The sequence below is a fragment of the Bradyrhizobium australiense genome (assembly GCF_013114825.1).
In the GTDB taxonomy this organism is placed as follows: Bacteria; Pseudomonadota; Alphaproteobacteria; order Rhizobiales; family Xanthobacteraceae; genus Bradyrhizobium; species Bradyrhizobium australiense.
Genome location: NZ_JAAVLX010000013.1, coordinates 111,694 through 162,033, shown reverse-complemented (window position 1 = coordinate 162,033; position 50,340 = coordinate 111,694). Strand labels below are relative to the sequence as shown.

43 protein-coding genes and 3 pseudogenes (1 of these 46 only partly in view) are annotated in these 50,340 nt (G+C 62.8%); 26 read left to right on the top strand and 20 right to left on the bottom strand.

What is annotated here, in order from left to right:
* From HCN58_RS31840 to HCN58_RS31825, 4 genes are all read left to right on the top strand, one after another.
* On the top strand, nt 1-628 hold a 628-nt coding region (locus tag HCN58_RS31840), incomplete at its 5' end, for a tetratricopeptide repeat protein (protein WP_171583297.1).
* Nucleotides 629-774: 146 nt separating this feature from the next.
* Nucleotides 775-1,449, top strand: a complete 675-nt coding sequence (locus tag HCN58_RS31835) for an OmpA family protein (protein WP_171583296.1) — start codon at nt 775-777, stop codon at nt 1,447-1,449.
* 159 nt (nt 1,450-1,608) lie between these two features.
* A complete protein-coding gene (locus tag HCN58_RS31830; RefSeq protein WP_171583295.1) occupies nt 1,609-2,532 on the top strand; it encodes an efflux RND transporter periplasmic adaptor subunit in 924 nt (307 codons plus the stop codon).
* Entirely contained in the window at nt 2,532-5,693 is a 3,162-nt protein-coding gene (locus HCN58_RS31825) for an efflux RND transporter permease subunit (protein ID WP_235984068.1), read from the top strand. Before HCN58_RS31830 ends, HCN58_RS31825 begins: the two co-directional genes overlap by 1 nt.
* 572 nt (nt 5,694-6,265) lie before the next feature.
* Here HCN58_RS31825 and HCN58_RS31820 read toward each other — a convergent pair.
* Nucleotides 6,266-6,940 carry a Crp/Fnr family transcriptional regulator gene (locus tag HCN58_RS31820; RefSeq protein WP_171583294.1) on the bottom strand — a complete coding sequence of 225 codons (675 nt, stop codon included), beginning with the start codon at nt 6,938-6,940 and terminating at the stop codon, nt 6,266-6,268.
* Between the two features lie 217 nt (nt 6,941-7,157).
* On the opposite strand from HCN58_RS31820, the gene HCN58_RS31815 reads away from it, so the two are divergent.
* The 4 genes and pseudogenes from HCN58_RS31815 to HCN58_RS31800 all read left to right on the top strand — a co-directional run.
* Complete coding sequence (locus HCN58_RS31815; protein ID WP_171583293.1) at nt 7,158-9,221, top strand: AsmA family protein; 2,064 nt, start codon at nt 7,158-7,160, stop codon at nt 9,219-9,221.
* A 231-nt stretch (nt 9,222-9,452) separates the two neighbouring features.
* Nucleotides 9,453-11,906, top strand: a complete 2,454-nt coding sequence (locus HCN58_RS31810; protein ID WP_171583292.1) for an adenylate/guanylate cyclase domain-containing protein — start codon at nt 9,453-9,455, stop codon at nt 11,904-11,906.
* Between the two features lie 701 nt (nt 11,907-12,607).
* Nucleotides 12,608-13,498 carry an efflux RND transporter periplasmic adaptor subunit gene (locus HCN58_RS31805; RefSeq protein ID WP_171583291.1) on the top strand — a complete coding sequence of 297 codons (891 nt, stop codon included), beginning with the start codon at nt 12,608-12,610 and terminating at the stop codon, nt 13,496-13,498.
* A gap of 135 nt (nt 13,499-13,633) precedes the next feature.
* Nucleotides 13,634-13,887, top strand: a pseudogene (locus HCN58_RS31800) (GIY-YIG nuclease family protein); the annotation flags it as partial.
* A gap of 172 nt (nt 13,888-14,059) precedes the next feature.
* Here the strand turns inward: HCN58_RS31800 and HCN58_RS31795 are convergent.
* On the bottom strand, nt 14,060-14,899 hold the full coding sequence (locus HCN58_RS31795) for a caspase family protein (protein ID WP_171583290.1): 840 nt from the start codon (nt 14,897-14,899) through the stop codon (nt 14,060-14,062).
* Nucleotides 14,900-15,314: 415 nt separating this feature from the next.
* Between HCN58_RS31795 and HCN58_RS31790 the strand changes: the two genes are divergently transcribed.
* From HCN58_RS31790 to HCN58_RS31755, 8 genes are all read left to right on the top strand, one after another.
* On the top strand, nt 15,315-17,051 hold the full coding sequence (locus HCN58_RS31790) for a hypothetical protein (RefSeq protein WP_171583289.1): 1,737 nt from the start codon (nt 15,315-15,317) through the stop codon (nt 17,049-17,051).
* Nucleotides 17,052-17,283: 232 nt separating this feature from the next.
* On the top strand, nt 17,284-18,015 hold the full coding sequence (locus HCN58_RS31785; protein WP_171583288.1) for a thermonuclease family protein: 732 nt from the start codon (nt 17,284-17,286) through the stop codon (nt 18,013-18,015).
* A gap of 165 nt (nt 18,016-18,180) precedes the next feature.
* Nucleotides 18,181-18,993 carry an LssY C-terminal domain-containing protein gene (locus HCN58_RS31780; RefSeq protein ID WP_311966923.1) on the top strand — a complete coding sequence of 271 codons (813 nt, stop codon included), beginning with the start codon at nt 18,181-18,183 and terminating at the stop codon, nt 18,991-18,993.
* A gap of 162 nt (nt 18,994-19,155) precedes the next feature.
* Complete coding sequence (locus HCN58_RS31775) at nt 19,156-20,340, top strand: pyridoxal-phosphate-dependent aminotransferase family protein (protein WP_171583287.1); 1,185 nt, start codon at nt 19,156-19,158, stop codon at nt 20,338-20,340.
* Nucleotides 20,341-20,558: 218 nt separating this feature from the next.
* The gene (locus HCN58_RS31770) at nt 20,559-21,620 is read left to right on the top strand and encodes an ABC transporter ATP-binding protein (RefSeq protein ID WP_171583286.1); all 1,062 of its coding nucleotides are present in this window, start codon (nt 20,559-20,561) and stop codon (nt 21,618-21,620) included.
* Nucleotides 21,621-21,645: 25 nt separating this feature from the next.
* A complete protein-coding gene (locus HCN58_RS31765; RefSeq protein ID WP_171583285.1) occupies nt 21,646-22,713 on the top strand; it encodes a substrate-binding domain-containing protein in 1,068 nt (355 codons plus the stop codon).
* A gap of 126 nt (nt 22,714-22,839) precedes the next feature.
* Nucleotides 22,840-24,552: an ABC transporter permease gene (locus HCN58_RS31760; RefSeq protein ID WP_171583309.1), complete on the top strand. Its 1,713-nt coding sequence runs from the start codon at nt 22,840-22,842 to the stop codon at nt 24,550-24,552.
* Nucleotides 24,553-24,786: 234 nt separating this feature from the next.
* Nucleotides 24,787-26,904: a S9 family peptidase gene (locus HCN58_RS31755; RefSeq protein WP_171583284.1), complete on the top strand. Its 2,118-nt coding sequence runs from the start codon at nt 24,787-24,789 to the stop codon at nt 26,902-26,904.
* Nucleotides 26,905-27,066: 162 nt separating this feature from the next.
* Here the strand turns inward: HCN58_RS31755 and HCN58_RS31750 are convergent, their stop codons facing one another.
* The 6 genes from HCN58_RS31750 to HCN58_RS31725 form a co-directional block, all read right to left on the bottom strand.
* Entirely contained in the window at nt 27,067-27,786 is a 720-nt protein-coding gene (locus HCN58_RS31750) for a ribonuclease activity regulator RraA (protein ID WP_171583283.1), read from the bottom strand.
* A gap of 112 nt (nt 27,787-27,898) precedes the next feature.
* Nucleotides 27,899-28,990: an SMP-30/gluconolactonase/LRE family protein gene (locus HCN58_RS31745; protein WP_171583282.1), complete on the bottom strand. Its 1,092-nt coding sequence runs from the start codon at nt 28,988-28,990 to the stop codon at nt 27,899-27,901.
* A gap of 162 nt (nt 28,991-29,152) precedes the next feature.
* On the bottom strand, nt 29,153-30,889 hold the full coding sequence (araD, locus tag HCN58_RS31740) for an L-arabinonate dehydratase (protein ID WP_171583281.1): 1,737 nt from the start codon (nt 30,887-30,889) through the stop codon (nt 29,153-29,155).
* Complete coding sequence (locus HCN58_RS31735) at nt 30,886-31,749, bottom strand: ABC transporter permease (protein ID WP_171583280.1); 864 nt, start codon at nt 31,747-31,749, stop codon at nt 30,886-30,888. The genes araD and HCN58_RS31735 overlap by 4 nt, the downstream gene beginning before the upstream one ends.
* 12 nt (nt 31,750-31,761) lie before the next feature.
* Nucleotides 31,762-32,526 (bottom strand): ABC transporter ATP-binding protein, encoded by a 765-nt coding sequence (locus HCN58_RS31730; RefSeq protein ID WP_171583308.1) that lies wholly within the window; start codon nt 32,524-32,526, stop codon nt 31,762-31,764.
* A 5-nt stretch (nt 32,527-32,531) separates the two neighbouring features.
* On the bottom strand, nt 32,532-33,539 hold the full coding sequence (locus HCN58_RS31725) for an ABC transporter substrate-binding protein (RefSeq protein ID WP_376701243.1): 1,008 nt from the start codon (nt 33,537-33,539) through the stop codon (nt 32,532-32,534).
* A 110-nt stretch (nt 33,540-33,649) separates the two neighbouring features.
* On the opposite strand from HCN58_RS31725, the gene HCN58_RS31720 reads away from it, so the two are divergent.
* From HCN58_RS31720 to HCN58_RS31710, 3 genes are all read left to right on the top strand, one after another.
* The gene (locus HCN58_RS31720) at nt 33,650-34,369 is read left to right on the top strand and encodes a GntR family transcriptional regulator (protein ID WP_171583278.1); all 720 of its coding nucleotides are present in this window, start codon (nt 33,650-33,652) and stop codon (nt 34,367-34,369) included.
* A gap of 21 nt (nt 34,370-34,390) precedes the next feature.
* Nucleotides 34,391-34,819 carry a response regulator transcription factor gene (locus HCN58_RS31715; protein WP_171583277.1) on the top strand — a complete coding sequence of 143 codons (429 nt, stop codon included), beginning with the start codon at nt 34,391-34,393 and terminating at the stop codon, nt 34,817-34,819.
* Nucleotides 34,820-34,886: 67 nt separating this feature from the next.
* Entirely contained in the window at nt 34,887-38,393 is a 3,507-nt protein-coding gene (locus tag HCN58_RS31710; RefSeq protein ID WP_171583276.1) for a PAS domain S-box protein, read from the top strand.
* Nucleotides 38,394-38,475: 82 nt separating this feature from the next.
* Here HCN58_RS31710 and HCN58_RS31705 read toward each other — a convergent pair whose 3' ends face one another.
* A complete protein-coding gene (locus tag HCN58_RS31705; protein ID WP_171583275.1) occupies nt 38,476-39,117 on the bottom strand; it encodes a response regulator transcription factor in 642 nt (213 codons plus the stop codon).
* A gap of 141 nt (nt 39,118-39,258) precedes the next feature.
* Here HCN58_RS31705 and HCN58_RS31700 point away from each other — a divergent pair, with 141 nt between their 5' ends.
* Entirely contained in the window at nt 39,259-39,588 is a 330-nt protein-coding gene (locus HCN58_RS31700) for a hypothetical protein (RefSeq protein WP_171583274.1), read from the top strand.
* 144 nt (nt 39,589-39,732) lie between these two features.
* Here the strand turns inward: HCN58_RS31700 and HCN58_RS36325 are convergent, their stop codons facing one another.
* The 8 genes and pseudogenes from HCN58_RS36325 to HCN58_RS31665 form a co-directional block, all read right to left on the bottom strand.
* Nucleotides 39,733-40,179, bottom strand: a complete 447-nt coding sequence (locus tag HCN58_RS36325; protein WP_235984067.1) for an EAL domain-containing protein — start codon at nt 40,177-40,179, stop codon at nt 39,733-39,735.
* 61 nt (nt 40,180-40,240) lie between these two features.
* Complete coding sequence (locus HCN58_RS37845) at nt 40,241-40,690, bottom strand: diguanylate cyclase domain-containing protein (protein ID WP_446471652.1); 450 nt, start codon at nt 40,688-40,690, stop codon at nt 40,241-40,243.
* Entirely contained in the window at nt 40,579-40,902 is a 324-nt protein-coding gene (locus HCN58_RS31690) for a PilZ domain-containing protein (RefSeq protein WP_171583273.1), read from the bottom strand. The genes HCN58_RS37845 and HCN58_RS31690 overlap by 112 nt, the downstream gene beginning before the upstream one ends.
* Before the next feature lie 3 nt (nt 40,903-40,905).
* Entirely contained in the window at nt 40,906-41,778 is an 873-nt protein-coding gene (locus tag HCN58_RS31685) for a CheR family methyltransferase (RefSeq protein ID WP_171583272.1), read from the bottom strand.
* 29 nt (nt 41,779-41,807) lie between these two features.
* Nucleotides 41,808-42,197 (bottom strand): response regulator, encoded by a 390-nt coding sequence (locus HCN58_RS31680; protein ID WP_171583271.1) that lies wholly within the window; start codon nt 42,195-42,197, stop codon nt 41,808-41,810.
* Between the two features lie 33 nt (nt 42,198-42,230).
* Nucleotides 42,231-42,407 (bottom strand): annotated as a pseudogene (locus HCN58_RS31675) (Hpt domain-containing protein); the annotation flags it as partial.
* A 133-nt stretch (nt 42,408-42,540) separates the two neighbouring features.
* Nucleotides 42,541-42,878, bottom strand: a pseudogene (locus HCN58_RS37575) (DUF1522 domain-containing protein); the annotation flags it as partial.
* Between the two features lie 218 nt (nt 42,879-43,096).
* Nucleotides 43,097-43,384 carry a hypothetical protein gene (locus HCN58_RS31665; protein ID WP_171583166.1) on the bottom strand — a complete coding sequence of 96 codons (288 nt, stop codon included), beginning with the start codon at nt 43,382-43,384 and terminating at the stop codon, nt 43,097-43,099.
* 802 nt (nt 43,385-44,186) lie between these two features.
* On the opposite strand from HCN58_RS31665, the gene HCN58_RS31660 reads away from it, so the two are divergent.
* From HCN58_RS31660 to HCN58_RS31650, 3 genes are all read left to right on the top strand, one after another.
* The gene (locus HCN58_RS31660) at nt 44,187-44,879 is read left to right on the top strand and encodes a Crp/Fnr family transcriptional regulator (protein WP_376701241.1); all 693 of its coding nucleotides are present in this window, start codon (nt 44,187-44,189) and stop codon (nt 44,877-44,879) included.
* Between the two features lie 281 nt (nt 44,880-45,160).
* The gene (locus HCN58_RS31655) at nt 45,161-45,553 is read left to right on the top strand and encodes a response regulator (protein ID WP_171583268.1); all 393 of its coding nucleotides are present in this window, start codon (nt 45,161-45,163) and stop codon (nt 45,551-45,553) included.
* Nucleotides 45,554-45,698: 145 nt separating this feature from the next.
* Complete coding sequence (locus HCN58_RS31650) at nt 45,699-45,944, top strand: hypothetical protein (protein WP_171583267.1); 246 nt, start codon at nt 45,699-45,701, stop codon at nt 45,942-45,944.
* A 109-nt stretch (nt 45,945-46,053) separates the two neighbouring features.
* Here HCN58_RS31650 and HCN58_RS31645 read toward each other — a convergent pair whose 3' ends face one another.
* On the bottom strand, nt 46,054-46,674 hold the full coding sequence (locus HCN58_RS31645) for a LuxR C-terminal-related transcriptional regulator (RefSeq protein WP_171583266.1): 621 nt from the start codon (nt 46,672-46,674) through the stop codon (nt 46,054-46,056).
* A gap of 708 nt (nt 46,675-47,382) precedes the next feature.
* Here HCN58_RS31645 and HCN58_RS31640 point away from each other — a divergent pair.
* The gene (locus HCN58_RS31640) at nt 47,383-47,781 is read left to right on the top strand and encodes a hypothetical protein (RefSeq protein ID WP_171583307.1); all 399 of its coding nucleotides are present in this window, start codon (nt 47,383-47,385) and stop codon (nt 47,779-47,781) included.
* An 8-nt stretch (nt 47,782-47,789) separates the two neighbouring features.
* On the opposite strand, the gene HCN58_RS31635 is transcribed toward HCN58_RS31640, so the two are convergent.
* Both HCN58_RS31635 and HCN58_RS31630 read right to left on the bottom strand, forming a co-directional pair.
* The gene (locus tag HCN58_RS31635; protein WP_171583265.1) at nt 47,790-47,996 is read right to left on the bottom strand and encodes a hypothetical protein; all 207 of its coding nucleotides are present in this window, start codon (nt 47,994-47,996) and stop codon (nt 47,790-47,792) included.
* Between the two features lie 100 nt (nt 47,997-48,096).
* A complete protein-coding gene (locus HCN58_RS31630) occupies nt 48,097-49,101 on the bottom strand; it encodes a glycoside hydrolase family 3 N-terminal domain-containing protein (RefSeq protein WP_171583264.1) in 1,005 nt (334 codons plus the stop codon).
* 458 nt (nt 49,102-49,559) lie between these two features.
* Here HCN58_RS31630 and HCN58_RS31625 point away from each other — a divergent pair, with 458 nt between their 5' ends.
* Both HCN58_RS31625 and HCN58_RS31620 read left to right on the top strand, forming a co-directional pair.
* Nucleotides 49,560-50,231, top strand: coding sequence for a tetratricopeptide repeat protein (locus HCN58_RS31625; RefSeq protein WP_171583263.1), 672 nt, complete (start codon nt 49,560-49,562; stop codon nt 50,229-50,231).
* 15 nt (nt 50,232-50,246) lie between these two features.
* On the top strand, nt 50,247-50,340 hold the 5' portion of the coding sequence (locus HCN58_RS31620; RefSeq protein WP_171583262.1) for an efflux RND transporter periplasmic adaptor subunit. It continues 1,112 nt past the right edge of the window; the window shows 94 of its 1,206 coding nt (coding positions 1-94); its start codon is at nt 50,247-50,249; its stop codon lies off the right edge, out of view.

Genomic DNA, 50,340 nt, shown 5'->3' with positions numbered 1-50,340 from the left:
CCAGGTCGCCGCGCCTGCTCCGCCACCCCCGCCTCCTCCGGCGCCAGCAAAGCCGGTTGAAGCCGCGATTCCGCCGCCCCCGCCGCCGGCCAAGCCTGTCGAGAGCCCCAGCCCGACTGCGGTTGCGCTGGCCGACGACCCGACCATCAAGAACCTGACCGCCAAGCTCAACGACAATCCGGACGATGCCGCCGCGCTGTACCGGCGCGGACAGGTCTACGCGAGCAAAGGGGCCTACGAGCTCGCCATCAAGGATTTCAACAATTCGCTGCGGCTGAACCCGAAGGATGTGGAAGCCTACAACAACCGCTGCTGGGCCCGCACGGTGATCGGCGACCTGCAGGCAGCGCTGAAGGATTGCAACGAGGCGCTGCGGCTGCGACCGAATTTCGTCGACGCGCTCGACAGCCGCGGCCTCGTCAACCTGAAAAGCGGCCAGAACAAGAATGCAATTGCTGATTTCGACGCCGCCCTCAAGATCAACCCAAGATTGACGTCGTCGCTGTACGGTCGCGGGCTTGCCAAGAAGCGCAACGGCTCGATCTCGGAAGGCGATCTCGATATTAATAATGCGAAGGCAATGGACCCCAATATCGTCAAGGAATTCGCCGATTACGGGGTGCAGTGACGATTTTTCAGGTAGAAGGCGGGCGGCGCCTCGAACCCTGCGGCGGGCGCCCACACTAAAGACAAGCAGCCGGCCGCCACCCAAGGTCCGGCAGCTCATTTGGATGACGTTGGAACCGCGTGGGAAGCCCGCAGGAGGGACTGGCAATGGCATATTTCTCAACGAAGAATATAACCGCGATCGCCTCGGTTGCGACGCTCGGCGCCGCAATGTGCTTAAGTGCGGGAACCGCCTTCGCGCAGGACAGGAACGTTACCGAAGATCAGATCATCCGCGCGCTGGCGCCGGAGAAGAAGCCACTCACCCGCGGCCTTTCGGTCGGCCCGCAACAGACCGTCGACCCGACCGCGGTCGCTGCCGAGAGTAAATTCGTCCAGAAGATCCGCGGCCGCTCCACGCGTTCGCTATCGACCGCCGAGCGCGAAGAGATTGCCGCCGTCGTCAAGGACAAGCCGAAGATCGATCTCGAGATCAATTTCGACTACAACTCGGCCGACATCAGCGCGAAGTCGCTGCCGTCGGTTCAGGCGCTCGGCCGCGCGCTCACCAACAATGACCTCAAAGGTTCGACCTTCGTGGTCGCGGGCCACACCGACGCGGCCGGCGGCGAAGCCTACAACCAGGATCTGTCGGAGCGCCGCGCCGACGCGATCAAGCGCTACCTCGTCGACAAATACGGCATCAACGGCACCGATCTCGTGACTGTCGGATACGGCAAGAGCAAGCTGAAGGATCCGAGCCAGCCGATGGCGGAAGTGAACCGCCGCGTTCAGGTCGTCAACATGGAAAACAAGGCCACGGCGTCGAACGCATCCAAGTAAGGATCTGCAAGTAAAGGCGTGGCGCCGAGCAATATTTTCCGGTTACAATACGTCCCGCAGCACAAGTGCGGGACGTATTCGTTTTGGGCTCCATGGCTGGTCTTCGGCCGGCCACATGCGCCCTGTTTGATTTGACTTCCAGTCTGGATTGATCCGGCGATGAAATTCTCCGAATACCTCAAACCTGCGCTCGGGGGGGCCTTCGTTGCTGCTCTCGCGGTCGGCTATTATTGGTTCGAGCACCGTCCCCGCGCGGAAGAAAAGGAAACGCCGGGCCAAGCGCTGGTGATCGTGGCCAAATCCACCAATGCCTGTTTTTCCGACATGGTGCGCGTCACCGGCTTCATAGTGCCGCGTCGCGAGGCCCAGATCGGAGTCGATCAAGAGGGCTCCAGAGTCACCGACCTGTTGGTTAAGGAAGGCGACACGGTCACCGAGAATCAGGAGCTGGCGCGCCTCACGGCGCCGCCGCAAGTACCGGGCGCCCCGGCCGGCAGGCCCGGGCCGGTCTCACTTCGCGCGCCCGCTGCCGGCCTCGTCACCGAAGTCAGAACCGCGGTCGGCGCGCCGGCTTCGCCGCAGGCGGGTCCGATGTTCCGGATTTCCGTGAACAATGAAATCGAACTCGAAGCCGAAGTGCCGAGTGTTCATCTGCTCAAACTCAATCCAGGTGCCACGGTGCGCATCAGCCGTGACGATGCGCCCGATGTCGTCGGCAAGGTCCGGCAGATCTCGCCGCAGATCGACCGCACCACCCAGCTCGGCAAGGTGCGGATTTCGCTTAACAACAATCCCTCACTCAAGGTCGGCATGTTTGCGCGCGCCAATATCGACGCCAAGCGTTCCTGCGGCGTCGCCGTCCCGCGCACCGCCATCGACCGCCTGACCCTGCAGGTCGTCAAGGGCAACACCATCGAGACGCGAAAGGTACGCGTCGGCCTGACCTCCGAAACCTCAACTGAAATTCTTGAAGGCCTCGATGTCGGCGAAATCGTCGTGGCCGATGCTGGCACCTCGCTGCATGACGGCGACCAGATCAAGACCATGTTCGCCGACGAACTCGAGCGCACGCGGGCACGCTAATGGCTTTGAACATCTCGGCTTGGTCGATCCGGAACCCGCTTCCTTCGATCGTCTTTTCAATCATTCTCCTGGTCTTGGGCTGGGTCAGCTTCACCAAGCTCGCGGTGACCCGGCTGCCGAGCGCCGACATCCCCGTGATTTCAGTCGCGGTCGCGCAATTCGGCGCCGCGCCTTCGGAACTTGAGTCGCAGGTCACCAAGACGATCGAGGACGGCGTGTCCGGCGTCGAGGGCGTGCGGCATATTTCGTCCTCGATCACCGACGGCCTGTCGGTGACGACGATCCAGTTCGCGCTCGAGACCAACACCGATCGCGCGCTGAACGACGTCAAGGACGCCGTCACCCGCGTTCGCGCCAACCTGCCGCAGAACGTCAACGAGCCGCTGATTCAGCGCGTCGACGTGATCGGGCTGCCGATCGTCACCTATGCCGCCATCTCGCCCGGCAAAACGCCGGAGCAGCTTTCCTATTTCGTCGACGACGTCGTCAAGCGCGCGCTGCAGGGCGTACGCGGCGTGGCGCAAGTCGAGCGCATCGGCGGTGTCGAGCGCGAAATTCTCGTTTCGCTCGATCCAGACCGGCTGCAGGCCGCCGGCCTCACCGCCGTCAATGTTAGCCAAATATTGCGCGGCACCAATGTCGACGTCGCCGGCGGCCGGGCCGGAATCGGCAACAGCGACCAGGCGATCCGCACGCTCGCCGGCGCCAAGACGCTGAACGAGCTCGCCGGCACCATGATCCCGTTGTTCGGCGGTGGCGAGGTCCGGCTCGACGATCTCGGCACCGTCACCGACACCATTGCCGATCGCCGGACCTTTGCCCGCTTCAACGGCGAGCCGGTGGTGGCGCTTGGCATCAAACGCTCGAAGGGTGCCAGCGACGTCGTGGTCGCCGCCGCCGTGCAGAAGCGCATTGATGCGCTGAAGGTCGCCTATCCCGATGTCGACCTGAAGCTGATTGATACCTCGGTCAACTTCACCAAGGGCAACTACGATGCGGCGATCTCGACCTTGTTCGAGGGCGCGATCCTTGCGGTGGTCGTCGTGCTGTTGTTTCTGCGCGATATCAGGGCGACCATCATCGCCGCGATCTCGCTGCCGCTGTCGATTTTTCCGGCGTTCTGGGCGATGGACCTGCTCGGCTTCTCGCTGAACCTCGTCTCCTTCCTCGCCATCACGTTATCGACGGGCATTCTGGTCGATGACGCCATCGTTGAGATCGAGAACATCGTGCGCCACATGCGCATGGGCAAGTCGCCCTATCGCGCAGCGCTCGAAGCCGCGGACGAAATCGGCCTCGCCGTGATCGCGATTTCGCTGACCATCATTGCGATTTTTGCTCCCGCCAGCTTCATGTCAGGGATCGCCGGGCAGTTCTTCAAGCAATTCGGCATCACCGTCTCGGTGCAGGTATTCTTCTCGCTGCTCGCGGCGCGCTTCGTGACGCCGGTGCTCGCCGCCTACTTCCTCAAGGATCACCCGCATGAGGATCCGCCGCCTGGGCGTATCCTGCAGACCTACACCAAGCTCGTGACCTGGTCGGTGCGACACTACTTCATCACCGTGCTGATCGGCTTCGGCGTCTTCGCCGCCTCGATCTGGAGCATTACGCTGCTACCGCAAGGTTTCCTGCCGGCGCAGGACACCGCGCGCTCGCTGCTGGCGATGGAATTGCCCCCGGGCTCGCAGCTCGCCTACACCGAAAAGGTTACGGAGGAAATCGTCGCCCGCCTGCGTAAGCGCCCCGAGGTGAAGAGCATCTTCGTCGACGGCGGCCGGGTGCCGCCGGGGACGCAGGAAGTCCGCCGCGCCGCGCTGATCATCAACTACACCCCGAAGGCCGATCGCAAGATTACCCAGCGGCAGCTCGAACTCGAAATCGGCCAGGAACTGGAAAACGTTCCCGATATCCGTTTCTGGTTCCTCGACGAAAACGGCCTGCGCGCGATTTCGCTTGTTGTGACCGGCGTCGACAGCAACATCGTCAACAATGTCGCCAGCGAGCTGGCAACGCAGATGAAGCGGATTCCGATCATCGCCAACGTGATTTCGGAAACCTCGCTCGACCGGCCCGAGCTTCGCATCCGTCCGCGCGCCGAACTGGCGGCCCGGCTTGGCGTCTCCACCGAAAGCCTGTCGCAAACGATCCGTGTCGCCACCATCGGCGATGTCGGCCCGGCCCTGGCCAAATTCGACGCCGGCGACCGTCAGGTGCCGATCCGCGTTCAGCTCGAGGATAACGCGCGCAGCGACCTGCAGATGCTGCAGCAATTGCGCGTGCCGCTCGGCCAGCGTGGCGAACGCGGCGGCGTGCCGCTCTCGGTCGTTGCCGACATCCAGCTCGATCAGGGCCCGACCAGCATCAACCGTTACGACCGCGAACGGCAGGCAACCGTCGCCGCCGATCTCGTCGGCACCGCAGCGCTTGGCGACGCTACCAAGATGATCTACGACCTTCCGGTCATGAAGAGCCTGCCGAAGGGCGTGAAGGTCAGCCCCTCCGGCGACGCTGAGAGCCTCAACGAGCTATCGGAAGGTTTTGCGACTGCGATCACTGCCGGTCTGATGATGGTCTATGCGGTGCTGGTGCTGTTGTTCGGCACCTTCCTGCAGCCGATCACCATCCTGTTCTCGCTGCCGCTCTCGATCGGCGGTGCCATCGCCGCCTTGCTGCTGACCGGCAAACAGCTCACGACGCCGGTGTGGATCGGCATCCTGATGCTGATGGGCATCGTCACCAAGAACGCAATCATGCTGGTGGAGTTCGCGGTCGAGGCGATCCGTGAGGGCAAGAAGCGCGACGAAGCGATCATCGACGCTGGCATGAAGCGCGCGCGCCCGATCGTGATGACCACGATCGCGATGGCCGCGGGTATGATGCCGTCAGCGCTGGCGTTCGGCGCCGGCGGCGAATTCCGCTCGCCGATGGCGCTTGCGGTGATCGGCGGCCTGATCTTCTCCACCATCCTGTCGCTGGTGTTCGTGCCCGCGATGTTCATGGTGATGGACGATCTCGGCGCCCTGTTCTGGCGGTTCGGCCGCAAGCTGATCGTCTCCAGCGCGGAGACGGAGCCCGGCGCCCATGGATCGGGTCATCACAACAAGCCGCCTGCCAAGGGGCCGCCCGCGACGCCGCCGGCAATGTCGCCCGCGGCAGAGTAACTGTGAGCAAGCGCGCCTCAAGCGGTTCCGGCTATCGATCGCTTCTCCACGCTCTTCGAGATGTGTGCCTGATGTGCAAGATCTCTACGCGTCGCGCACACGATAGAATATCCCGTAGGGTAATGGACGACAAATACCCGCACACCAGGATCATCCGTCCGATAACCGCTGTGTGGATGGTCTTGAGCTGCGCTACTGCCTCGCGAATGCCAGCCGCTTGTTTCTTCGCAATGCCAGCAGATCGTTCTCTCAAATACTCGAGGATTCGCTCTCGATCGGAGAACGCCGCGGGCGTAGAGCGTGCTCTCATCCTTCGTGCTGCTTGTCGGCCTTCGCAATCAGCTCATCCGACACGAATTCGCCGCGATCGGCCTCAGCAAGTCCTTTGGTTACCGCCGCCCGCTCGTCGTCTGACATCGTATAGACACCGTCCGGCGAGCCTCCATCTCGCGGGCGTATTCGGCAAGCTATTCCTGGTCCTCCAAAGGCCAGGTCTCGGCATGCTCGATCACTTCTTTGAGTATCCTGCTCATGCAAACCACAGCAGGTCACGCCTGACGATGAAGGGGAACCTACTCGTTCCTCGCCACCGCCGTCAGTTTGGTCATGTTCTGCAGCAGGATTCTGCCGCGCTGCAGGTCCAGAATGCCGTCCTTGCGCCAGAGCTGCAGTTGGCGGTTGACGCTTTCGCGGGCGGCGCCGACAAAGACACCGAGCTGCTCCTGCGAGATGTGCACTTCGGAACCGAAATCGGTAGCAAGCGCACAGAGCCGGCGCGCCAGGCGAACCGGCAGCGGCTGCAGCACGGATTCCTCCATTCGCTCGCTCTGCCAGCGGATGCGCTGGCAGAGTAGCATCATGATCTTGATCGCGACCTTGGGCTCGCGTTCCAGAAAGGCGAGGAAATCCTCGCGCCGCAGAACGAACAGTTCCGACGGTTCGCCGGCGGTGGCGTCCGCGGTGCGGCTCTGGCCGTCGAGGACGGCGACCTCGCCAAAGAGATCGCCGGGACCCATGAAATTCAGCGTCAGGCGGCTGCCGTCGGAGGCGCCGGTTTCGATCCGGATCTGGCCGCGGCGGACGCCGTACAGGGCGTCGCCGGGATCGCCCTTCTGGAACAACATTTCGCCGACGCCGAGCTGCTGGGTGTGACAAAGGCCGGAGATGCGCTGCAATTCGTCCGCGCCCAAATCCGCAAACATCGGATTCATTTTCAAAATGACCGCAAATTCGGCCTGTTTACTCATTGTATTGCCTTCCAGATCGGCTCTACCGCCCCGAATGCCGGTTAGCAGGATTCCCGCGCCGGCAAGTGTGTCATAAGTCACATAACTTTGCAGTACCCGCGGAATATTTTTGGCTGCTTTGGGCACTATCCCTTTCCGGGATAAGCTCGCCTGACCGGTTGCGACGGCGTGTCGAGCCACCGAAATAAGAGCCGTTTGCGCGGTCTGGAATGTCGATATGAGAGCACTGAAAATTACCGGCGCCGCCATTGCCGCCGTGATCGCCATCATCGCGCTGCTGCTGTTGATCGGCATCCCCTCGAGCTTCCTGAAGGCCGAGATCCAGGAGCGGGTCGAGCGCGAGACCGGCTACAAGCTCGCCATCAATGGGGGTGCCAAGATCGGTCTGTGGCCATCGCTCAACATCCGGCTGAACGATGTCACGCTGCAGGATCCGAAGGACCGCGACATCAACCGCCGCTTCGCGGCCGCAAGCATCGAGGCCGACGTGACGCTGGCAAGCCTGTGGGCCGGCCGGCCGCAGATCACCGAGCTCGTCATCGTCCGCCCGGTGGTGAATTTGCCGCTGCAGCGCGAACGCGTGAGGGAGGCCAATCCTTCCTCGAGGCCCGCCGCCGCCAAGCCGGCTGACGCCTTTTCGATCGAGCATGTCAGCGTTACCGGCGGCACCATTGTGTTCTCCAACCTGCGCGATCGGGTCGAGAACAGGATCGAGACCGTCAACGCCGACATCACCATTGATGCCGACCGCAAGGTCAGGCTGACCGGCAGCGCGCGCAGCAGCGGCGGCTATCCGTTGAAAGTCGAAGCCAAGGCGGCGCTGCCCGCAGCCCCGATCGAGCGGCAGAATATTCCGGCCGAGATCAAGATCGACGCGCCCGGCCTGTTGCACGCCCAGCTCACGGCCAAGGCCGAAGCCCGCCTCAATGGTTCGGTCGTGATGATCAATGGCGTCACCGGCGCGCTCGGCGACGGCGCGTTCAACGGCTGGGCCTCGGTCGATCTGTCGAGCAAGCCGCTGGTGAAGCTCGACCTCGATTTCCAGCGGCTCACGGTCGCGATGTCGCGCAGCACCGGCGACTCTTCGGCGCAGCCCTGGAGCAATGCGACGATCGACGTCAACGGGCTCAATTATGTGGACCTGCAGGCGCGCATTTCCGCGGCCGAACTCAAAATTGGCGACGCGCGCTTCACCCCTGCCGCGATCGACGCCGCGCTCGCGAGCGGCGTCTTGAAGGCGCAGGTTTCCAACCTTGGCGCCTATGACGGCAACGCCAATGGCGATCTGACCCTCGACGTCTCCGCCGCCAATCCCACCTATACGATGCGGGCCGACCTCACCGGCGTGCGCGCGCTGCCGCTGCTGGATGGCCTTGCCGATTTCGACAGGCTCGACGGCAAGATGCAGGCGAAGATCAGCGTGCGCTCCTCCGGCACCAGCCAGCGCGCGATCATGTCGAACATGGCGGGCACCGCCTTCGTCGTGTTCCAGGACGGCGCCATCAAGGGGCTCAATGTCGCGCAGATGATCCGCTCGCTGACGGCGAGTACCTTGTCCGGGTGGCAGGCGAGCGATGAAAAGGCGACGGATCTGTCGCAATTGTCAGCGTCCTTCAGGATCGACAAGGGGCAGGCGCAGACCACCGATCTCAACCTGGTCGGCCCGCTGGTGAAGATGACTGGCGTCGGCACCATTGATCTCGGCACCAAGCAGATCGGCTTCCGCGTCGAGCCGAAACTCGTGATGACCACCGAAGGCCAGGGCCGCGCCGGCGATCCGGTCGGGTTCGGCATTCCCGTGATGATCGAGGGTCCGTGGGGCAGCCCACGGATCTATCCGGAGATGCAGGGCATTCTCGACAATCCGGACGCGGCCTATGCCAGGCTGAGGGAAATGGGCAAGGGGCTGTTCGGCCAGAACGGCGCCGGGCTCGGGGCTGCGATCGGCAGCCTGCTCGGCGGGCAGCCGGGCGCTGCCGGTGGACAGGGCGCCGCGTCCGGCACCGGCCAGGCCGGCGGCAAACCGAACGATCCGCTCGGCGGCCAGCTTGGTGAGACCATCGGCAATCTCATTCAAGGCTTGGGTGGATTGGGTCAGAGCCAGGGCCAGGGCGGCACGCGCCCGGGTGGCCAACGGAGCCTGACGCCGACCTCGCCCGCCGAGGCGCCGGCCCAAGCCGCGCCAGCCGAGCCGGCAGCTCCCGCACCACCGAGCGATACGACCGCGCAGCAGGACAGCCAGCCGATGAACGAGGTGTTGCGGCAGTTGTTCAATCGCTGAGGCGGCGACTCCCTCGCCCCGCTCTTCGCGGGGCGAGGTTAAGCGGGGCTTGCGCATGACAATGAATCCCCCCGCTTCCTGCCTAAATTCGGGGCTAACCATGCCGGCCGAGACCCGCTGGCCCCGTCAATTCGTGCTAAACAGGCCCTCATCCGGGGCCCCATTGCGGCCGGCCCCGCAGCAAGCGACGAACGGATGCGCACGCTCACGGCGTGGCGCACGAGGGTCCGGATGAGCGAGGGCAAGGACAGGCACGGGTTTCTGCGCGAGGGGCTGTTCGCCAAATACGTCGTCGCGCTGGTCGGGCTTGTCGTGTTCGTGCTGGCCGTCAACGGCGCGATGGAAATCTGGATCACCTATCGCGGCATCAAGAGCTCGCTCCACGACGGCATGTCTGACAAGGCGGAGGCAACCGCCAAGCGGATCGCGCAATCGATGTCCGAGCTGGAGCGGCAGATCTCCTGGGTGACGCGTGCCTCCTCCAACACACTGGACCTGCGCCGCGCCGACTACACCCAATTGCTGCGGCAGGTGCCGCAGGTCAGCCAGCTCTCGCTGCTGAGCGCCGAGGGCCGCGAACAGCTCCGCCTGACGCGCCAGACCGTCACGCTCGGCAGCAACGCCGATTTCTCCCGCGATGTCAGATTCACCGAAACCGTCTCGCGCGGCACCAGCTTTGCGCCGGCCTATTTGCGCGACCAGCAGCCGTTCATGTCGATCGCGCTGTCGCATGCCGACGGCAGCATCACGGTCGCCGAAATCGACCTCGATTTCCTCTCCGAGTTCCTGATCGACGCCCAGGTCGGTAGGGTGGCGTATGCCTATGTCACGGATTCCAAGGGCGAGGTGCTGGCGACGTCCTCGAAGGGGCCCGAGGTCGGTAAGAATCTGTCGGCGCTGCCGCAGGTCGCGGCCATCAGCAAGCCCGGCGGCGTCGCGCCAAGGTCGGGCCTGGATGCCAATGGCGATGCCGTGCTGACAACCTCGAGCCTGGTGCCGAAACTCGGCTGGCGCGTGTTCTTCGAACAGCCGACGGCGCAGGCGCTGACGCCGATCCGCGATCAACTGGTGCGGATCGCGCTTCTGATCGCGCTCGGCCTCGTGGTTGCGATCATCGCCGGCACCATCATGGCGCGGCGCCTGCTGGTGCCGATCACGGCGCTGCAGGCCGGCGCGCGGCGTCTCGGCGCCGGCGATTTCGGCCACCGCATCGAGGTGAAGACGTCCGACGAACTGGAGGAGCTCGCCAACCAGTTCAACGGCATGGCGGGCCAGCTCGCCGAGACCTATTCGAACCTCGAAGCCAAGGTGAAGGAGCGGACGCGGGACCTGGCGCAATCGATCAACGAGCTCAAGGTGCTCGAGGAGGTCGGCCGCGCGGTCGCCTCCTCGCTCGATCTCAATGCCGTGCTGCCGACGGTCGCCGCGCGCGCGCTCGAGATCACGCATGCCGACGCCGTGCTGATCTACGGCTATGACGCCGGCAATCATCAGTTCAGCCTCACTGAGGCCATCGGCATCGACAAGGCGGCCGAAGGCCGCCATCGCGCCATCGACGCCGACCATTCGCCGCTCGGCGAGGCCGCGATGAGCGGCGAGCCAATCGCGATCCCCCAGCTTAGCGCGATGTCCGAACATGCCCTGCGCGATGTCGCTGTTGAGGCCGGCTTCCATTCGGTGCTGGTGGTGCCGCTGGTCGACCAGACCGGCATTTTGGGATCGCTGGTGGTGCTGCGGCGGAACGAGGGCGAATTCTCCGCCAATCTGATCGGCCTGATGAAGACCTTTGCGCACCAGGCGGTGCTGGCGATGCGCAATGCGCGGCTGTTTTCCGAAGTGGACCACAAGAGCCGCGAGCTGCTCGCCGCCAACGACATCGTGCGCGAACAGGCCAGCAAGCTGCAGGAGCAGACCGACCAGCTTCGCGACTGGAACAGATCGCTGGAGGAGCGCGTGGAGACGCAGCTCGGCGAGATCGAGCGCATCCGGCGGCTGGAGCGTTTCCTGGCGCCGCAGGTGGCGCAACTGATCGCCTCCTCCGACGGCCATGAGGGCCTGCTCGACAGCCACCGCCGCGAGGTGACGGTGGTGTTCTGCGATCTGCGCGGCTTTACTGCGTTCACCGAGACCACCGAGCCGGAAGAGGCGATGAACGTGCTGCGCGAATATCACGCAGCTCTCGGCGAGCTAATCTTCAAGTATGAGGGCACGCTCGACCGCTATGCCGGCGACGGCGTGATGATCCTGTTCAACGCGCCGATCCAGTTCGAGGACCACACCGCGCGCGCGGTGCGGATGGCGGTGGAGATGCGCGACACCATTGGCGGGTTGACCGAGAAGTGGCGCAACCGCGGCCACAATCTCGGCTTCGGTATCGGTATCGCGCTCGGCTACGCCACGCTGGGCCAGATCGGCTTTGAGCAGCGCCTGGAATACGCCGCGATCGGCAGCGTCACCAATCTCGCCTCGCGCCTCTGCGACGAAGCCAAGGCCAACCAGATCGTGGTGAGCCGGCGCGTTTACGGCATGGTCGAACCATGGGTCGAGGGCCGGCCGATCGATGATCTCAATCTGAAGGGATTCAATCATCCGATCCTGGCCGCGGAGATCACGGCCTGGCGCGAGTCGGTCGACAATGTGGTCGATGCGGCGGCGGCCGCGGCACGACGGAAGAAGATGCAGTAGCCGTCGTCCCCTCCCCGTCGTCCATGCGAACGCAGGGACCCATAACCACCGCGCGGATTTGTTGAAGCAAAGCCGTCTCCCCGCGTGCCCCTTACGCCGGCCGCGGCGTATGGGTCCCTGCGTTCGCAGGGACGACAGCGAATGTGCCGCACGCTCGCTTCACATTTCAAACAGCAGAAATCCTCCCGCAGCACCGTTGCGCCCGAGGATTTGCCCTATTCTCCGCCCCATGAAAATCAGAGGGCGCAGGGAAGACCGGGTGCTCGCTGCACCCGCGGTCTCGCGTGCGATTGCGCATAGCCTCACGGCCAGGCTGTCGCCCCATTTCAAAACATGCATGGCATTTTCCAGGCTTTCCTTCGGCGAGCGCCATGTGGGTTTGATTGCCGACGGATCATTCGAAGAACACGCGCGGGTCCGGCTCCGCCGGCGGCTCATCGGGAATGCGGTCCGGCAGGAAATCGCGCGCCAAGGGCGTCGAGCCGGGCCCAGAACGCGTCAAGGTCGACCGGCGGCTTCTTGATCGGCTCGGGCTTCACTTTGTCGCATACCTTGCTACCAACTCTGTCCTGCGGATGAAAGGCAGTTTTCGTTCATGATCAACTTGTGGCGAATCCGGGCTTTTCGGAAGCCCGTGACCGGTTGGCGAGTTGACCGCCGTTCTGATATCCATGGCGTCCTAAAACCGGGAACGAATATTGATGACCGCGCGCCTCCTATTGCCGAAGCTGGCCCCCGCCATCATGGCAGGCTTTTTCTCCCTCTCCTCCCCCCTCCTCGCCGCTGACGACACCGACCCCGCCGCGCCCAAAGGCGCCGCCGTCACCGTGCTCAAGGCCGCGAAATCCTGCTTTGCCAACATCGTCGAGGTGTCCGGCACCATCATTGCGCGCGAGGAGACTCAGGTGCGGCCCGAGCGGATGGGGCTGAAGGTGGCCGAGGTGATGGTGGATGCTGGCGATAGCGTCACCGCGGGGCAGGTGCTGGCGAAGCTGAGTTTGCCGGAAGGCGGGCAGATCACGGTGCAGGCGCCGGTGGGCGGGGTGATCTCGGCCACCACGGCGTCGGTCGGCGCGATGGCATCAGCCAAGGGCGAAGCGCTGTTCTCGATCATCGCGCGCGGCGAGTTCGATCTGGTCGGCATGGTGCCGACGCGCGATATCGCCAAACTGCAGGTGAACCAGACCGCACGGATCAAGGTGATCGGCGCCGGCGAGGTCGACGGCAAGGTGCGGCGTCTGTCGACCACGGTGGAGCCGAACAGCCAGCTCGCGCAGGTGTTCATCGGCGTCACCACCAACCGGCGGCTGCTCGTCAATTCTTCAGGCCGCGCGCAGATCAAGACCGGGCAGAGCTGCGGAGTCGCGGTGCCGCTGACCGCGATTCTCTACGGCTCCGCCGGCACCGTGGTGCAGGTGGTGCGGCGCGCCCGCGTCGAAACGCGGCGGGTGGAGACCGGGCTGATGTCGGCCGGCCAGGTCGAGATCACCTCGGGCGTGCAGGAAGGCGACATCGTGGTGGCGCGCGCCGGCGCGCTCTTGCGCGAGGGCGATCCGGTGCGGGCGGTGACGGCGAGCGCGGACGGGAAGTAGGGGTCCGTCGCCCCTGCGAAAGCAGGGGCCCATAACCACCGGCTTTCGTTGCGTGCTAAGGTGTCTGCCACCGCGGCCTATCGATAGATCACGCGGTATGGGTCCCTGCGTTCGCAGGGACGAGGGGCTTCGCGCATGTATTACGTTTACATCCTCGCGAGCCGGCGTCATGGGACGCTCTATATCGGGGTGACCAACTCGCTGGCGAAACGGATGGAGCAGCATCGCAATGGCGAGGGGTCATCGTTCGTCAAAACCTACGGCGTTTACCGCTTGGTTTATGTGGAGGCATTCGAGCGGGCCGACAGCTCAAGCGCTGGAAGCGGGATTGGAAGATCGAATTGATCGAGCGGGAAAATCTGGAGTGGCGGGATCTTAGTGATCTGATTGTTTTGAGCCGGTCTGCCGCCACACTATCCGTCGCCCCTGCGAACGCAGGGGCCCATAACCACCGCGCTGAATCGTAGAAGCAAAGCCGTCTCCCCGTGTGCCATTTGCGCGGGCCGCGGCGTATGGGTCGCTGCGTTCGCAGGGACGACGGGGGAGAGAGCTCGGCGCGCCTTACCCGCCGAGGTGGACGTCTTCCAGCAGCGACGACGACACCTGCGGCACCTGCTCGCCGTCGGAGGCGCGGGAGATGGAGATGCGGGTCTTGTTGAAGGCGCTGGCGGCGCCCACTTGCGAGTCCAGATTGTTGAGCAGCTCGGTGACCAGCACGCTGTACTGGCCCTTGCCGTCGTCGGCGACCTTGCCCGGCGTCGCCGAGGTCAGGATCAGCGCGTTCTCCGGCGCGGAGATCGGGGCCAGCCCGTGCGAATAGGAGCGGAAGCGGCGCTCATAGGGGTTGCGACGAGAGGCGTCGACGACGACGAGCTTGGCCTTGGCGCCCTTCTCGGTCATCGTATCAAGCACCTGCTCAATGCTGACGCCGTCGCGGCGCACATCGGCTTCCTTCCAGATCGCGGCGTCGACCGGAATCATAAAGCTCTCGCGGCCGACCTGGACGCCGTAGCCGCCGAAGAACAGCATCGCCACCGTGTCCTGCTTGACCTTGTCTTTCAGGCGGGAGACTGCGCGGGCCATGTCGTCCTTGGTGGCGTCCTCGACCACGTCGACATCAAAACCCTTGGCCCGCAGCGCGGCGGTGAGGCCGCGGGCGTCGTTGATCGGCTGGGACAACGGCGCGGCGGCGTCCGGATAATGGCCGTTACCGATCACCAGCGCGACGCGATTGGCGGAGGTGCCGATCGAGCCGGTCTGCTCGGTGCCGATCGCCTTGGCGGCGTCGAGCGAACGCTTGTTCAGCGCGGCATGGGCGCCGATCGCCAGCGACACCAGGCCGACCAACGCCACCGCAATGGTGACGGTGCGGCGGGAAATGCAGAGCTGACCAAGGTTCATCGCGTTTCCATTCCCAAGTTTGTCCAAAGCGCCAAACAAGACCGCGCCAGTTAGTCGCGTCAGGACCGTTCGGGTTTGAAGGGGTTGCCGGGTGTGTGCCGTCCAATTGCGCTCAATTTGCGGCACCGCAACAACGGCCTTTTAGCCTGTCGGGCCCTCCCGAACAACCTCAATTGACGCATGGAGCCAATTGCCGCCGACTATGGCGGGGCGGTGATACCAGCTAAGTGATCTATATCACATTTGTATTCTTCGCTGGATTTGGTTAGTTTTCAAGGGCTTGCGGGCCCATCCGGCCGGCGGTGGCTGCATGGACTCCCCATCGAGCCCGTTCCAAAAACCCGGGACTACCGGAGTTTTACGGATCGTGCTCCAACGCGGCCCTCCCTTCACCGTTCCGGCGGAAAGACACTGAATGGGCTTTTCTACCATTGCCGGCGCCGCATTTCGGGCGCTGACCGCGCGGAAAGATGGCCCGTCGCTCTACGACGTCTGCGACCCCGTGCTGTTGAAATACCGCGGCGGCGACCCCCATCTCGGCAAGTTCTATCGGACCGCGCTGGGCAACCCGGCGCTGCGGCCGCTGCTCCGGCGGACCGGGCACCCGGCCTTGCGCGACCAGAAGCGGCTCGGCGCGTTGCAGGAGGCGCTGCGCAGGGCGCGCGATGAGGCTGAGCCGGACTGGGCCGCGGTGGGGCAGCCGATCGCCGAGCTGATGGCCGATATCGGGGTGAGCCACCCCGCCCCTAAGCCGGTGGCAGCGCCGGGCCGGGCGCCCGATGATGCCGAGATCGACCGGGTGATCCGCCGCTGCGGCGCGCATCTGCTGGGCTCATTCGCCAAAAACGGCTTCGTCCCAACCTATGCCGCCTTCAACCTGATCGGCGATGCCGACATGGGCGGGCGCGAGATGCTGATGGCGCTGACCGGGCTGAACTCACGCGGCTACAAGAACTCGACGCTGCTGTTCAGCCTGGCGCGGATTTTTATCGCGCATTCGCCGGCGCGCGCCCTGATCAATCCACCCTGGCGAGGGGTCGCTGAGCCGATGTGGCAGCCGATGCAGATCCGCCACCGCTCGGCCTATTACGACGCCTTCTTCACCGAGGCGCTGCTGAGTTACGTCGAGACCGGGCTGGCGTCTGCGGACGAGGCCGCGGCCTCAAAGCGCGCGGTCTCGGAGATGGTGGATTTTTGCCTGAAGACCTCGGCCGAGGAAGTGCCAGCGCATGACGGCGCCACCGTGAACGTGATCACCGCGCTGGCGCCGCTGCCGCATCCGCGGTTCTCAAAATTCTTCTCGCAGATCAAGCAGGATTTGGGTTTTGGCATCTACGTGCCGGACTGCGACACCACGGCGTGCTCGTTCTCGGCCGCGACCCAGGCCGGCTCGACCGATCCGATCCTCGACCAGCCGTTACTGGATTTCTATCGCGGCTATCAGGTCCGCGAGGGCGCCAACGAGCCGCGCGTCACGGTGCCCTTGAACGACAATATCGATTACGAGGGCGGCGTCGTCACCTGGATCGACAATCTCGCCGGCGAGCGACCCTTTGGCAACGACCTCGACCCAACGCTCAATCTCGATATTCTCGAAGTCTCTTTCCGTAATCTAAAGCGCTGGAAGGTCCTGGAGACGCCGCAGCGGCTGGAGACGGTGCATCGCATCCTGGGCTTCCAGCGGCGGCTGGCGGAAAGCGGCGCGTTCAAGAACCCGCGCTCGCATATCTATTACCTGCCGGAACTCTACTGCGCCTACTTCGGCCGCTGCCATGCCGCGTTCATGGCATTGCCCGAGGCCGCACGGCAGGCGATCGATCCGGACGGCACGTTCGCGTTAATCCGTGAGAGGGTGCTCGCCTATGTCGAGGGCGAATTGATCGCGCGCGAGATGAACCCGTTCGACGCCGCGCTGGCCTTAGTGGCACTAGCGCATCTCGGCGCCGACGTCTCGACGTTCGCGCCGGCGCTCGCCTGCATCGTCGAGCATCTCGGCGAAGGCGGCAGGCACGGGCCCTACCGGGCCTATGAGTGGAACAAGATGAAGACGCCGACGCGGATTCTGGTCGGCGGGCCGGAGGTGACGTCGGCGTTCGTGTTGATGGGGCTGGCATTGGCGCGGAGGGCGATGGCGAAGGGTGGACGCGACTAACGCTGCTCGTCACACCCCGCAAAAGCGGGGTATCCAATACGCCGCGGCCTTTGCGGATCGCGCCTGCTCTGGAATACTGGCTCACCCACCTTCGCGGGTGACGACAGCACGAGCCAGGACGCCTTCCCACTGCCTGCAATGACGGGAAGTTGAAAGCGATGCGACACCCCTCCTCTGGCAAGCCGGCGCCATTGTCCGCACAATCCGCATCATTTCGCCACCGGGATTGCCGATGAAACTACGGACGCTGATTTCCATCCTTTTGCTGTCGTTGCTGCCCGTCACCTCACATGCGGCCGACATCACCGGCATTCCAAAAATCCGCGAGGGCGATCAGCTTCAGATCGGCAATACCCGCATTCGCCTCGGCGGCATCGACGCGCCTTCCGTCGATCAGCTCTGCCTCAACACCAAGGGCGAGCGCTGGACCTGCGGCGCCGCCGCGCGCGACGAACTGATCAAACGCTTCGGGGCTAAGATCTGGACCTGTCACACCCGAGCCGTGGCGGATCGCCGCGGCCGCACGGTGGCGCGCTGCGAGGCCGATGGTGAGGACATCCAGAAATGGCTGGTGTCGAACGGCTGGGCGCTGGCGCTGACGCGCATTTCGCGCGATTACGAGACAGACGAGAAGGCCGCGCGCGAGGCCAAGGCCGGGATGTGGCAGGGTGCGTTCATCGCGCCGTGGGATTGGCGCATCCGCAACAAGAAAACCGCCGTTCTCGGCGCCGTCACGCCGCCGGAGAATGCCAGGGCGGTGCTGCTGGCCTCGGCATCCGGACCGGTCGCGCCCTCGCCCGACTGTACCATCAAGGGCAATGTCAATCGCGCCGGCGAGTGCATCTATCACCAGCCGACGAGCCGCTGGTATGCGAAGATCGAGATGAAGATATCAAAGGGCACACGCTGGTTCTGCTCGGTTGAGGAGGCCGAAGCCGCCGGTTGTCGCGAGACGCGGCGGTAGCGACATTCCGTGGCCTCATGGTTCGAGACGGCGCTGGCGCGCCTCCTCACCATGAGGGTCTCAAACCTCATCCTGAGGAAGCGCGAAGCGCCGTCATCGAAGGATGAAGGCCCCGCACTATCGAGTATCCTACCTCCACAACGGAAGCGGCGAGAGCTCAGAGACGTGGCCAAGGTTCGAGATCATTCGCGACTGAACCGCGTTTTGTTGCTCACGCTTCTCATCCTCGGCAGTTACGGACTGCTCGCCTATTTGGTGCTGCCTGGGTTCTGGACGCATTACGAGCATCAGCGCGGGCTGACCAGCATGCCGATGGTGACGCGCACCGCGCAGGGCATTCCCGGCGATCCCATGAATGTCGGGCTGATCGGAGACCAGCGCGACGTGGTCTGCGCGATGCATGCTGCGGGGTGGTATCCGGCCGACCGGATCACGCTGAAATCCTCGATCGAGATCATCGGCAGCGTGCTGCTCGACAGGCCGTACAAGGACGCGCCGGTGAGCAATCTGTATTATCTCGGCCGCCGCGAGGATCTCGCCTTTGAAAGGCCGATCGGGAGCAGCGCCGATCGCCGCAACCATGTGCGTTACTGGAAGGTGCTGGAAAGCGGCGCGGAGAAGCGCCCGGTCTGGCTGGGCGCGGCGACGGAAGATCGCGGCGTCGGGGTCAGCCGATACACCGTCGCGGTCACGCACCACATCTCGCCCGATCTCGACGCCGAGCGCGCGCTGCTTGCGACTGACCTGGAAAATGCCGGCATGGTGGATGCGAAATACCAGGTCACCGGCGTTGGGCCGACGATCGCGGGCCGCAATGGCGGCGGCGACCTCTATTACACCGACGGCGAAATCTGGGTGCTGCGGCTGGTCGAGGCCTGCCGGAAGCGCGAAGGGCCTGCGGTCACGATCCCGAGCCCGCCGGCGACCGAATTGAAGGATCAGATCTGGCGCGCGATCGCGAATGCGATGGGGAAGTGACCTAGTCGATCATGGAAGGGCGCGGAGCAATCAGAGCAATTTGATCTTTTTGCGACTCTGGATTGCTTCGCTGCGCTCGCAATGACAGCTGGGATCCAATATTGTGTCGCCAGATCTCCAACGCTTCGAATTCGCCTATCTGCCCATAAGGAAAACCAACAAATGACCGTTCGCGCGGGCCGGGAATTTCTGGCCATCCCGGGACCCACCACCATGCCCGACGAAGTGCTGCAGGCAATGCACCGCCCGGCACTCGACATCTATTCCGATCAGATGGTGCAACTGACCGAAAGCCTGCTCGCCGATCTCTCGAAATTGTTCGCCACCCGGGGCAAATCCTACATCTACATCGCCAACGGCCACGGCGCCTGGGAGGCGACGCTTTCCAACGTGCTGTCGCGCGGTGACAAGGTGCTGGTCCTGGAAAGCGGGCGCTTTGCAATCGGCTGGGGCCAGGCTGCGGCGGCAATGGGCGCCGAGGTCGAGGTGCTCAAGGGCGACTGGCGCCGCGCGATCCGCGCGAGTGAGGTCGAGGCGCGCCTGAAGCAGGACAACGATCACAGCATAAAGGCGATCGTCGCGGTGCAGGTCGATACGGCTTCCGGCGCCTATAACGACATCGAAGCGATCGGCAAGGCGATCAAATCGACGGGCCATCCGGCACTGTTCATGGTCGATACCGTGGCTTCGCTCGGCTGTATGCCGTTCGAGATGGACAAATGGGGTATCGACGTCGCGATGTGCGGCTCGCAGAAGGGCCTGATGACACCGCCGGGCTTAGGCTTCGTCGCCGCAAACGACCGCGCCCGCGAGGTGCATAAAAAGGCCAACCTGCGGACGCCTTATTGGGACTGGACCGAGCGCGAGGGCAGCGAGCATTACCGCAAATATGCCGGCACCGCGCCGGTGCATCTGTTGTTCGCGCTGCGCAAGGCAATTGACATGCTGCATGTCGAGGGGCTGGAAAACGCGTATCTGCGCCACCGCCTGCTCGCCGAAGCGGTGCGCCGCGCAGTGGCAGTCTGGAGCGAGGGCCAGGTGCTCGGCTTCAACATCGCGGAAGCCAATGAGCGGTCCAACACCGTGACGACGGTAACCATGAACGGCCACGATCCGCTGGCGCTGCAGCGCTACTGCAAGGAGAAATGCGGCGTGGTGCTCGGCACCGGGATCGGCGACCTCTCCGGCCAGGCTTTTCGCATCGCCCACATGGGCCATGTCAATGCGCCAATGATCCTGGGCACGCTCGGCGTCGTCGAGGTCGGCCTCAACGCGCTTGGCATCCCGCACGGCAAGGGCGGAACCGAAGCCGCGATCGAATATCTCGGGGAGAATGTCGGGGCGTAAGAACGAGGCTCTGGTGTCGTCCCTGCGCACGCGGGAGGCGTCACGATATTTCACATGGTGAGAGAGGCCGTGTCCGCGCAGCCTCTTTGGCTGCATCTAAATGATGGGTATCGGTTCGCTCCACCCCTCCTACTCTTTTCGAACCCGCATTAGTGCGTATACTGGCATACCAAGCCGGGCGCTGATCCGTGCAAGAACCATGAGTGGGAGTGAGACGATTGGCGTCGGTTGATTTGCGCGGCCTGACCAAGCGATTTGGCTCGCTTGCAGTGGTCGATAAGGTCTCCCTGAAAATCAATCATGGACAACTGGTCTGCCTGCTCGGCCCGTCCGGCTGCGGCAAGACCACGACGCTGCGGCTGATCGCCGGTTTTCTGGAACCGTCCGACGGCGAGATTCATGTCGGAGACCGGCTGGTGTCGTCACGCGCGCGCACGCTGCCGCCCGAGCAGCGCAACATGTCGATGATATTTCAGAGCTACGCGCTGTGGCCGCACATGACGGTGACGGAAAACATCGTCTACGGCCTGCGCCTGCGCAAGCTCGACCGCGACACCATTGCGAAGAAGCTGGCGGCGATCCTTGCCACGACAAAACTCGAGGCGCTGGCGCAGCGCTATCCCGGCGAGCTCTCCGGCGGCCAGCAACAGCGCGTGGCGCTGGCGCGCGCGCTGATCGTCGAACCCGAAACGCTATTGCTCGACGAACCGCTCTCCAATCTCGATGCGAATTTGCGCGAGGAGATGCGGTTCGAAATCCGCCGGCTGCATGACGAATATCGCTACACCACCGTCTATGTCACCCATGATCAGTCGGAGGCCATGACCACGGCCGACCTGATCGCTGTCATGAACGGCGGCAAGATCGACCAGCTCGGCACGCCCGAGGACATTTACGCACGGCCCGAGTCCGAATTCGTCGCGCGTTTTATCGGCGCCAGCAATGTCATCAAGGGCACCGCGCGCGACGGCAACCATGTTGCCTTTGCGGGCGCGACATTGAAGGTGGTCGGCGCACCGCTCACGGCAGGCCAGGACGCCGTGGTCGCCATCCGCCAGCACGATATCGGGCTTTCGACGCAGGCGCCGGCTTCACCAGAGAACGCGATCAAGGCGGTCGTCACGCGGCAGGTCTATCTCGGCGCCGCACGCGACTACATGGTCGAGGTCGCCGACGGCACCAGTTTGCGCGCCACCACACCGACCGAAACCAACGTGCAAAAGGGCAGCGAGATCTGGCTGACGCTGCCGCCCGAGCGCTGCCGGGCGCTGAGCCGGTAAACAAAAGCAAGAACAGGAGGACGCGATGAAGGGACGAAAGCTTTCAAGACGCGACATCCTGCAAGGCTCGGCGGCGCTGGCGGTCGGCACCGTATTCGCCTCCCCTGTTCGCGCCCAGGCGCCAGAACCTGTCGCGATCACATCAGCGCTGGTGGAGGCGGCGAAGAAGGAAGGCAAGCTGATCTTCTATTCCTCGATGGACCTGCCGGTCGGCGAAAAGCTCGGCAAGGCCTTCGAGGCGGCCTTTCCGGGCGTCAGCATCCAGATCGAGCGCTCCGGTTCGGAGCGGCTGTTTCAGCGCATCGACCAGGAGTTTGCGAGCAACATTCGCGCTGCCGATATCGTCAACTCATCCGACGCCTCGCATTTCATCAGTTGGAAGAAGAACGGCTGGCTGATGCCGTTCGTGCCCGAGGATGTCGCAAAGCATTTTCCGGATAGCTACCGCGATCCTGACGGCATGTTCGCGACGTCCCGCCTGTGGCTGTCGTCGATCGCCTACAACACCAATCTCGTCAAACCGGAAGACGCGCCGAAGAGCTTTGCCGACCTGCTCGACCAAAAATGGGCGGGCAAGATGGTCAAGGGCCACCCCGCCTATAGCGGCACCATCATGACCGCGACGTTTCAGCTCGTGCGCGAGCTCGGCTGGGAATACATGGAAAAGCTCGCCAAACAGCGCGTGATGCAGGTGCAATCGTCGACCGATCCGCCGAAGAAACTCTCGCTCGGCGAGCGCGCCGTGATGGCCGACGGCAACGAATACGGCATCGTGCTGTTGAAGGAAGCCGGCCAGCCGGTCGAGCCGGTCTACCCGACCGAGGGCACGCCGACGATTTCCGGGCCGACCGGCATCTTCAAGACCGCGCAGCATCCGAACGCCGCGAAGTTGTTTCAGGCCTGGCTGCATACGCGCGAGACCCAGCAATTCTTCAGCGACTTCACCGCGCAGTATTCCGTGCACGCGCAGGTGCAGTCGAAGCCCGGGCGGCGGAAGATCTCCGACATCAAGCTGATGAAGGAAGATGCCGAGGGCGTCGAGAAGATGACGGAGGAGATTAAGACGCGCTATGCGCGGCTGTTCAGGGTTTAGACCCTCATGGTGGGGAGGCGCTTTAGCGCCGTCTCGAACCATGAAACCCCGCTGGTGCCATTCATCCTTCGAGACGCCGCTGCGCGGCTCCTCAGGGATGAGGGAGAGAGCTGACTCGTGGATCAAATGACCATCACCACCACCGACGCCCCAAAATCCCGCATCGACCTCACGCGTCCTGTGCTGTGGCTGTTCGCCGCCTTCATGATCGTGCTGATCGTACTGCCGCTGTCCTGGCTGATGGTCTACGCGTTCACCGACAAGGCGCGACATCCGACGCTGCAGAATTTCGTCACGCTGTTCACCGACCCCTCTTTCCTCGATCCACTGCTGACGACGGCAATCATCGCTACCACCTCGGCGGTGATCTGCTGCATCGTCGCCGCTCCGATCGGCTGGCTGGTGTCGCGCACCGACATGCCGGGGCGGCAGATCATCCGCGCGCTGGTGACGGCTTCCTTCGTGACGCCGCCGTTTTTGGGCGCGGTCGCCTGGGAGTTGCTGGCGGCGCCGAACAGCGGCATGCTGAATCAGCTCTATCGTTACCTCACCGGAGCTGAAGATCCCTTGTTCGACATCTATTCGCTGACCGGGCTGATCTTCGTGATCTCCTGCTACACGTTTCCATTCGTCTTCGTGCTGGTCGCCAACGCGCTCGACAACATGCCGGGCGAACTGGAAGACGCCTCCGCCATTCTTGGCGGCAAGGCCTGGACCACGGCGCGGCGCGTCACGATTCCGCTCGCACTGCCCGCGTTAGTGGCCGGCGCGCTGATCGCGTTCCTGCAGGCGATGACGTTGTTCGGATCGCCCGCGATCCTGGCGCTACCGGCCGGTTTCCACACCATGACGACGAAGATCTGGAGCCTGTTCCAGTATCCGCCAAAGCTCGAACTCGCCGCAGCCGCCGCCGTGCCGTTACTGCTGCTGACGATCCTGCTGCTGCAGGGCCAGAAATTCCTGCTCGGCCGCCGCGGCTTTTCCGTGGTCGGCGGCAAATATGGCGCACCGCGTCCGGTCGAGATGAAGGGTTGGCGTTGGGCAGCGCTGGCGTTCTGCCTGTTCGTGCTGCTCAATCCGGTGTTCCTGCCCTATTTCGCGCTGCTGAACGCGGCGTTCTCGCCGAACGCGACCACGTTAGTGACGCCATCGACGGCGACGCTGCACAACATCGTGTTCGTGTTCACTGAATTGTCGTCGACCCAGCTCGCGCTGAAGAACACGGTGATCCTCGGCGCATCGACGGCGACCATCGGCACGATTTTGGCGCTCGTGGTCGCCTATGTCACGACGCGCCGTGTCATCGCAAGCCATCGCCTGCTCGGCTTTCTCGCCACCGCCCCGGTCGCGGTGCCCGGCATCGTGCTCGGCGTCGGATTATTCCTGAGCTACACTCGGCCGCCCTTCGTGCTCTACGGCACGCTGTGGATCCTGCTGCTGGCATTCCTCACCATCAATCTGCCCTCTGCCTACCAGCAACTGCAGGCGGCGTTTGCGACCATTCACCCCGAACTGGAGGACGCCAGCCGCATCCTCGGCGCGACCCGGCTGCAATCGCTGCGCCAGATCACGGCGCCCTTGTTGCGCACCGGCGTGATCGCGACATGGTGCTTCATCTTCATCGGCGTGATGCGGGAGTTATCCGCGGCGATCGTGCTGTTCACCTCGCAGACCAAGGTGCTGTCGGTCTTGATCTATGACCTCAACGAAAGCGGCGACCTCGCCGCGATTTCCGTGCTCGGGATCGCCATGCTGGTGATCACCTTTGCGGTAGTGCTCGCGGTGAACCGGATCCCGATGTTCGGCGGCGGCGCCGGGGCGAGATTGAGGAATAGCTGACGATTCTGGATCGTCGTCCCTGCGAACGCAGGGACCCATAACCACCATTGGCAGATGTGAGAGAAGCCGTCTCCCCTTGTGCCACTTCCGCGGGCCGCGGCGTATGGGTCCCGGCTCGCGCTGCGCTTGGCCGGGACGACGTCGGTGGGGTGCCCACCCTACGAATCGGCGCATCTGGTAATCCGGCCGTTCACCCCGATATAAGGCTCAATCATTGAGCCATACGAGGATTGAGTGACACAGCCTTTAGCCAAGAAACCTGCCCTCTCGCCGCCGGTCGCGCCGCGCCGGCCGCACACCTTCACCACGCACGGCATATCGGTGACCGACGAGTATGCCTGGCTCAAGGACCCCAAATGGCAGGAAGTCCTGCGCGATCCCTCGATCCTGGATCCGGATATCCGGAAATATCTGGAAGCGGAAAACGATTACACCGAGAGCCTGCTCGGCCATACCGCGCAGTTGCAGAAGAAGCTGGTCGCGGAAATGCGCGGGCGGATCAAGGAAGACGATTCCAGCGTGCCGGCGCCGGACGGCCCGTTCGCCTATTTGCGAAAATTTCGCGAGGGTGGGCAGCACGAGATGTTCGGCCGCACGCCGCGCGACGGCGGCGACGTGCAGATCGTGCTCGACGGCGACGCGCTGGCGGCGAGCCATAAGTATTTCAAGTTCGGCGGCGCGCGGCATTCGCCTGACCATAGGCTGCACGCGTGGAGCGCCGATACCAAGGGCTCGGAATACTTTTCCGTTCGCGTGCGCGACTGGGACACCGGGGCCGATCGCGACGATCTTGTCGAGGAGACCGATGGCGGGGTGGTCTGGAGCAAGGATTGCGAGAGCTTTTTCTACGTGAAGCTCGACGACAACCACCGGCCGATGCAGGTGTGGCGGCATCGGCTCGGCACGAAGCAGTCGGACGACACGCTGGTCTATGAGGAAACGGATTCCGGCTGGTTCACCCATCTGCATGAAAGCTCTTCCGGGCGGTTTTGCGTGATCGCCGGCGGCGACCATGAGACATCGGAACAGCGGCTGATCGATCTTGCCAATCCCGACGCGCCGACGCGCCTGGTCGCGGCGCGCGAGGAAGGCGTGCAGTATTCGATCGCGGACCGCGGCGATGAATTGTTCATTCTCACCAATGCGGATGATGCGATCGATTTCAAGGTCGTCACCGCGCCGCTCGCCTCGCCCGAGCGCGCCAACTGGCGCGATTTGATCCCGCATCGCGAAGGGATCTATGTGCTTGATGTCGAGCTCTATGCCGGCCATATGGTGCGGCTGGAGCGCGCCAATGCGCTGCCGGCGATCATCATTCGCGATCTCGGCAACGGCGAAGAGCACGCCATTGCCTTTGACGAAGCGGCCTACTCGCTCGACACCATGGGCAGCTACGAATTCGAGACCACCAATTTGCGGTTTTCCTATTCGTCGATGACGACGCCGTCTGAAGTCTATGACTACGACATGGCCGAGCGAACACGCGTCTTGCGCAAGCGGCAGGAGATTCCGTCCGGGCACGACCCGGCCGACTATGTCACCACGCGGATCATGGCGACATCGCATGACGGCGCGCTAGTGCCGGTCTCGATCTTGCACCGCAAGGATCTGGCGCGCGACGGCAGCGCGCCGCTCTTGCTCTACGGCTACGGCTCCTACGGCATGGCAATGCCAGCTTCGTTCTCAGCCAACCGGCTGTCGCTGGTCGACCGCGGTTTTGTCTACGCGATCGCGCACATCCGCGGCGGCGCGGACAAGGGCTGGGGCTGGTATCTCGACGGCAAGCGCGAGAAGAAGACGAACTCGTTCGACGATTTCGCCGCCGCGGGCCGCGCATTGATCGAGGCGAAATACACCAGCGCCAAGCGCATCGTCGGCCATGGTGGCAGCGCTGGCGGCATGCTGATGGGCGCGGTCGCTAACCGTGCCGGCGAGCTGTTCGCCGGCATCGTCGCCGAAGTGCCGTTCGTCGATGTGCTAAACACCATGCTCGACGACACGCTGCCGCTGACGCCGCCGGAATGGCCGGAATGGGGCAATCCGATCGAGAGCGAAAGGAATTTTCGCACCATTTTGTCGTACTCGCCCTACGACAATGTCGCGGCCAAGCACTATCCGGCGATCCTGGCGATGGGCGGATTGACAGATCCGCGCGTCACCTATTGGGAGCCGGCAAAATGGATCGCGCGGTTGCGGGCGACCATGACCGGCGGCGGCCCGGTGCTGTTGCGCACCAACATGGGCGCGGGACACGGCGGCGCGTCGGGTCGGTTCAATCGACTCGATGAGGTCGCGATTGCCTACGCGTTTGCGCTATGGGCGGTCGGACTGGCGGAGCAGGCGGAGATGTGACCAAAGACATCGCCGTCGTCCCTGCGAACGCAGGGACCCATACCGCGGAATCTATCCGTATTGCTCGATGATCGTCGATCTCCGCAACAATGCAGCCCTGTGGTTATGGGTCCCGGGTCGCGCTTCGCGTGCCCGGGACGACGGCGGTGAGTGGAGCAGGAATCATCGCCCGTGCTTCTTTCGCCATTCGGCGAAATCGGTCAGCGTCTGCGGATCGGTCGCCGGATAGAGGCCGAAGATGCCGCGGCCCTTGCCGACCTGCTCAGTGACGAAGTCCTCGAACGCGGTCATCTCGACCGCTTCGTCCGCGATCTCGTCGGCCAGATGCGCGGGGATCACGATGACGCCGTCGGTATCGCCAAGGATAACGTCGCCGGGAAACACCGGCGCGTCGCCGCAACCGATCGGGACATTGATCTCGATCGCCTGATGCAGCGTCAGGTTGGTCGGCGCGCTCGGGCGGTGGTGATAGGCGGGAAAGCCGAGTTTTGCAATTTCAGCCGAGTCGCGAAAGCCGCCGTCGGTGATGACGCCGGCGCAGCCGCGCTGCATCAGCCGTGTCACCAGGATGGCGCCGGCAGACGCGGCGCGGGCATCCTTGCGGCTGTCCATCACCAGCACGGCGCCAACAGGGCAATCCTCGATCGCCTTTCGCTGCGGGTGGCTGCGATCGCGGAACACGTCGATCTTGTTGAGGTCCTCGCGCGCCGGCATGTAGCGCAGCGTGAAGGCCTCGCCGACCAGCACCGGCTGATCGGGGCCTAAAGGGTGCACGTCCTGGATCATCTGGATGCGGAAGCCGCGCTTGAACAGCGCGGTTGCGACGGTGGCCGTGGAGACGGCTTTGAGTTTGTTGCGGGTGGCGTTGCTTAGTTTTGTCATGATATTCTCGCTTTCTTGGTCGTCATTCCGGAGCGCTCGCGTCAGCGAGCGAATCCGGAATCTCGAGATTCCGGGTCTGATTCTTCGGACCATCCCGGAATGACAGGATCAATCAAACCGCCCCATGCGACTCCACATACAGCGCGTACACCGAGTGGCAGCTCGTCATGTAGAGGCGGTTGTTCTTCGGGCCGCCGAAGGTGAGGTTAGCGCAGCGCTCCGGCAGGCGGATGTGGGCGAGCGGCTTGCCGGCCGGGCTGAATACCATCACGCCGTCGAGATCCTCTGGCTTGCCCTTGAGCTGGTAAACCCTGCGGCCACCGACATCCGTCGGTTCGGATTGCAGCGCGCCGTTGGAGCCCCAGCCGCACCACAGATTGCCGTCGCGGTCGACGCGGAAACCGTCGATCGCGCCTTGATCCGCAGCGTCGATCAGCTTGGTCTTGCCGCCGACCGTGCCGTCGTCGTTGACGTCAAAGCTCCAGATGCTGCGGTTTGGCGTGCCCTTCCATTCCACGACATAGAGTTTTTTCTCGTCCGGTGAGAAGGCGAGGCCATTGGGATTGAGGATGTCTGATATGACGGCGGTGAGCTTGCCGTCCTTGGTCAGGCGATAGACGTTGGTGGTGGCCTGCTCGGGCTTTTCCTTCTTGCCTTCCCACTCGCCGTTGATGCCGAACAAAGGATCGGTGAACCAGATGGTGTCATCGGACTTGACCACAATGTCGTTCGGCGCGTTCAGCCGCTTGCCCTCGAACCTGTCAGCCAGCACCGTGATCTTGCCGTCCTTCTCGGTCCGGGTGATGCGGCGGGTGACCGAGTGCTCGCAGGTGACGAGGCGGCCCTGACGGTCGCGCGCGTTGCCATTGGCGTAATTGGCGTTGGCACGGAAGACCGAGGTCTGGTTGGTCTTCTCGTCGAACTTCATGATGCGGTTGTTGGGGATATCGGAGAACAGCAGATAGCCGCCCTCCGGAAAATACGCCGGCCCTTCGGCCCAGCGCATTCCGGTCGCGACCTGTTCGACGGTCGAGGAATAGATCCGGTATTTTGCAAAGCTTGGATCGAGAATTTGCACGGCTGGATCGGGGTAGCGCTGGTTCGGCGTGAACGGGAACGATTGCGCGCCGGCGGTGCGCGCGAGCAGCGTCGTGGCGGCGGCAGCACCGGCGCCTGCTAACAAGTTGCGTCGAGTCATGGTCATTGGTCGTCCTCCCTGTGATGCTTTTGTTTGATGCTGGCAATCGTTGCCGGGCCTCTCGTTCTCCATTCCGGGGCGATGCGAAGCATCGAACCCGGAATCTCGAGGTTCTCAGGTGCGCAATTGCGCACCATAGTTCGCGCTACGCGCGGCCCGGAACAACAGTCAGTAAATCGGCGGCTCGCTGACCGGCGCCCCAAATCCGGTCTCCAGGAAATCGAAGTCGCAGCCTTCATTGGCCTGCTTGATATGGCGGGTGAACATCCAGCCATAGCCGCGCTCGTAATGCGGCTCCGGCGCTTTCCACTCGGCGCGGCGCTTTGCCAGCTCGGCCTCCGGCACATCGAGGTTAATGGTGCGGGCGTTGACATCGAGCGTGATCTTGTCGCCGGTCCGCACCAGCGCCAGCGGACCGCCGATATAGGATTCCGGCGAGACATGCAGGATGCAGGCGCCATAGCTGGTGCCGCTCATGCGCGCGTCCGACAGCCGCACCATGTCGCGCACGCCTTGCTTAACGAGCTTCGTCGGGATCGGCAGCATGCCCCATTCCGGCATGCCGGGGCCGCCCTGCGGTCCGGCGTTACGCAGGATCAGCACGTGATCGGCTGTGACATCCAGGTTCGGATCGTCGATCGCCTTCTTCATCGAGGGATAATCATCGAACACCAGCGCCGGGCCGGTATGCTTGAGAAAGCGCGGCTCGCAGGCGCTCGGCTTGATCACGCAGCCGTCGGGCGCGAGGTTGCCCTTGAGCACGGCGAGCGCGCCCTCCTTGTAGATCGGGTTTTCGACGGTGCGAATGACGTCGTCGTTATAGACCTCGGCGCGCGCGATGTTGTCGCCGAGGGTCTGGCCGGTGACGGTGACGACGTCGAGATGCAGATGCTCCTTGATGCGGCTCATCAGGCCGGGCAGGCCGCCGGCATAGAAGAAATCTTCCATCAGATACTTGTCGCCGCTCGGGCGCACATTGGCGATGACGGGCACCTTGCGGCTGGCCTTCTCGAAATCGTCGAGGCCAATGTCCTGCCCGGCGCGGCGGGCCTGCGCGATCAGATGGATGATCGCATTGGTCGAGCAGCCCATCGCCATCGCGACCGTGATCGCGTTCTCGAAAGCCTTTCGGGTCTGGATCTTGTCCGGCGTCAGATCCTGCCACACCATCTCGACGATGCGGCGGCCGCATTCCGAGGCCATGCGGATGTGGCCGGCGTCGGCCGCGGGAATCGAGGATGCCCCCGGCAGCGTCATGCCGATCGATTCCGCAATCGCCGTCATGGTCGAAGCGGTCCCCATGGTCATACAGGTGCCGTAGCTGCGGGCGATGCCGGCTTCGACATCGACCCAGTCCTTGTCGGAGATTTTTCCGGCGCGGCGCTCGTCCCAGTATTTCCAGGCATCCGAGCCAGAGCCCAGCGTCTTGCCCTTCCAGTTGCCGCGCAGCATCGGCCCGGCTGGCAGATAGATTGTCGGCAGGTTCATGCTGGTGGCGCCCAACAGCAGTCCCGGTGTGGTCTTGTCACAGCCGCCCATCAGAACGACGCCGTCGACGGGATGGCCGCGCAGCAATTCCTCGGCGTCCATCGCCAGCATGTTGCGATAGAGCATGGTGGTCGGCTTCAGGAACGATTCCGACAGCGACAACGCCGGCAGCTCCATCGGGAAGCCGCCCGCCATCAGGATGCCGCGCTTGACGTCATCGACGCGGCTCTTGAAGTGCATGTGGCAGGGCTGCGCATCCGACCAGGTGTTGAGGATCGCAATGACCGGCCTGCTCTTCCATTCCTCGGGCGCGTAACCCATCTGCATCGCGCGCGAGCGGTGGCCGAAGGCGCGGAGATCGTCGGGCGCGAACCAGCGCGCGCTGCGGAGATCGGCGGGGTTTTTCTTGTTGCTCATGATTGCGTACCCCATTTCTGGACGGTGTTGCGCTCGATCGTGCGGAAGATCAGATTCTCGACAATCAAGCCGATCACGATCACGGTCAACAGCCCAGCGAATACCGCGGGAATATCCAGCAAATTGCGGTTCTCGAAAATGAACCAGCCGAGCCCGCCCTGCCCCGACGACACGCCGAACACGAGTTCGGCGGCGATCAGCGTGCGCCAGGCAAACGCCCAGCCGATCTTCAACCCCGTCAGGATCGAGCCGAACGCGGCGGGGATCAGAATCCGGGCCACATAAGGCAGGCCGCGCAGGCCGTAGTTACGGCCGACCATGCGCAGCGTGTTCGACACGCTCTTGAACCCGGAATGCGTGTTGAGTGCGACCGGCCACAGCACCGAATGGATCAGCACGAACACGAGACTGCCATTGCCCAGACCGAACCAGATCAGTGCCAGCGGCAACAGCGCGATCGCCGGCAGCGGATTGAACATCGCCGTGATGGTCTCGAGGAAATCCGTGCCGATCCGGGTCGAGATCGCGAGGATCGTGAAGATGGCGGCCAGCGCGATGCCGGCGGCGTAGCCCATGAACAAGACCTTTAGCGACGCCCAGGCGCGCAACGGAATGGTGCCGTCGCGCACCTTGTCGAACATGGTGACGATGGTGTCGTGAAAGGTCGGGAACAGCAGAGGATTGTTCAGGACGGTGCCGTAGGTCTCCCAGGCCGCGGCGAGAAAGATGATAATCAGGGTCTTGCGCACAAAGCCGTCGTTCCACAACAGCTCCAGCACCGTCAGCTTGCGCTCGACTTCGGCCGGCACCGCCGCCGTCAGTTCGGCGGCATCGCGCAACAGAATTCTGGCCTCACCCATCGCGCGCTCCCTTTAATGTGCCGTAACGGCGTCGGCGAACAGCAGGTCATGGATCTGCTTTTCCAGCCGCGCAGCGCTGCCGTCCTCGCCGGAGACCTTGTCGACATCGACCACCTCGGCCTTCACCCGGCCGGGATGCGGCGACAGCAGCAGGATTCGGTTGCCGATCTTGATCGCTTCCGCGATCGAATGCGTCACGAACAAAACGGTGAATTTGGTTTCTGCCCAGAGCTGCAGCAATTCGTCCTGGCAGGTGCGCCGCGTCAGCGCGTCGAGCGCGGCGAACGGTTCGTCCATCAGCAAAATATCCGGCTCCATCGCCATGCCGCGCGCGATCGCGACGCGCTGCTTCATGCCGCCGGACAGCGTATGCGGATAGGCATCGACGACGCGGGTGAGGCTGACCTTCTCGATGTAGGCCCGGGCGCGAACTTCGGCTTCCTTGCGCGGCAGTTTCCGCGTCATCAACAGCGGGAACATCACGTTTTCCAGCACCGTCTTCCACGGCAGAAGCTGGTCGAACTCCTGGAAGATCATCATGCGGTCGGCGCCGGGCTCGGCGATCTCGCGTCCACCAATGCGCATCTTGCCTTCGCTCGGCTTCATGTAGCCGCCAACCGCCTTCAACAGCGTCGACTTGCCGCAACCGGAGGGACCGAGCAGCACGAAGCGATCGGAACGATCGACCGTAAAACTGACCCGCTCAGTCGCGGTCACGACCGCGCTCGAGGTCTTGTAGCGCAGTGTTACGTCACTGACGTCGAGAAGCGCGGTCATGTCGATCAATTGCCCTTCAGGTCGTGCGCAACCGGCAGGTAATAATCCGTCCACGCCTTGGGCATGGTCTTCAGCGTACCGACCTTGAACAGGTGGGCGGCGAACTTCATGGTGCCCTGCGGCTGCAGGTTCCATTCCATCATGCCGGGCTCCTTGAGCCACGCCAGCAGATCCTCGACGCTGGTCTTGTCGCCGGTGACTTCCTTGTAGATCTCAACCGCAGTCTTGGTATCGCTGCGGATCAGATCCTGCGCCTCCTTGGTGGCGTCGCGCACGGCCTGCACGACCTTTGGGTTGGCGTCGGCGAATTTGGTGGTGGTGAAGAACTGCGCCTGGCTGAGCGGGCCGCCCATCACGTCGGGCGACGACAGCACCACATGCGCGCCGGGCACGTTCTTCAGTTCGAGGAAGGTGAACGGCGGAATCGAAAAGTGATTGCGCACCTCATGCTGGGCATTGGTCAGCGCCACATAGGCGTCGGGATGGCCGAGCTGCACGGTGTTGGCATCGAGCTTCGACCACTGGTCGGCGCCGAAAGTTTCGGCAGCTGCGATCTGCAGCACGATCGCCTGCGTCGAGACCTTGACGGTCGGCACCGCGATCTTGTCGTTCGGACCAAAATCCTTGATCGATTTGATATTCGGATCGCGGCTGATCAGCGTCATCGGCTGTGCAGACGTGGCGACGATGCCCTTGACGCCGCCGCGGGTGCGATCCCACAGCAATAAGAGGTTGCCGGTGCCGGTGTTGAGGACGTCCACGCTGCCGGCGAGCAGCGCATCGGTCTGCGCACCGCCGCCACTCAGATTGATCCATTTGGTGGTGACACCAGGCAGGCCGAGAGAAGCGGCGTGCTTCTCGATCAGCTTGTACTTCTCCATGATATGCGAAGGCATGTAGAAGATGCCCGGCTGCCGCGACAGCGAAATCTCGGACTTCTGCTGCGCCGAGGCCGGCGAGCCCGGCAGCGCCATGGCAAGTGCCGCGACGGCGCCCGCGCAGGCGCTCCACATCCTGTTTCTCATTGTGCATCTCCTTCGGCGCTTCATTGACGCTTCGACGGAAATGCACTAATGTATTAGTGCATTTGAAGCAAGCGCCTTCTACAGGCCGGGTTCATTCGATGGCCGCATCCCAGATCGTTTCCCGCCGCGCCCTGCCGCGTTCAGTCGATCGGCTCGATCGCGATCGTCAGGCCGCGCCCCAGGTGTTCGAGCGCCTGCGCGGCATGATTATTTCGCTGGAACTGCCGCCGGGATCGCCGCTGTCGCGCGCCGCGCTGGCCGGACAGTTCGGCGTGAGTTCGACGCCAATCCGCGATGCGCTGATGCGGCTCGAGGAGGAAGGGCTGGTCGACGTGTTTCCGCAATATGCCACCGTGGTAAGCCGGGTCGACGTACGGTTGGCGCAGCAGGCGCATTTCCTGCGCCAGGCCGTCGAGCTCGAAATCGTCCGCATGCTGGCCATGCGCCGTGACGAAGCCTTCGCTGCCGAACTCCATGCGACCATCGTCCGCCAACAGCAATTCGCGAAAGCCGGCGACTTCGAAAAGTTCATGGCCGCCGACAACGAGTTCCATGCCCAGCTCTACGCCGCCACCGACAAGCAGGACATCTGGTTGCTGGTGCGCAGCCGTAGCGGACATATCGACCGGCTGCGCCGGCTGCATCTGCCCTCCCCCGGCAAGGCGCAAGATATCGTGCGGCACCACAAGCTGATTGCGAAAGCGATCGGCGCCGGCGAACCCGAGGCGGCGCAGAAGCACCTGCGCACCCATCTGTCGGGCACACTGAGCGAGCTCGACCAAATCCGCTCACGCCATCCAGAATATCTCAGCAACTGATCGCCGCAGAACTTTTTTACTTTGGCAAAAATATTGGTGGTGGATGACGACGTGGCGATCGAGATGACCATCCGTCTGCTGCTGGAGCGCGCCGGGCATAGCGTGGTTACTGCCGATGACGGGCGAAAGGGCCTGGCATTATGCCAGAGCGGAGATTTCGATCTGCTGTTCCTCGACATTTTCATGTCGGGTATGGACGGATTTGAAACCATGCGGATGGTTCGTCAGCAGCGGCCGCAGATGCCGATCATCGTCATCTCCGGCCGGCCGATCTCATCCGAAGCGGACTCGGCGCCCGACTTCCTGACCATGGCGACCAAGCTCGGCGCAGTTTCCAGTCTGCAGAAGCCGTTCCGGCCGGCCGAGCTTCTGGCGACGGCCACGGGCCGCCTGGAGGCCGCCGAACGTGGTTCCCTCCGCCCCGCCGGCGGTGTTGCTTCCTCCCCTTGAAGCGCCGTAGCATCCGATTGGTCCGGCGGCTTGCCGGGCGGATGCGGGAGGGCGGGCGAACACCGACATGACGCTCACGACCAGGCTGGCCATCGCGATGATTGCGCTCGTCGCGATCGCGGTTACCGCGGTCGGATGGCTGAGCTATCGCAACCTCGAACAAGCGCTCCTGCTGCGCGCCCGCGACCGCATCGAGACGCATTCGCGGCAGCTCGCGACCGACCTCGAATACTACGCGGCCAGCGCGATCGGAGATGTTGCGGCCTCTCGTTCCGCAGTGGCGCTGCACGGATTGGTCCGCGCCCACAGATCGGGAGGCATAGATCCGGTCGATGGCGTCTCCGAAAAGACCTGGCGGGACCGGCTGGCATCACGTTTCGCGGCCGAACTCGAAGCCAAGCCCGCCTATGCGATGCTTCGGATCATCGGCCTTGATGATGATGGCCGTGAGCTTGTCCGCGTCGACCGCGCGGGACCGAACGACACAGTTCGGATCGTGCCCGAAGAGGGATTGCGGTCGAGAAACAGTCGCAGCTACTTCCCGGAAACGATCCGCCTAGGCCCCGGACAAGTCTACGTCTCGTCGCTCGATTTGGGTCGCCGCAACGGACTAATCGAGGAGGTGCACAGGCCGACGCTTCGCATCGCGACGCCGATATTCGCAGACGACGGCAAACGGTTCGGCATTTTCATGATCAATCTCGACATGCGGCGCGCGTTCGAGCGTGTCCGGTCGTCGGTGTTGCCTGGCGAGACCATATATGTCGTCAACAAGCAGGGCGACTATCTCATTCACCCGGATCGCTCGCGCGAGTTCGGCTGGTTGTTCGGCAAGCCGAACAACTGGAAAGCCGACTTCCCGCATCTGGCGTCGCAGGCCGGGACCGCGCAAGGCAGCGCGGACATAGTTCCGGATCAAGCCGCACAGCCGGGCGGAATAGTCCTCGCGCCTGCCCTGCTGGCCGGCGTCGAATGGGTTGGCGTCATCGAAACCGCCCCTAACGCGGTCATCATGGCGCCGGCCGCAAGCATCAGAAATACTTCCCTTCTCGTTGGCGGGATCGCGGTGTTGTGCGCGGCAGTGCTGGCGCTAGCGATCGCGAGGTCGCTGACCCGCCCGATCGTACAGTTAACCGAAGCCGTGCAAGGGGTGGCCAGTAACAAGAAGATCGCCATCCCGGTCGATGCCGGCGGCGAGACAGGTGTGCTCGCGCGCGCGTTTGCGCATGCGATCGGGGAAGTGAATGCGAAGACGGCTGCGCTCGAGCAAGAGGTTCAGGAGCATCGCCGCACCGTCGCGGCGCGCGACCATCATGCCGAGCGGGAGCGGCTGTTCAGCGCGGCGGTCGAATCCTCCAACGACGCCATCATCACGATGTCGCTCGACGGCACCATCACCGGCTGGAACTCGGCGGCGGAGCGGCTGTTCGGATACAGCGCCGCGGAAGCCACGGGCGAGAACATCACGCTGCTTGCACCCGAAGACCGGCTGCCGGAACTGCAGGACGCGCTACGCCGGATCGGCTGGGGCGAAAGCATTGAACACAGTGAAACGGAGCGGCTGCGAAAAGGCGGCCAGCGGATCGAAGTTTCACTCAGCATCTCCCCGATCAAGTCCGCCTCAGGCGCGACCATCGGCATCTCGAAGGTGGCGCGCGACATCACCGAAACCAACAAGACCCGGCAGGTGCTGCGTCGGCAGACCGAAGAGCTTCGCCGCATCTTCGAGACCTCGCAGGATCTGATCATGGTGATGGATGCCGGAGGATTTCTGGTTCAGATCAGCCCGAGCTGCGAGCCCATATTGGGCTACCGGCCGGAGGAAATGATCGGCCGCAGCGGCGAGGACTTCATTCATCCCGACCATCTCGAGACCTCCCGCAAGGAAATGCACGCGGCACGCCGCGGGCAGCGCCCGAAGATATCCGACACGCGCTGCATCCACAAGAATGGGCGAGAGGTGTGGCTGTCATGGCTCGGCACTTGGTCCGAGCCGGCCAGGCGCTTCTTTTTCGTCGGCCGCGACATGACCGAGAGCCGGCTGGCGCAAGAGGCGCTGCGCGAAAGCGAACGACTGGCGCGCGGCATCGTCGACACGGCGCTCGATGCCTTCGTCCAGATCGACGAGAAGGGCTTCATCCGGGACTGGAATGCGCAGGCCGAAAATATCTTTGGATGGTCGCGCGATGAAGCGCTCGGGATGAACGTGTTCGAACTGATGGGCCAGCCGGACGGGCAAGGCCCTCTCAAGAAAGCCCTGCAATCCTTCCTGCTTTCCGGCAACGAGGTGGTCCGTCAGCCCCGACGCGAACTTCAGGTCAGGCGGAGGGATGGCAAGGAGATCACAGTGGAGTTGAGCATCGCCGCGCTCAGGACGCGTGGCGGCTTTGTATTCAACGCATTCGTCCGCGACCTCACCGACAGGATCGCGGCCGAGGACAGGATCCGGCAGGCCGAGAAGATGGAGGCGATGGGTCAGCTCACCGGCGGCATCGCGCACGACTTCAACAACATCCTGACGGTGATCACGGGAACAATCGAAATTCTGGCCGACGCCGTCAAGGGCGAACCGCAGCTTGCCGCCATCACGCGAATGATCGACGAAGCGGCGTCGCGCGGCGCCGACCTCACCCAGCACCTGCTCGCGTTCGCGCGCAAGCAGCCGCTCGAACCAAAGGTAACCGACGTCAACACGCTGATCATCGATACTGCGAAATTGCTGCAGCGAACGCTTGGCGAGCATGTCGAGATCGAATCCGTGTTCGAAGACGAGACCTGCTCTGCTATCGTCGACCCCAATCAACTCGCCACCGCGATCCTCAATCTGGCCCTCAACGCGCGCGATGCCATGCCCGATGGCGGCAAGCTGATCATCGAGACCGGCTTCGTCATGCTTGACGAGAATTATGCAAGGGTGCACAGCGACGTTCGGCCGGGTCGCTACGCCATGATCGCGGTGAGCGATACCGGAACCGGCATTCCGGCTGCGATGCTCGACAAGGTATTCAATCCGTTCTTCACCTCGAAGGGGCTTGGCAAAGGTACCGGCCTCGGGCTGAGCATGGTGTACGGCTTCATCAAGCAATCGGCCGGCCACATCATGATCTACAGCGAAGAGGGCCACGGCACGACGATCAAGATGTATCTGCCGCCAGCCACGGCTGCATTGCCGGCCGCCGAGGCTATTCTGCCGCCGACCGTGGAGGGCGGTCATGAAACAATTCTGGTAGTGGAGGACGACAAGCTGGTGCGCGACTATGTGCTGGCGCAACTGCATTCACTCGGTTACGTCACGCTGGATGCGGCGAACGCGACTGAAGCCCTCGCGCTCGCCCACACCGGCCGTCCGTTTGATCTGCTCTTCACCGATGTGATCATGCCCGGCATGAACGGCCGGCAGCTCGCCGACGAGATAGCGAAGGTCAGGCCCGGATTAAGGGTGCTGTTCACCTCGGGCTATACCGAGAATGCGATCATTCATCACGGGCGGCTCGATGAAGGCGTATTGCTGCTCGCCAAGCCCTATCGGAAATCGGATATGGCGATCATGATCCGGAAAGCGCTCACCGATTGATCACCGCGGCGGCGCCCGCGTGCAGCGCAAGGCTGCGCCGGATCCAGCGTGCCTGCAATCAGACTTCGGTCAGACCTTGCGATCAGATCTGGCCCTGACGCTGGGTAGTCATCACGATGCGAACCAGGTCGGCGGCATTCCGCGCGCCGAGTTTCTTCATGATATTGGCGCGGTGATCTTCGATCGTGCGCGGGCTGATCCCGAGATGCCGCCCGGCTTCCTTGTTGGAAGCGCCGGCGGTGAACTGCTCCAGCACCTCGCGTTCGCGCCGCGTGAGCGGTTCGCGTCCCGGAAAATGCAGGGCCGCGATGCGCGATGACGTATTTTGCGCCTGCCGACGAGCATAGGCCTCGATCGCCTCATCGAGTCTTGCGACGATTTCGCTGCCGCGAAACGGCTTTTCGATGAAGTCCAGCGCGCCGTTCTTGATGGCGCTGACCGCCATGGCGATATCGCCCTGCCCTGAGATCATGAAGATCGGCGCAGGGTAGTCCTCACCATGAAGCTCTTTCAGAATATCGAGGCCGGACTTACCGGGGATATGCACGTCGAGCAGGATGCAGGCTGGCGTCCGCGTTCGTGCAATCGCCAGCAGCGCGGCGCCATCGGCGAAACAGATGACCTGATAGCCAGCAGCCGACAGCACCATCGAAAGCGTGTCGCGAACGGCAGGATCGTCATCGACTACGAAAATCTCCCCGCGGGAGGGGACTTTTTCAGCCATGTTCCATCGTCCATGCGTGGTTGGATGTGACGCACACTCGGATAACGGTATTCAACTCCATACCGGACCGTATTTGTACGGGACCGTAGCTTAACGCACAAGTAGCAACGCACCCCTAAAAAGTAACTAAGGAGTGCACTTGTGCAGAGCGCAGGCGACGCCGTCGCACAGGCGCGCCACGACCCGAATGAAACCTATTACGCCGTAGTTTCGGACCTCGCCGGTTTGCTCGATCACATCGGGAAGAGCGTGCAGCTGATCGAACAGACGACCGCCATGGAAACTTGGCCCGGCAGCCCCGAGAGTTCCATCAACGTCATCGTGCTCGACGACATATCTCCGCGTTACACCAAGGGCGCCGCGGCGGCCTGCGACGTCAATCTCGGCATTGCCCTGCGCTCCCCAATCGATTCCGGCGATAACGATCCACGCGCCACCAGGTTGCCGGTGCATTCGGTCATTGCGGCGTAAGGCCGACACGGCGCCCGTCCCGCTGGAGCGTAGACGTCCCTCAGCCACAAATTTCCTCCCGGATTTTCTCGCGCCGCCAACCAACTGCTGCGATCACTGCCTGGCAATGTTTCGTACCGGGCGACGCAGAACGGCTGTCGGGTTTCAACCTACGAGGACATTACCGAGCGCACGCGGAACGAGGCAAGGATCGCGCATCTCGCGTTTCACGACCAGCTCACCGGCCTGCCCTTCCCGCGCGAGGAATGTCCATTGCTCCTCGGTCTCGACGCTCTCCGCGATCATCGGCAGCGCGAGCGTGCGTCCCAGTCCCATGATGGATTGGATGGCGGCGCCGGCCAGAAAAACTGTTGCCGATCCTGGAAACGAAGATCTGGTCGATCTTGATCTTGTCGAATGAAAAGTCCTGCAGGTAGACAGCGATGAATAGCCGGCGCCGAAATCGTCCATCGCGATGCGTATGCCGAAGCTCCTGATCCGCCGCAAGATGGAGAGGGCACGCTCGAAATCCCAAAACAGCACGCCCTCGGTGATTTCGATTTCAAGGCGTTGTGGATCGAGACCGGTTTCAAGCAGGGTCGCAAGGATCATCGCCGGCACGTCGCCGCGCCGGAAGTCGGGCCGTCGACAGGTTGATCGCGATCGTGAGCAGCTAGCGCCAGGACGCGGCTTCCCCGGCAGGCTTCGCGCAGCACCCATTCATCGATCGGGACGATCGCGCCGGTCTCTTCCGCCAGCGGAATGAACAGTCCTGGAGGCACCAGGCCGCGAAGGGGTGCCGCCAGCGCAGCAACGGTCCGTTGCAGATCGACATCAGCCTGTGGCCGATCTCCACCAGAAACTTGTCGCCGGTCGAATGGCCGTAGACGTCGTTGATCTCCCTGAACTGATCGACATCGACGCACAGCACTGCAAAAACGAGGCATTGCCGGCCGCACCGTGCAGAATACTTGCGATGTGCTCGTTGAACGCCGCTCGGTTCGCTGTCAGTCAGTGCATCGCCTCTTCGGCCCTTGATGAGGCGCCTGATTTTTTCTTGCCGTGCTTGGCTCTCAGGAAGCGGATGTCCAGTTCCGTGCCGTTGACGCGAACGAGCTCGCACCGGCGATAGGCGAGACCGGTCGAGGACAGCAGCAGGAAAAACTCCTTAAGATTGAGGCCCTGAATGGAACCTTCTACCGTCAGCAGGGCGTCGGTGTCCGAGATCGCGTTGAGCTGGCAGTCCCTGCGCCAGGTCCCGTCGATCGCCATGATGCAGACGTCATAGCCCCGACTGAACGTGACCCGATCTGCGCCCTTGCCGTCCTCCGCCATCGCTCACCGTCCTGCCATCGCCGCGATTTTTGGCATCAACGTTCCGCCCTGCGGAGATGCCGCCCGCGCGCCGCTAGGCCGATAGAGACCTCGCTTGTCCGGGAACGGCTTGAACACATCCGTTAGGCCGACGACCGTTTCCGCCGCGCCCAGCACCAGGAAGCCATCGCCTTCCATTGCCCTGGCGAGGCGGCCAAAGATGTTGATCTTGGTATCTTGATCGAAATAGATCAAGACGTTGCGGCAGAAGATGACGTCGAACGTGCCGAGCTGGGAGAAGTCGTGTAGCAGATTGAGCTGGCGATGCTGCACCATGCCGCGTAGCTCCGGGCTGATCTGCCATAGTTCGCCGTTCTGCTTGAAATATTTGACGAGCAGCTGAATCGGAAGGCCGCGCTGGACCTCGAACTGGCTGTAGATACCCGACTTCGATTTTTCGAGAACTTCCTGCGACAGGTCGGTCGCGATGATCTCGATCCGCCAGCCGGCAAGCGCCGTGCCCATTTCCTTCAGCGACATGGCAAGCGAATACGGCTCCTGGCCGGTGGAGCCGGCAGCGCACCATATCCTGATGCTCTTGCGGCTGGCGCGCGCCTTCAACAGCTCCGGCATGATCGTATCGCGGAAGTGTTCGAACGGCACCTTGTCGCGGAAGAAAAAGGTCTCGTTGGTGGTCATGGCCTCAACCACCTGGGCGACGATCGATAACGATCCGCCCTTCATTTTCTGCACGAGTTCGCCGATACCCGACACACCGCATTTGCGCGACAGCGGAAGCAGGCGGCTTTCGATCAGGTATTGCTTGTCTGCGGACAGGTCGAGACCGGAATGATCCTTCAGGAGCTTACGCAGATACTCATAGTCTGGCGGGGTCACGGGGGCCTCTCAAGGGCAAGCGATAAGGTTTAGATCGGGCACTGTTCCGTGAGCGCGACCAGACCGACTTCCTGGAATTTTGCCGTGACGATGTCCTTGTCGAACGGCTTCATGATGTATTCGTTGGCGCCGGCATGCAGCGCGCGCGAAATATGATCCATGCCATTCTCGGTGGTGCAGAACACTACTTTGGGCGCGTCGCCGCCGGGCAGTCGGCGCAAATGGCCGAGGAACTCGTAACCGTCCATGACCGGCATGTTCCAGTCGAGCAGAACTGCCGTGGGCATGGCGGCCTTGCAGACTTCGAGCGCCTGCTCGCCGTCCTCAGCTTCGGTAATCTGGAAATCCAGTTCTTCGAGGATGCGGCGCGCGATCTTTCGCACGACACTGGAGTCATCGACGACAAGACAGGTTTTCATTTTTGGCCTCCTTGCTTGACGAGCGGCCTACGCTGCTAGGGTTGTTTTCGGCATCATTTCGAGAAAACCGCAGGTGCCCTTGATGGTGTGGACCAGGCGGAAGATGTTATCCAGGGTCTTCGCGTCGCCCGGGTCATGCTCGAACCGCACCAACCGATTGTCGACCGTATCCAGGCTCTCGCTGGTTTCCGTCAGGAACTCCCGCAAGATCGTCCATAGAGCATGCCTTCCAAAAATCAGATCTCGGCCTTCTGCAGACTAGCTCTCCGGATTTCACGGCTACGTTAATTTCACCGTCCGTGCTAATACGGATATAGTGAACAAAATGTCGTTATCGGCCGTTTGCGACGGTACGGTCGACGATGGCCGATGCGGTCGTGAAGGTGATTGCGGTGGTGAGCATAACGCCGATCGCACCACCCGCCGCCCGAGCCGAGGGTCGACGAAGCGTAGTCGTTGGCGGTGGAGATCGTCAGCTTGCCGGCCGAGTCCAGCGTGGCGTTCACGTTGTTGGCCAGAAGCGCAGCGTTGAGCTGGTCGAGCGTCTTGACTGTCTGTGGGCGCCGTCGCCGAAGGTGACGTTGACCGCGGTGCCGTTGAAGGAGGTGAAGATCAAGGTTCGGAAGAGGCTGCCGCGGTGAAGCCGGTGCCCCCCGTTCCGGTGTCGCCGGTGAGGCCAAGAAAACCTTCGCCAATAGTGAACAGAATCTTACCGACGCAGGCCACGATTTCATTGCAGGGCTTCCGACTGCAGATACGGCATCGTCGATCAATCGCGAGAGGCACTGATGACTGCACGCCGTCAGCTGCCCGACCGGACGTTCGATCGAACGCATGATTGTTTCGAGGGGTTTGCTAAAAGCCACGCGCATGGCGCGGTATCGGCGAATAGCTAGTAGCTAGCCTGACTGGACGATGCCAGTGAAGCGGGACCGGGCTTCGGCAAGATATTCGTTGATGACCGCCAAGGGCGTGCCCGGCGTAAACGGCTTGCGCAGGCAACGCGCGGCGCCGAGTTCGAGCGCCCCTCTCTCTCGAAGTGTTCGGCGGCGCGCTGTCGACGGCCGCGAGCGTTGCGGCATGTTTCGATGCTGTCCCGTCTCCGACAGGCATTCGTCGATCGCGCTAAGCAGCGTCGCCGGCCGCAACCGCTTGCGCAGACACTGCGTCGCGCCGAGACTGACCAAGGCGCATGATCCCTCGCGGCGTCGGACGCGCTCCGTTCCCGGTCCTGTAGTCCACGCGGGAACTACCCCGCCTGATCGTGCGGCAGTTTTATCTTGCGAATCAGTGCACTACCGGATTTCCGCCGCACTAGGCCACTTTGTTTGCCCTCCACAGTGTATAAAGTCGGTTCCATAACCTGAGCTGATCGGGTTAGGAATTGTGCCTGCCCCGCCACACGGCAGGTCGCGCGGTCGCTGCTTCGATCGCTTGCAAGCAGCAACCGCGCTTCGCTGTTCGCGGGTGTTGCCGGCGAGTTGGCCTTGCTGTGCCGTCATTGCGAAGCGTCGGAGCGGGTCAAAGCCCATCTGGCCGAGCCGATGCGCCGGTACCATCAATCTACGTTTGCCCGACAACGGCGGATCGATGATGGCCCGCGTTTTCGGGAAGACAGACCACTGAGGTCGCGACGGTTGATCGGGACTTCCTCGTCGCTTCCACGGTGCTCGCGACGAAGGGCGCTGACCATTGCAATCGTCTTGGCACCGGGCTCGGCCGAGCGGATCAGCGCGCGCCGAAACGTGGCCCCTCATATACTGGCACGGCACTCGCGCAAATGATCAGCCTCCGGCGCAACGCGGCTCGTCCCGGAAAGCCCCTGCCGTGGCGCCGATTGTATGCGTCCATTTTGCCAGTTTTTCTTGCCAACAGAGTGTGCAAGGATCATCCTGCACTCGGATCGTAGGCAGCAGGCGCCAGAGACCGGCTTGGCCCGTAAGGCAGGAGACTGCTTTGGATTCAGCCCCTCGTTCTCCGAATGGATTTTTGTCTTCGCTGACCGCGGACGATTTTGAGTTGATCCGCCCGCATCTGCGCGCCGCCGATCTCAGCCAGGATATGGTCCTGGTCGAAGTCGACGAAGCGCTCAAGCGTGCGTATCTTCCGCACAAAGGCGTCATCTCGCTGGTCGTGAAGCTCGCGCGCGGCGAGCACGTCCAGATCGCGATGATCGGCCGCGACAGCATCTTCGGCTCATTCGCCGCGCTCGGCGACCCCGTTGCGTTGAACACCGCCGTGGTGCTGGTACCGGGCGCCGCCTCGACGATCGATCTCGACCAGCTTCGTATTGCCGCCGACCAGAGCGCAACGTTGCGTACCACACTGGCGCGGCATGGCCTCGCCGTCTATGCGCAAATCCAGCAGACTGCCGGCTGCAACGCCTCGCATACGGTGGAATCCCGGCTGGCGCGATGCCTGTTGCATACACGCGATCTCTCCGGCAGCGACAAGCTCGTCCTGACCCAGGAAGCGATGGCCCAGATGATCGGCGCTCGCCGCAACAGCGTTTCGCTGGTGGCCCATACGCTGCAACAGGCAAACTTCATCCACTACAGCCGCGGGCATATCGAAATCACCAACGTGGACGGCCTGATCAAGACGTCCTGCGAATGCTACGCGACGGTCAAGGCGCAGTACACGAGGCTGCTGCATCCGCGCATCCACAGCGCGGCCGCGTAATCACTTTCCGCGATCGACGACGGCTTTAGCCCGATCTGTGATATGCATCGCATCGCCATTGCGCGCGATGATTGCTACGGTCCCTACCTCACCGTATTACTTTGGCCAATCGCGGCTTTTGCGGCGTTCAGCCGAACCCAAATTAACGCGCTGTTCAACGAGCCCTGATAGTTGTCACGGTGCTGACGGGTGCGGGTTCGAGAAGAGGCAATCGAGACTCTTTCGCGTGCAACGCGCATTCACCTGTGTTCGGCGGCATGCTGTTTGCGCGGAGTACGAACATGGCTTTTGACCTATCGATGCCGATCCTGGTGGTCGATGACTACAGCACCATGATCCGCATCATCCGCAACCTTCTCAAGCAGCTCGGATTCGAGAATGTCGACGAGGCCAGCGATGGATCGGCTGCGCTCGCCAAGATGCAGAGCAAGCGATACGGCCTCGTGATCTCCGACTGGAACATGGAGCCGATGACCGGCTACGACCTGCTTAGGGAAGTCCGCGCCAGCCCGGAATTCTCCAAGACGCCCTTCATCATGATCACCGCTGAATCCAAGACTGAAAACGTCATCGCCGCGAAGAAAGCCGGCGTCAACAATTACATCGTCAAGCCATTCAACGCCGCAACCCTGAAGACCAAGATGGAAGCGGTGTTCCCCGACGCCGCCGGCTGACATCATTCGGGAAGCGCGCTGCCTCCTATCCGAGCCAGTTGCTCCGCACCGCAGACGCCCGGTTAGCCGTACTTCTACGGTTTGAGATTTTCACCTCCGGATAACATTGACTGAGGATAGTTGCGTGGATCAAGGGAGTGCCCTCATGTTCACGTTTGAAACGAGCGATCAGAAAGAAGTACGGCGTTTCCGTATCGCCCAGTTCAATGGCAGGACCGCAACCGTTCGTTCGGCCGGATCGGCGGTCACCGGCCACGTTCGATCAATCGTGGAAAACAAGTCGAGCGCTCCGGCGGCGTGGACCATCACGATCATCCCGGACGAGCCAAAGCCGACGCTTTCGTTGCGGCCCGCGCCGCGCGGTCGATCGCTCGTGGAAGACTTCTGCTGAACGGCAGCGCGACCCCATCGCGGAGGATCGCAAGCAGGCCCGCTTCGGCACGTCGATAACGCAAGGCCGCGCCGCTAGCCGCGCATCGCAGGTATCGCTTCGGGATAAATCAGGCGGGCTGCAGCAGCGTCTTGCGGACCAGATCCGCGGTGTTGCGCGCGCCAAGCTTCCGCATAGCCTCAGCGCGATGGCTCTCGAACGTCCTCGGGCTGATATTCATCCGTAAGGCGCCTTGCTTATTGGAGCAACCTTCGCTGATCAGGCTCAGCACCTCCCGCTCGCGCCTGGTCAGCGGCTTCTGGCCAGATTCCGGGGCGAACCTCAGACCCGGCCTGCGGGCGCCATCCGCGGAGCGGCCGGCCTGGCCCTCGCCTGCCTGCCTGCACGCGGCGTCGGACGCCCGCGCCGGATGATTGTCCGACATCTGCTTCACCAGAGCGCACACGCGTTCGGTCTGCTGAAGCGCGTTCTCCACCACCTGTTGCAGGTATAGCCGGTTGCCGGATCCTTGCGAAAACTGATGGCTGTGCTGCTTAATCTCATTCATGTAGAGCAGCAGCGCTGTCAGCGGTCCGTTCAACTGCCGGGCGATCGCCGCCCCCGCCTCTTCCGCAGCACGCGCGCGCGCGGCGGACAGTTGGACGATCTCAGGATTCTCTTCGAGAGGTGTGATGTTTTCCATCCACTTCGTGAAGCGCGAATCAGCGGTGCGATGGTCTTGTCCCGACATATAACTATTTTATCGGTTCCACCTTCTTTCATGGTTAATTTCTTAACCGGTAAGAATACGGAGACTCCGGCGGTGCGGCTCGCCGCCAGACTAAATCTGGCTGGAAATCACTCGAAACCAGGTATTTTGGATCGGAATTCGTGTTCCGAACCTGCATGCCGTAGCCAGATACGCCCGTATTTTAACGGTGAGAGCATTTGCTTTGTTAATAGATATCAACCGGCTCTCGGTATGGCTTCCCAGTCCCGTTGGCTCCCGAGCCGGCGTCTCCTTCCCCCTACGCCCGAGCCGCGCGCCAGCATGCTCGCGGCATCGCCCTGACGAATACGTTCGGCTGAGAGATCGTTCGGCCGAAAGCGGGGCCAGGACCGGCTATCGTCGCGGCGCTGGATCAGGAGCGACGCAGCTTGAGGAACTTCTCGAGAAATCGTCCCGAGACGACAAACCTGAACCACCAATAGGCCATCCGCCGCGTTTTCATCGGTTCGGTCCTCGCTGACTGAGGCGGCCGCGCTTCGCCGCGGATTAACGCAAGCTCCGTCACGCGCGTGTGATTTGCTTCACAACTGGCCCGCGAAAACGCTGGCCCTGCAGCGCCATTTCGCCGATTTACAGGCGCCGGCAGCCTCGCAATGATCGAAGTCCAAAATCATCCCGCAACGAATCCAAAAAAAGGAGACGGCAATGTCGCAGGCAAAGGGACCGTGTATGGCGATGGCCGCGCTGGCCGGCGTCCTGACGTTCAGCTCGGGCGTGGCGGCGCAAACCGCACCGTCAGCGGCGGAGAACGCCCCAACGATCTTCGACAACGGCGTGATGCTCACGGTATTCCTCAAACACGACCAGTCCCGGCCGCTGAGCGAACTCAACGCGCAGCTTCAGCGGCAGGGATATTACAAGGCTTTCCCGCCTGACGGCGTCGAAGTCGTGAGCTGGTATGTCATGATGGGGATCGGACAGGTGGTCACGCTGCGGCTGCCGGCGTCGCGATTGCGCGAGGTCAACCGCATCCTTGAGAATACAGCCTGGGGCAGCTACCGCACCGAGTTCTATCCGACCTATGATTACAAGGCAATCGGCACCGCAGCGCACGAAAAGGCGCAGTAGGCTTAAGGTCAGCCGAGCCTGGAGATCTGCTCCTCGGTTACGACCCGCTCGACATTCTCGGATTTGCACTTGATCCGATAGCGCGGGCGGCCGTCGGCTTCGATCGGCAGGCACGAAACGATGGTGTAGACGCTTCGTTCCTTCGCCGTGGCGCGGCCCTGCGGCCCCTGCTGCTGGTGATGGACGTCGTCGTTGATCGCGAAATTATGGGCCATCGTCGGTCTTTCCGCTGAAAAAGCGCTTGTAGTCTCAACGGCCTCGCAAGGCAACACATTGTCCGCCTGATGTGCTTCGGACTTTTTGGGGTCCACCGCGTCAGGCCGTCAGGAGCGCCTTTCGCTTGCCTATACGCGCGATCGATTTTTCGGTCGCCGAACCGGACAGGGTTCCCTCGCGCAGGCATTCTGCGATGTATTCGGCAATCCCGGCCATTTCCTGCTCCTGGTCGAACAAATTGTTGCCGATGCAGAGCATGTCCATGCCGGCTTTCAGCGATTGCAGACTGGCTTCCCGCGTGCCCAACGCCTTCTGCAATCCCTGCATCTGCATGTCGTCGGTGATCAGCAGCGTATCCGGAAGGCGCTTACGCAAACGACCAAGCCCCGCCGCCGATAGCGTCATTGGGCAATGTTCGTCCCATTGCCTGACGATGGCGTGGCTGACCAGCACCGCATCGCCGAACATTTTTGGCGCGAGCGAATAGAACAGCTCTTCCTGTTCACCGCGAAGGGCATCGGAAATATCCATGAATTCCTGATGCGAATCCACGACGGCGCCGCCGATGCCGGGGAAATGCTTCAGGCACAGGCCGATGCGCTGCGCCCGCGCCACCTCGCTTGCCAGCAACGCATTGGCTTCCACCTCGGCGATGTCGGCGGAGTAGGAACGCTTGATCTTCCCGATATTGGGGTTGTCGGGATTGTAGTCGACGTCGATGACCGGCGCGAAATTATAGTGGATGCCGAGCCGCCGCATCTCGGCAACGCTCGCGGTAAGCATCGCGCGCTTGTGATCGGGTGCGAGGAGGTTGAAAGCCCTCGCACTGGGGAGCGGCGCAAAACCGCGGTTTTCCTTCAGCCGCCGCACCGATCCACCTTCCTGGTCGATGAATACCATCGGGGCGGATGGCAGCGCGGCAATCTCGGCGCAGAGACGCTGCACCTGTTCAGGCGATTCAATGTTGTTGTCGTATTCGCGCGTCCGGCATGAATAGTCGAACAGGATCACCCCGCCGAGACCGTAGCGGGCGGCAAATTCCTTCAGCCAATTGGGAAGGACCTTGCCGAAGAATCCGAGGATGAAGAGTTCGCCGATGGGCATCGTGCAGCTCCAGGCAGCAATCCTGCCAATAACGTGTCCTGAAGTCGATCATATTGGCTTCCCCGCTGCGCCAATGCATTCGCGCGGGGCGCCACGTCCTTGAACGCATATGCCTTGGGTCTTCGAGTTTAATGGGTTCCAGCCGTGGCGAGCTGGATATGTGACGGGTCGCACATTTGTCATCGCGCCGGTGGGCTAAGCTTCTGTTCGCGAGAGGCGCTGTGGAGAGACTTCCCGCATCAGCCGCTCGACGCCTTTCCGGCACGGAATAACAAAGCTGAAAGCGTGTACAAACAATGTGGCGCATCCAAAATTTCCCGATCCCAAACCGACCATTGCGGCCGGGATTTCGTCACGCGATTTCGCAGGCCGTGAAGCGAGCAACCGTTATCGCTTGCTGCTTCGCTGCGCTGGTCGACCTCCGCCCTGCTCTTGCCGATGCCGCGTCCGATCGGGCAATGGCCACTCGCTACGAGCAGGCGGCGCAAGCGGGCGATGATGATGCCCAGTTCTATCTCGGCGCGCTCTATTCAGCCGGCGTCGGTCGTCCGCGTAGCGACCAGGAGGCATTTCGTTGGTTCTTGTGCGCGGCCGATCAGGGACATGCCCACGCCATGTTGATCGTTGCCGGCCTCTACGCGAGCGGGCGCGGCATACCGAAGGACAATGTGAAGGCCTATTCCTGGGCTCACATCGTCGCTTCCGCGAGCAAGCTCGACGAAGATCGCAACGGTGCGCGGCAACTGATGTCGCTGCTCATGAAGAAGATGACGAGCGACGAGATCGGCCATGCCGTGGTGGCCGCAAGAGCCTGGCGCGCCGTTCGGGTTACTGGCGTGGCCGGGGATACGGCCAAGGCTTCCGACAAGGCTTCGAAAATCGAACGAGCAGTAGACAGCTCGGACCAACCCGCGCCGACGGCGCCGCCACCTGCACCCGCGGTCGTGCAGCCGGCGCCCGCAGCTCCGCCGTCATCTGCGGTCTCGCAGTCGGCGCCATCCAATATCACGGTATTGCCGGCATCTCCCAAGGGGACGTCGGCAGCTCCAGTGAAGAATGCAAGGAAAGAAGATGTTCGTGATCTGCTCGACCAGGTTCCGCAGGGCCTGCGCAAGCGGTTTGGCTTCTGATTGAGGGGACGCGCCATGAAATTGCAGCATCTGATCGCAACCGGCATTCTGGCCGTCGCCACAGCAGGGGCAGGCTATTACGCCTATCCCCATTTGCTTCGTGCACCGT

Coding starts and splice junctions, on each gene's coding strand:
- HCN58_RS31835 (WP_171583296.1), top strand. CDS start 775: ATGGCATATTTCTCAACGAAGAATATAACCGCGATCGCCTCGGTTGCG.
- HCN58_RS31830 (WP_171583295.1), top strand. CDS start 1,609: ATGAAATTCTCCGAATACCTCAAACCTGCGCTCGGGGGGGCCTTCGTT.
- HCN58_RS31825 (WP_235984068.1), top strand. CDS start 2,532: ATGGCTTTGAACATCTCGGCTTGGTCGATCCGGAACCCGCTTCCTTCG.
- HCN58_RS31820 (WP_171583294.1), bottom strand. CDS start 6,940: ATGAGTAAACAGGCCGAATTTGCGGTCATTTTGAAAATGAATCCGATG.
- HCN58_RS31815 (WP_171583293.1), top strand. CDS start 7,158: ATGAGAGCACTGAAAATTACCGGCGCCGCCATTGCCGCCGTGATCGCC.
- HCN58_RS31810 (WP_171583292.1), top strand. CDS start 9,453: ATGAGCGAGGGCAAGGACAGGCACGGGTTTCTGCGCGAGGGGCTGTTC.
- HCN58_RS31805 (WP_171583291.1), top strand. CDS start 12,608: ATGACCGCGCGCCTCCTATTGCCGAAGCTGGCCCCCGCCATCATGGCA.
- HCN58_RS31795 (WP_171583290.1), bottom strand. CDS start 14,899: ATGAACCTTGGTCAGCTCTGCATTTCCCGCCGCACCGTCACCATTGCG.
- HCN58_RS31790 (WP_171583289.1), top strand. CDS start 15,315: ATGGGCTTTTCTACCATTGCCGGCGCCGCATTTCGGGCGCTGACCGCG.
- HCN58_RS31785 (WP_171583288.1), top strand. CDS start 17,284: ATGAAACTACGGACGCTGATTTCCATCCTTTTGCTGTCGTTGCTGCCC.
- HCN58_RS31775 (WP_171583287.1), top strand. CDS start 19,156: ATGACCGTTCGCGCGGGCCGGGAATTTCTGGCCATCCCGGGACCCACC.
- HCN58_RS31765 (WP_171583285.1), top strand. CDS start 21,646: ATGAAGGGACGAAAGCTTTCAAGACGCGACATCCTGCAAGGCTCGGCG.
- HCN58_RS31760 (WP_171583309.1), top strand. CDS start 22,840: ATGACCATCACCACCACCGACGCCCCAAAATCCCGCATCGACCTCACG.
- HCN58_RS31750 (WP_171583283.1), bottom strand. CDS start 27,786: ATGACAAAACTAAGCAACGCCACCCGCAACAAACTCAAAGCCGTCTCC.
- HCN58_RS31745 (WP_171583282.1), bottom strand. CDS start 28,990: ATGACCATGACTCGACGCAACTTGTTAGCAGGCGCCGGTGCTGCCGCC.
- araD (WP_171583281.1), bottom strand. CDS start 30,889: ATGAGCAACAAGAAAAACCCCGCCGATCTCCGCAGCGCGCGCTGGTTC.
- HCN58_RS31735 (WP_171583280.1), bottom strand. CDS start 31,749: ATGGGTGAGGCCAGAATTCTGTTGCGCGATGCCGCCGAACTGACGGCG.
- HCN58_RS31730 (WP_171583308.1), bottom strand. CDS start 32,526: ATGACCGCGCTTCTCGACGTCAGTGACGTAACACTGCGCTACAAGACC.
- HCN58_RS31725 (WP_376701243.1), bottom strand. CDS start 33,539: ATGTGGAGCGCCTGCGCGGGCGCCGTCGCGGCACTTGCCATGGCGCTG.
- HCN58_RS31720 (WP_171583278.1), top strand. CDS start 33,650: ATGGCCGCATCCCAGATCGTTTCCCGCCGCGCCCTGCCGCGTTCAGTC.
- HCN58_RS31710 (WP_171583276.1), top strand. CDS start 34,887: ATGACGCTCACGACCAGGCTGGCCATCGCGATGATTGCGCTCGTCGCG.
- HCN58_RS31705 (WP_171583275.1), bottom strand. CDS start 39,117: ATGGCTGAAAAAGTCCCCTCCCGCGGGGAGATTTTCGTAGTCGATGAC.
- HCN58_RS36325 (WP_235984067.1), bottom strand. CDS start 40,179: ATGATCCTTGCGACCCTGCTTGAAACCGGTCTCGATCCACAACGCCTT.
- HCN58_RS31690 (WP_171583273.1), bottom strand. CDS start 40,902: ATGGCGGAGGACGGCAAGGGCGCAGATCGGGTCACGTTCAGTCGGGGC.
- HCN58_RS31680 (WP_171583271.1), bottom strand. CDS start 42,197: ATGAAAACCTGTCTTGTCGTCGATGACTCCAGTGTCGTGCGAAAGATC.
- HCN58_RS31655 (WP_171583268.1), top strand. CDS start 45,161: ATGGCTTTTGACCTATCGATGCCGATCCTGGTGGTCGATGACTACAGC.
- HCN58_RS31650 (WP_171583267.1), top strand. CDS start 45,699: ATGTTCACGTTTGAAACGAGCGATCAGAAAGAAGTACGGCGTTTCCGT.
- HCN58_RS31645 (WP_171583266.1), bottom strand. CDS start 46,674: ATGTCGGGACAAGACCATCGCACCGCTGATTCGCGCTTCACGAAGTGG.
- HCN58_RS31640 (WP_171583307.1), top strand. CDS start 47,383: ATGGCGATGGCCGCGCTGGCCGGCGTCCTGACGTTCAGCTCGGGCGTG.
- HCN58_RS31635 (WP_171583265.1), bottom strand. CDS start 47,996: ATGGCCCATAATTTCGCGATCAACGACGACGTCCATCACCAGCAGCAG.
- HCN58_RS31630 (WP_171583264.1), bottom strand. CDS start 49,101: ATGCCCATCGGCGAACTCTTCATCCTCGGATTCTTCGGCAAGGTCCTT.
- HCN58_RS31625 (WP_171583263.1), top strand. CDS start 49,560: ATGGCCACTCGCTACGAGCAGGCGGCGCAAGCGGGCGATGATGATGCC.